50 protein-coding genes (1 of these 50 cut by a window edge) are annotated in these 57,671 nt (G+C 23.7%); 6 read left to right on the plus strand and 44 right to left on the minus strand.

Annotated features, from left to right (window positions below):
• Positions 1–17 precede the first annotated feature (17 nt).
• The 6 genes from coaE to holA all read right to left on the minus strand — a co-directional run bounded on the left by coaE (position 18) and on the right by holA (position 6,100).
• A complete protein-coding gene (gene coaE / locus SGLAD_RS02675) occupies positions 18–590 on the minus strand; it encodes a dephospho-CoA kinase (RefSeq protein ID WP_134297502.1) in 573 nt (190 codons plus the stop codon).
• Between the two features lie 49 nt (positions 591–639).
• On the minus strand, positions 640–2,166 hold the full coding sequence (locus SGLAD_RS02680; protein WP_134297503.1) for a hypothetical protein: 1,527 nt from the start codon (positions 2,164–2,166) through the stop codon (positions 640–642).
• 85 nt (positions 2,167–2,251) lie between these two features.
• A complete protein-coding gene (locus SGLAD_RS02685; RefSeq protein WP_134297504.1) occupies positions 2,252–3,319 on the minus strand; it encodes a hypothetical protein in 1,068 nt (355 codons plus the stop codon).
• Between the two features lie 14 nt (positions 3,320–3,333).
• On the minus strand, positions 3,334–3,618 hold the full coding sequence (locus tag SGLAD_RS02690; protein WP_134297505.1) for a hypothetical protein: 285 nt from the start codon (positions 3,616–3,618) through the stop codon (positions 3,334–3,336).
• Positions 3,619–3,702: 84 nt separating this feature from the next.
• A complete protein-coding gene (locus SGLAD_RS02695; protein ID WP_134297506.1) occupies positions 3,703–5,136 on the minus strand; it encodes a hypothetical protein in 1,434 nt (477 codons plus the stop codon).
• A 1-nt stretch (position 5,137) separates the two neighbouring features.
• Complete coding sequence (gene holA / locus SGLAD_RS02700) at positions 5,138–6,100, minus strand: DNA polymerase III subunit delta (RefSeq protein WP_134297507.1); 963 nt, start codon at positions 6,098–6,100, stop codon at positions 5,138–5,140.
• 141 nt (positions 6,101–6,241) lie between these two features.
• On the opposite strand from holA, the gene rpsT reads away from it, so the two are divergent.
• The gene (gene rpsT, locus SGLAD_RS02705; RefSeq protein ID WP_134297508.1) at positions 6,242–6,484 is read left to right on the plus strand and encodes a 30S ribosomal protein S20; all 243 of its coding nucleotides are present in this window, start codon (positions 6,242–6,244) and stop codon (positions 6,482–6,484) included.
• A 16-nt stretch (positions 6,485–6,500) separates the two neighbouring features.
• On the opposite strand, the gene SGLAD_RS02710 is transcribed toward rpsT, so the two are convergent.
• The 9 genes from SGLAD_RS02710 to SGLAD_RS02750 form a co-directional block, all read right to left on the minus strand.
• Positions 6,501–8,333, minus strand: a complete 1,833-nt coding sequence (locus tag SGLAD_RS02710) for a ComEC/Rec2 family competence protein (protein ID WP_134297509.1) — start codon at positions 8,331–8,333, stop codon at positions 6,501–6,503.
• A 202-nt stretch (positions 8,334–8,535) separates the two neighbouring features.
• On the minus strand, positions 8,536–9,063 hold the full coding sequence (locus SGLAD_RS02715; RefSeq protein ID WP_134297510.1) for a hypothetical protein: 528 nt from the start codon (positions 9,061–9,063) through the stop codon (positions 8,536–8,538).
• A gap of 81 nt (positions 9,064–9,144) precedes the next feature.
• Positions 9,145–9,699: a hypothetical protein gene (locus SGLAD_RS02720; protein ID WP_134297511.1), complete on the minus strand. Its 555-nt coding sequence runs from the start codon at positions 9,697–9,699 to the stop codon at positions 9,145–9,147.
• A gap of 30 nt (positions 9,700–9,729) precedes the next feature.
• Positions 9,730–12,375, minus strand: coding sequence for a valine--tRNA ligase (locus SGLAD_RS02725; RefSeq protein ID WP_134297512.1), 2,646 nt, complete (start codon positions 12,373–12,375; stop codon positions 9,730–9,732).
• A 228-nt stretch (positions 12,376–12,603) separates the two neighbouring features.
• The gene (locus SGLAD_RS02730; RefSeq protein ID WP_134297513.1) at positions 12,604–13,017 is read right to left on the minus strand and encodes a hypothetical protein; all 414 of its coding nucleotides are present in this window, start codon (positions 13,015–13,017) and stop codon (positions 12,604–12,606) included.
• Positions 13,018–13,094: 77 nt separating this feature from the next.
• The gene (locus tag SGLAD_RS02735; RefSeq protein ID WP_166739167.1) at positions 13,095–13,910 is read right to left on the minus strand and encodes a hypothetical protein; all 816 of its coding nucleotides are present in this window, start codon (positions 13,908–13,910) and stop codon (positions 13,095–13,097) included.
• Between the two features lie 27 nt (positions 13,911–13,937).
• Complete coding sequence (locus SGLAD_RS02740) at positions 13,938–14,801, minus strand: hypothetical protein (protein ID WP_134297515.1); 864 nt, start codon at positions 14,799–14,801, stop codon at positions 13,938–13,940.
• Positions 14,802–14,862: 61 nt separating this feature from the next.
• Entirely contained in the window at positions 14,863–15,219 is a 357-nt protein-coding gene (locus tag SGLAD_RS02745) for a hypothetical protein (RefSeq protein WP_134297516.1), read from the minus strand.
• Positions 15,220–15,360: 141 nt separating this feature from the next.
• Positions 15,361–18,309, minus strand: a complete 2,949-nt coding sequence (locus tag SGLAD_RS02750) for a cation-translocating P-type ATPase (RefSeq protein ID WP_134297517.1) — start codon at positions 18,307–18,309, stop codon at positions 15,361–15,363.
• A 96-nt stretch (positions 18,310–18,405) separates the two neighbouring features.
• On the opposite strand from SGLAD_RS02750, the gene SGLAD_RS02755 reads away from it, so the two are divergent.
• The gene (locus SGLAD_RS02755; protein WP_134297518.1) at positions 18,406–18,804 is read left to right on the plus strand and encodes a hypothetical protein; all 399 of its coding nucleotides are present in this window, start codon (positions 18,406–18,408) and stop codon (positions 18,802–18,804) included.
• A 45-nt stretch (positions 18,805–18,849) separates the two neighbouring features.
• On the opposite strand, the gene SGLAD_RS02760 is transcribed toward SGLAD_RS02755, so the two are convergent.
• From SGLAD_RS02760 to SGLAD_RS05460, 9 genes are all read right to left on the minus strand, one after another.
• The gene (locus SGLAD_RS02760) at positions 18,850–19,671 is read right to left on the minus strand and encodes an aldo/keto reductase (protein WP_134297519.1); all 822 of its coding nucleotides are present in this window, start codon (positions 19,669–19,671) and stop codon (positions 18,850–18,852) included.
• Positions 19,672–19,728: 57 nt separating this feature from the next.
• A complete protein-coding gene (locus SGLAD_RS02765) occupies positions 19,729–20,586 on the minus strand; it encodes an HAD-IIB family hydrolase (RefSeq protein ID WP_134297520.1) in 858 nt (285 codons plus the stop codon).
• 98 nt (positions 20,587–20,684) lie between these two features.
• Positions 20,685–21,272 carry a ribosome biogenesis GTP-binding protein YihA/YsxC gene (yihA, locus tag SGLAD_RS02770; RefSeq protein ID WP_134297521.1) on the minus strand — a complete coding sequence of 196 codons (588 nt, stop codon included), beginning with the start codon at positions 21,270–21,272 and terminating at the stop codon, positions 20,685–20,687.
• Complete coding sequence (locus SGLAD_RS02775; RefSeq protein ID WP_134297522.1) at positions 21,266–21,604, minus strand: hypothetical protein; 339 nt, start codon at positions 21,602–21,604, stop codon at positions 21,266–21,268. The genes yihA and SGLAD_RS02775 overlap by 7 nt, the downstream gene beginning before the upstream one ends.
• A 109-nt stretch (positions 21,605–21,713) precedes the next feature.
• Positions 21,714–22,241 carry a hypothetical protein gene (locus SGLAD_RS02780; protein WP_134297523.1) on the minus strand — a complete coding sequence of 176 codons (528 nt, stop codon included), beginning with the start codon at positions 22,239–22,241 and terminating at the stop codon, positions 21,714–21,716.
• Positions 22,234–22,797, minus strand: a complete 564-nt coding sequence (locus SGLAD_RS02785; protein WP_134297524.1) for a hypothetical protein — start codon at positions 22,795–22,797, stop codon at positions 22,234–22,236. The genes SGLAD_RS02780 and SGLAD_RS02785 overlap by 8 nt, the downstream gene beginning before the upstream one ends.
• An 84-nt stretch (positions 22,798–22,881) precedes the next feature.
• A complete protein-coding gene (locus SGLAD_RS02790; RefSeq protein WP_134297525.1) occupies positions 22,882–26,025 on the minus strand; it encodes a hypothetical protein in 3,144 nt (1,047 codons plus the stop codon).
• Between the two features lie 27 nt (positions 26,026–26,052).
• Entirely contained in the window at positions 26,053–29,145 is a 3,093-nt protein-coding gene (locus SGLAD_RS02795; protein ID WP_134297526.1) for a hypothetical protein, read from the minus strand.
• Between the two features lie 233 nt (positions 29,146–29,378).
• Positions 29,379–31,235, minus strand: coding sequence for a hypothetical protein (locus SGLAD_RS05460; protein ID WP_134297527.1), 1,857 nt, complete (start codon positions 31,233–31,235; stop codon positions 29,379–29,381).
• Between the two features lie 152 nt (positions 31,236–31,387).
• Here SGLAD_RS05460 and SGLAD_RS02805 point away from each other — a divergent pair, with 152 nt between their 5' ends.
• The 3 genes from SGLAD_RS02805 to SGLAD_RS02815 all read left to right on the plus strand — a co-directional run bounded on the left by SGLAD_RS02805 (position 31,388) and on the right by SGLAD_RS02815 (position 33,249).
• The gene (locus tag SGLAD_RS02805; protein ID WP_134297528.1) at positions 31,388–31,990 is read left to right on the plus strand and encodes an FMN-dependent NADH-azoreductase; all 603 of its coding nucleotides are present in this window, start codon (positions 31,388–31,390) and stop codon (positions 31,988–31,990) included.
• A gap of 68 nt (positions 31,991–32,058) precedes the next feature.
• Positions 32,059–33,021 carry a GMP reductase gene (locus tag SGLAD_RS02810; RefSeq protein WP_134297529.1) on the plus strand — a complete coding sequence of 321 codons (963 nt, stop codon included), beginning with the start codon at positions 32,059–32,061 and terminating at the stop codon, positions 33,019–33,021.
• A 39-nt stretch (positions 33,022–33,060) separates the two neighbouring features.
• A complete protein-coding gene (locus SGLAD_RS02815; protein WP_134297530.1) occupies positions 33,061–33,249 on the plus strand; it encodes a hypothetical protein in 189 nt (62 codons plus the stop codon).
• Between the two features lie 36 nt (positions 33,250–33,285).
• Here the strand turns inward: SGLAD_RS02815 and SGLAD_RS02820 are convergent, their stop codons facing one another.
• The 3 genes from SGLAD_RS02820 to SGLAD_RS02830 are packed head-to-tail and all read right to left on the minus strand — an operon-like array spanning position 33,286 to position 37,414.
• Positions 33,286–34,662, minus strand: coding sequence for a hypothetical protein (locus SGLAD_RS02820; RefSeq protein WP_134297531.1), 1,377 nt, complete (start codon positions 34,660–34,662; stop codon positions 33,286–33,288).
• Positions 34,663–34,672: 10 nt separating this feature from the next.
• Complete coding sequence (locus SGLAD_RS02825) at positions 34,673–35,986, minus strand: hypothetical protein (protein WP_134297532.1); 1,314 nt, start codon at positions 35,984–35,986, stop codon at positions 34,673–34,675.
• 57 nt (positions 35,987–36,043) lie between these two features.
• Positions 36,044–37,414, minus strand: coding sequence for a hypothetical protein (locus SGLAD_RS02830; protein WP_134297533.1), 1,371 nt, complete (start codon positions 37,412–37,414; stop codon positions 36,044–36,046).
• 133 nt (positions 37,415–37,547) lie between these two features.
• On the opposite strand from SGLAD_RS02830, the gene SGLAD_RS02835 reads away from it, so the two are divergent.
• Positions 37,548–38,201 carry a hypothetical protein gene (locus SGLAD_RS02835; RefSeq protein ID WP_134297534.1) on the plus strand — a complete coding sequence of 218 codons (654 nt, stop codon included), beginning with the start codon at positions 37,548–37,550 and terminating at the stop codon, positions 38,199–38,201.
• Between the two features lie 6 nt (positions 38,202–38,207).
• Here the strand turns inward: SGLAD_RS02835 and SGLAD_RS02840 are convergent, their stop codons facing one another.
• From SGLAD_RS02840 to SGLAD_RS02920, 17 genes are all read right to left on the minus strand, one after another.
• Positions 38,208–39,800 carry a hypothetical protein gene (locus SGLAD_RS02840; protein ID WP_134297535.1) on the minus strand — a complete coding sequence of 531 codons (1,593 nt, stop codon included), beginning with the start codon at positions 39,798–39,800 and terminating at the stop codon, positions 38,208–38,210.
• 37 nt (positions 39,801–39,837) lie between these two features.
• A complete protein-coding gene (locus SGLAD_RS02845) occupies positions 39,838–41,457 on the minus strand; it encodes a hypothetical protein (RefSeq protein WP_134297536.1) in 1,620 nt (539 codons plus the stop codon).
• A 111-nt stretch (positions 41,458–41,568) separates the two neighbouring features.
• Complete coding sequence (locus SGLAD_RS02850; RefSeq protein ID WP_134297537.1) at positions 41,569–42,900, minus strand: hypothetical protein; 1,332 nt, start codon at positions 42,898–42,900, stop codon at positions 41,569–41,571.
• A gap of 141 nt (positions 42,901–43,041) precedes the next feature.
• Positions 43,042–43,971: an ABC transporter permease gene (locus SGLAD_RS02855; protein ID WP_134297538.1), complete on the minus strand. Its 930-nt coding sequence runs from the start codon at positions 43,969–43,971 to the stop codon at positions 43,042–43,044.
• Complete coding sequence (locus SGLAD_RS02860) at positions 43,961–45,766, minus strand: ABC transporter permease (protein WP_134297539.1); 1,806 nt, start codon at positions 45,764–45,766, stop codon at positions 43,961–43,963. Before SGLAD_RS02860 ends, SGLAD_RS02855 begins: the two co-directional genes overlap by 11 nt.
• Entirely contained in the window at positions 45,753–47,294 is a 1,542-nt protein-coding gene (locus SGLAD_RS02865) for an ABC transporter ATP-binding protein (RefSeq protein ID WP_134297540.1), read from the minus strand. Before SGLAD_RS02865 ends, SGLAD_RS02860 begins: the two co-directional genes overlap by 14 nt.
• A gap of 87 nt (positions 47,295–47,381) precedes the next feature.
• A complete protein-coding gene (locus SGLAD_RS02870) occupies positions 47,382–47,906 on the minus strand; it encodes a hypothetical protein (protein WP_134297541.1) in 525 nt (174 codons plus the stop codon).
• Positions 47,907–47,980: 74 nt separating this feature from the next.
• The gene (gene lpdA, locus SGLAD_RS02875; protein WP_134297542.1) at positions 47,981–49,858 is read right to left on the minus strand and encodes a dihydrolipoyl dehydrogenase; all 1,878 of its coding nucleotides are present in this window, start codon (positions 49,856–49,858) and stop codon (positions 47,981–47,983) included.
• A 13-nt stretch (positions 49,859–49,871) separates the two neighbouring features.
• On the minus strand, positions 49,872–51,182 hold the full coding sequence (locus SGLAD_RS02880) for a dihydrolipoamide acetyltransferase family protein (protein WP_134297543.1): 1,311 nt from the start codon (positions 51,180–51,182) through the stop codon (positions 49,872–49,874).
• Positions 51,183–51,200: 18 nt separating this feature from the next.
• Entirely contained in the window at positions 51,201–52,193 is a 993-nt protein-coding gene (locus SGLAD_RS02885; protein ID WP_134297544.1) for an alpha-ketoacid dehydrogenase subunit beta, read from the minus strand.
• Positions 52,193–53,251 (minus strand): pyruvate dehydrogenase (acetyl-transferring) E1 component subunit alpha, encoded by a 1,059-nt coding sequence (pdhA, locus tag SGLAD_RS02890; protein ID WP_134298406.1) that lies wholly within the window; start codon positions 53,249–53,251, stop codon positions 52,193–52,195. The genes SGLAD_RS02885 and pdhA overlap by 1 nt, the downstream gene beginning before the upstream one ends.
• A gap of 68 nt (positions 53,252–53,319) precedes the next feature.
• Entirely contained in the window at positions 53,320–54,315 is a 996-nt protein-coding gene (gene lplA / locus SGLAD_RS02895) for a lipoate--protein ligase (RefSeq protein ID WP_134297545.1), read from the minus strand.
• 124 nt (positions 54,316–54,439) lie between these two features.
• Positions 54,440–55,429, minus strand: coding sequence for an aldo/keto reductase (locus SGLAD_RS02900; RefSeq protein WP_134297546.1), 990 nt, complete (start codon positions 55,427–55,429; stop codon positions 54,440–54,442).
• Between the two features lie 77 nt (positions 55,430–55,506).
• Positions 55,507–56,139, minus strand: a complete 633-nt coding sequence (locus tag SGLAD_RS02905) for a hypothetical protein (RefSeq protein WP_134297547.1) — start codon at positions 56,137–56,139, stop codon at positions 55,507–55,509.
• Positions 56,140–56,290: 151 nt separating this feature from the next.
• Positions 56,291–56,623 carry a hypothetical protein gene (locus tag SGLAD_RS02910; protein WP_134297548.1) on the minus strand — a complete coding sequence of 111 codons (333 nt, stop codon included), beginning with the start codon at positions 56,621–56,623 and terminating at the stop codon, positions 56,291–56,293.
• A 470-nt stretch (positions 56,624–57,093) separates the two neighbouring features.
• A complete protein-coding gene (locus tag SGLAD_RS05545) occupies positions 57,094–57,360 on the minus strand; it encodes a GntR family transcriptional regulator (protein ID WP_134298408.1) in 267 nt (88 codons plus the stop codon).
• 36 nt (positions 57,361–57,396) lie between these two features.
• Positions 57,397–57,671 carry the 3' portion of a PfkB family carbohydrate kinase gene (locus SGLAD_RS02920; RefSeq protein ID WP_134297549.1) on the minus strand. Its footprint extends 577 nt past the window's final position, so the window shows 275 of its 852 coding nt (coding positions 578–852); the start codon falls outside the window, past its right edge — the gene reads right to left on this strand; the stop codon is at positions 57,397–57,399.

Raw genomic sequence — 57,671 nt, forward strand, 5'->3', positions numbered from 1 at the left:
TTTTAAAAATGTGTTTTTTATTTAATTTTTTCAATCAATTCATCAATTTTTTTGTAAAAAGTTGTCTTATTATGATTATTTACTAATGTGTAATCAAATTCCATATTTTTAAGTTTTTCTTTTTGATACTTAGTAATTGATTTTATTTCTTCAAACTCACGATTATCTCTTTTTTTTACACTATCTAAACGTTGACTTTCACTTTTTGTTAATAAAATTGTTTTATTGAATTTTATATCTAAACCATTTATCATAGCAGCTTCTACAAAAATAATTTCATAATTATTCTTTTTTCCTTTAATTATTTCTTTTATTTTTAAAGTTATTAAAGGTCACATAATTGCTACAAATTTATCATTAATTTCAGGATTATTAAATACGGTATTTCTTAATTTATCTTTATCAATAATATTATTTGTTAAACATTCTGGAATGTTAGTTTTTAAGAAACTTAATACATTTTTTTCATACAAAACATGCTTACTTATTTCATCAGCTTCAATAACAAAAAAGTTTGGTTTAGTTTTTAAATAATTTATCATAGTAGTTTTGCCACTACCTATATAACCGCATATACCTATTAATTTCAACAAACCCACCTCTTTATAAAAAAAATCATTTTATTAAAATGATTTTACATTAATTATAAATAATTTTTTTAGCATAATTTGAAAATTGAGATTTAATTGGTGACATTTTTTCAATTGCTTCCAAACATATTTTTCGATATTCTTCATAATCTTCATCGATTTTTGCAACCTCAAGCTTTTTGATAGTTTCAAGTTCATCATCAATATATTTAAAGTTATTTTTTAATCTACTTCTTAAACAATAACCTACTTTTGCTAATAATTCTTCACGTTTAAATGCAATTGCAAATATTTGTTCAATCACACTTTCTGCTTCAAATATTTTTCATTCTTCAATATATTGATTATATTCTTTAATTAAATCGATTACATCTTGTTTATATCTTCCAAACACATTAATTTTTGTTGAATTAATAACACTTTCAATTAACTCAACAAATTTTTGCTCAACCCCAGTTAATAAATCAATTTCATCTTCAATATTATCAATAACATTAGATCAATTAATATTATTTGACTTATTAGTTAATCTTGTTAGTTCTTCTTTAGCTTTTGTAAACATTGAATTATTAGTGTTTTTTGATTTTTCAAGTAATTTTATAAGTGATTTATAGTATCCAATTGCGTGAGAAGTATCAAATTTACCATCTTGAAGTTCAACTATATCACCTTTAACTTTAATTGATTTTTCTTTTTTAATTTTTAAAGGTTTTGAATAATCGTATTCTTTTGCAATGCTCATACCAGTTGTTGCGTCAATATCCCTTAAAACAGCTAAATTAATTGTTCATCATGAAGACTCACCAACTATTACTCCAAAAAAAGCAAGTAAACCAAATAATAAGAAAGGAATGGCTGGAACTAGTATTCAAATTCAAACCATTCACGCACTTTCGTCAAGGCCGTATCCAAAGTTTTTATAAAATAAAACTAAACTTGGTCAATAAATAGTTTGAAAACCAGCACCATTAGTGTTTAATAAATAGTTCTTTAAAGTTTGTCTTACATGAGAATTTATAATTGAAGAAACAATTCCACTAGTATTAAATTCTCATCCAATACCAATTACAAAATATGAAGCAGATATGAAAGTTAAACAACTTGCTAATAATAATATTGTGAATGTAACTCACACACAAATCATTGTTATTTGATAACTTCTTATCGGTCTTACAATTCTTGCTACCCCCTTTTTAGTTTGATTTTTATAACCTACAAGGTGAATTAAACTTCTAATTAGCATTAAAACAAGTGAAATTCCGCCAACTATTAAAGGTAAGTAAAATACAGTAAATTGTGTTGGGATAAATGTAAAAGAATTAATAGTTTGATTAAAAAGCAAAAAATTAAAGAAACTATTATATTTTTCATAAGTGCCTAAACCATCATCATAATCGTTATTAAATGCAGTATAAATTGAAGAAAAAGAAGCTTTTTGTCCTCCATCTTTTCAATTAACCATTGGTGAATAATAAACTAAAACACCAAATAAAGCATACAAAAAAGAAAATATAATTATTGAAACAATCATAAATTTTACTTTTGAATTTCTTTTTAAAAGTTTTACCCTTTTCATTATTAATAGCCCCCAAAAATAAATATTATAATTAATTATATACTAAATTTGGAGTAATTTAAATGATTAAAACCAATCAAATAACTTAATTTTTTGCAAATTGATCAAAATCAGCTTTCAAATCGCGATATCTTAAACAATCATTAATTAATTTAACTTGTTTATCTGTTAATTCAAATGGTTTAAATAAAAATTTTTGTTCTTCGCTTAGATATATCCCATTTTCTTCTACTGTTATTTCTGGTTTAACACATGAAGGCATAGAATCAGTATCTAATTTATCATCACTTATTAAATATTTAAATAATGGACGATACTCTCCTCTACCTGGTCCTAAATTAACTAGACCAATTGCAAATCTTGGATCTACAACAAAAGTGCTTAATACATTTATTTTAGTTTTTTGATCAATAAAACTAGCAATTGTTTTATTGGTTAATATAAAACTAGTACGATCTAAAGGAGAAACTTTATAAATTTTTATAAAAGTATTATTAACAATGTTATGAAAATAAACATCTAAAAATTTGTAGTTAAAATCTTTAAAAGAATTTATTGGGACAAAAATTTGACGATGATATTCTTGGTTTATAAAATTTATTTCTGAATTTTCTACGTATTCATATAAACTTTCAAAAACTCTTGGAGTGAATATATAGTCATACATTTCAAATAAAGCATAACTAATTATTGATAAAATACTTTTTCGTACTTCAATTGGAGCTTCTTGATTAATAGAGTCAAACACTCTAAAGGTTTTTTCATAAGAAGCATAATGATATTTATAGTCACCATTTAAAAGCGAAACTAAAAAGTAAAAATATTTTATAAACAGTAATTCTTTTCCTGTTAACTTAATCTCTTTATCTTTTTTATCAACTCTTCTTTCAAAAATAGCTTTTGCTATTTTTGAAATTTGGTTATATTGTTTATTAATTCTATCTATATCAAAACTATCATCTCAACTAAACAAAACATTTATTAATGGGTCATTTTCAACTTCAACTTCAACTAAACTATCTGATGAAAAATCAATATATCTAAAGCATTGTTTGCCATCATCTCTAGTACTAATTCACTTTTTTAAAAAATCACTTGGCAACAAAAGATTTCTTTTTACTTTTTTTTGAATTTTATTTGAGTATTTTTCCATATTATTACTCCTTTCTATCAACTATCATAACTCACTAATTCAAGTTCTTTTTGAGCTGAAATAGGAGTTGTTGTGATTATTAATTTATTAATTTTGTTTATTACAAAAAAAATGTTCCCTTTACCTGTATGAATATAAATTGTTTTACTAGTTTCAAAACATCTTGTTGAGTTTTCGATTAAATCTAACACTTGTTCTTTTAGTTCTCAAATATCTTTACCAGATAAATTTAATCTTTGTTTAATTCTTTTAATCGCATGATCTGAAAATTGAAATTCATGTCGATAATAATAGCTCATAAAAAAAACACCTTCTTAAGTTATTATATAAAAAAATGTTATGTTATACAAAATAAAAAAAAACTCCTATTTTAAAGGAGAATTTTAGTTATCTTTTTCATTATCTTCTTTGTTTTTATTTTTTCTTTCATTTTTCTTATTAATAAATTCTTGAACATTAATTTCAGGTTCATAAATACTTCTATCCATCTCATAAGTTCTACCTTGCATCATTTCTGACATCAATTTTTGATACTCTTGATTTGCATATAGAATTTTTTCTCTATCGTATTTTGGATTCAATATAACTAACACAACAATATAAACGATACTTAACATTAAGATAATGAAGTTTAATCATAATAATGCAGTGATTGCTTTTAATTCATTATCTTTTAAATTAGGAGCAATCAATTCATCATAAACTCTTCTAATATCTTCGTCACTAATTCCTGAAATATTATTTTTTGCAGCAGTGTTTTTAATTGCAGCTGCAAAATTATCAAAATAAGAAACATTTCCAGCAATTACACTTATTACATTTCCTAAATATAAAGTTATTAAATTAACAAATATGAATACTCCTGCAAAGAATATGTTTAATCAAGGAATTCAAAATTGTTCTTTATAAGTAGCTGGTGGTTTTATCATTATATAAGATATATAAAATAATAATAGAAAGTTAAATGCTAATAGATAAAAACTAATATTTTGTGAATAACTTATTCCAAAAAGTAAAGATTTAGCAAGTGATAATGTTTCTACATTTTCACCATATAGTTTACTAAATGTGCTGTTAGCTATTGAAGAAGCACTTTTTGGTAAGTTAAATGAATTAGTATTTAATAAAATTACTAAGATTAAATAAGTTAATCCAGAAAAAGAATAAAAACTTGCTAATGCCACTTTAAATCAATAAGCATTTTTTAACTTTGTTTTAAATGGAAAGAATTTTTGATCATTTAAAGGTGGTAAAGGAAATCCTTCCCCCATTTGATTAAATCCTTTTTGATTAAAACTTTTATTGTAATCACCATTAAAATTAGGTTTGTCACTTGTTGCTCCAACTATTTCAATTTCTTTACCGTCAATAGTTTTTTTTGTTTCACTGTTTGAAGTTGTTTCTCCGTATTTTTTTTTCATCTCTTCACTAACTTTTGAATTTAAACTAATCTCTTTTGTTGTGATTTCAATTGAAGTGTTAGATAAAGTTTCTTTAGAAATTCCATATAAATTAAGACAAAAAGTTATCATATCTGAATAATCAGCGTAACAATCAATAATTGCTTTTTGATCTGGTTTTTCAAATTTAATTTTTTCTTTTGTTATATTAACAACAGCTTTTGCAAAAGCTGCACTATATTTTTCATCCTTAAAACTAGCTTGATAATCGATCTCAAGTGCTAGTAAATTGTTTATGTTTGCTATTACTTTTTTTCTTAAATCTAAGTCGAATAAAACATTTGTTCTTAGTTTTTCGTCCTTAATTAAGTTAAACAAGCTAGTAATAACACTTTGATAAACGCTTTGTGCTTCCATTTTAATCTGCCTCTCTTTTAAACATTTTTATAAATTCTAATTCAGGAATAATTTTATTATCAACTTGTCCATTTTTAAAATTTTTTTCTAATATATATAACATTTTTATTGTATCATTAATTTTCTTTATATTTATTCTATTTTCGCTCATTAGTTTTTTTATACGATAAGGGTTTTGACCTAATATAGAAGCAATATTATTTATATCTTTGTTTTGATTTTTTAATATTATTGAATCTCTTAAAACACAAAATTGACTAGTTAAAAGACTTAAAAAACCAATGATATTTGAGTTTAATTCAATATAATTTGATCAATTCTTTAAAAAACTATTTAGATCTAATTTGATAAATGATTCTGCTAACTCAAATATATTATATTGTAGTGATTTTGTTATACTATTTTTTACCAAATCAATACTTATATGTTTGTTAAGCAATATTAGTTTGTCAATTTCACTTGTTATTAAATACATATTATCATCAACATTATCGATAAAATAATTAAGCGCAATATTATCAAATGTAATATTTGCATTATTAAGTTTTTTAGTTAAATATTCAATTTTTTTATTGTAATCTGGTTTTTCAAGTTTTAAAACTTTCATTTGACTTTCAATAGTTTTTGTAATTTTTAATTTTTTTGAAAATTTATCACTATTTAAAGTAAAAATTATTTCAACATCTGGATTATTATTTGCAATTATTTTTTCTATAATGTCTTTATTATAATCTTTATTTAAACTAACTTTTGTTTCATTTACAAACCAACAATCATTAATGATAATAATTTTTTTATTAAAAAACAAAGAATAGGTATTTATTTGATTAAATATACCGTTTAAAGAATTATCTATTAGTGAATACTTATAAATTTCATAATCATTATTAGTGTTTATTTTACTTATTAATTTTTCAATTTGTTTATTTATTAAATATAAATCTTCTGAATATATAAAAAACATGTTTTTTTTCACCTATTTATTATACTTTATCATTAAAAATTAGAAAAAAAATATATTTTTTATTGTTTTTTCCTTTTTTTTTACTATATACTTTATATGTATATTCATTAATTTGAGCAATTTAGGAGGAATCGTTTAGAAATGGCAAATATTAAGTCACAAAAGAAAAGAATTTTAACAAATGAAAAATCTAGACTTGGAAACAAAGCTTTTAGAAGTCAAGTGAAAACTGCTATCAAAAAAGCAATGGTCGCTAAAGCAGAAAACGCAAGTGATAAAGAACAATTGATTAACTCAGCTGTTAGTTTGATTGATAAATCAGTTAGCAAATCTGTTTGAAAACAAAATAAAGCGGCAAGAGAAAAATCTAGATTAATGAAATAATAACTATAAAGAATTTTTAAATAAATTCTTTTTTTATTTCTACAACTTTTTTACTACTAATTTTATACTTATAAGAATGAATTGAGTTAGTAACATAATTTTGACACCCATTATTTTCTAATGTTTTAATTATAGAAACATCAGGGAAATTTAACTTCCCTTTTTTTGTTCCTGAAATAAAACAAACCTTTGGTTTAATTGTTTTTACAAATTCATCACTAGTTGATGTTTTACTACCATGATGACCTACTTGATAAAAATCTACACCATTTTTTACAAGACTTAAAAACAAAGGATTTCTTACAATTTCAATCTCACGTTTTTTTGTGGCATCTCCTGTAAATAAAAAGGTTTGATCTTTATATTTAACAACAATAATTTGAGAATTATCATTTTCATCTTTATTTCCAGCTTGATTAAACATATAAATTTTAATGTCTTTAAATTCAATTAACATATCTTCTTTTATGTCCTGATAAATTTTATCTATTCTCGCTTCTTCTTTTAATTGATTCAACGAATTATAATGATCAGCATGATTATGAGAAATAAAAACATAATTAATCTTATTTTTACCTTTGTAGCGAAGATAGTCTGGTAATGTCGATTTATTTTGTCCAGTACCTACTCCTGCATCAAAAATAAAGGTACTTAGGTTCGAATTTAAAATAAATGAGTTACCATTACCAACGTTTAACATTTCTATAGATTGATCAATTGAATTTAAAAGTGAGTTAGTACAGTACATTCCTACAAAACTTGTACTTAACAAACAATAAATTATAAATTTTATTTTTTTATTAAATAAACAATAATGAGTCAATATATAAAAACATAGATAATAAACAATAACTCAAATGATGCTGATGTGACCCGTTAAAGTTGTTAAATTATATTTAACAAAAAAAGCTACAATATAATCTAACAGATTGTAATTAAAAATAAATATATAGTTTAAAAAAGGAATGTAATAAAAAAACATTAAAAAGAAACTTACAAATAAAATCGGAGTCAATATAATTTCTTGTATTTGTGCTAATCAAAAAACTTTATAGTCAAAAAATACATTAAGTGGTAAAAAAACTAAATTAATTATTAAAAAGTTTATTAAAATATTTGTGCTTTCTTTTTTTAAATTATATCTTTTTAAAATTAATAGTCCAACACAACAATATATAAATCCCAAGTTGTAAAGATAAAAAGGATTGATGAATAAAATAACAATTCATACTATAGAAAATTTAGTTAATCTATCAAATTGAACTTTGTATTTTTTAGTGAATCAATTTAATAAAAAAAATAAAACTACTTTTAATAAAACTGGTGGCATACCAATTAAGTAACAATAAAATATTAAAATTAAAATAAAAAAAGGTTTTGATCAAAATAAAAATCTTTTTTTATTTTTAAAGATTTTATTTAAAAAGTAGGCTAATGGATATAAATATAAACTAGAAATGTTTGTTAAGTAACCTAAACTTAATTTTGTTAAGTTTAGATAAACACTATCTGAACTTTTTAATTGAAATAACATAAGATTAACTAAATTATTATTAGCATTTGAAGAACTATAGAAGAAATATCTAATATCTTTAAATAAAACATTTGTCTTCTTAAAATTTTCTAATGAATAAGTTACATTTTTATCAATCAAATATTTATTAAAATCAAAACTTCAAAAATTGGGATTAATGCTTAGTGTTTTTAACTCCCCTACTCCAGAAATAACCTCCCCTACTGAAAAATTGTTATCCCCTTTTCATACAAAAAATTTTTTTAAACCTTTTGATAAAATTGCATAATTGTCACGAACTTGATCTACATAATAAACTGAGCTATTTTCAAACAAATCTAATTCTAGTTTAAAAAATAAAATAAAATATGTGAAGAATATTATGTATAAAATAAAGAATTTATATGTTTTTTTAATACTTATAAAATATAACAAAGGTATAAATAAATAGATAAAAGTACATAAAATTATATTAGATATTTTAAAAGTTAAAATTACTAATATAACAGAAATAACAGTGTATAAGAATCAACTAACTTTATTGGATAAGTTTAGGAATAGCTTCTTTGTAAAAGGCAATATTATATTCTCCTTTACTATAGATAGGTCCTAATTCTTTGTAACATTCATCAAAACTTTTCTTAATATTTTTGAGAATTTTGACTGTTTTTTTACTTACACTTTCTGTTATTCCTTTATCTTGAAAAAACTTTTCTTTCAAGTTTTTTCTTAATGTCTTGATTGTTTTTATATTATCTTTTGGTAATAACCAAATTATTCTTGTTTTTACAAAATCAGATTTTTCTTTAATTGTAAAATATAAAAATACAAACTGAAGATGATTTTCTTTTAAAATTTTAGTTTCATTTGTAAGTGTTTTTGAATAAACAAACTTTTTTGGTATATATGATTCATTTTCTAGTTTAATATCATAAATAAGTTTAAATGTAACAAATTCATTTTTTTCTACAATAGATTCTTTATTGTTAGTTTTTTTATTCAATAAAAAAGATAAACTAAATATCCCTATTATAATTAAAGTCATTATAAGAAAAACTTTTTTCATTAAAATTCCTCCAATAAAATAATCGTTAAATTATGTAAAAAATTTATCATTTTTTTATAAAAAAAATAAAAGCTTAAACTTTTATTTTGAAACTTTTATAAATTTTTTATAGATGTCTTTAATAAAACGTTTAGTTGACTCAGACATACATTCTATAATTTTTTCTAATTTTTTTTCATCACACTTATCATTTTTATTTACTAAAGCGCTATAACATTTATAATATTCTTTTAAATATCAACTAGGAAAATCTTTTAAATCATTTGGTTGCTTACCATCAAACTTTTCAAAAACCTTAAACTTAAATAAATAAGCATAACTTAAATATTTTTTTCTTATATAAAGTTGTACTTTTTTGTCTTTTTTAAATTTTATGATATTTTCATAATTTTCTTCTGCACTATAATACGTTGAAGAAAATGAAGTGTAATTAAAAAATTGTTTTACATTATCTTCTTTTGATAAATCATCCAAATCTTTATTTAAACCTTCTAATATATTATTAATTTCTTCTACACTTTTTGGTTGAACAGGTATGTCATAACCAATTAGATAATTAAAATGACACGAATAAATAAACGATGATTGAAATGTAAAAAACATAAATACTGATAAAATCAATACAATTTTTTTCAAAATTTTTTCCTCTTATAATAATTATACATATTATTTATTTTTAAGTTCTTTAATTTTTTCAATTATTAAATCATATTGATATTGATAATCTTTTGCTTTATCTTTTTCTGATTGAATTTTAACCTCATTAGCTTTTTCTAAAAAGTTTTTATTGTTTAATAAATTTTTTGATCTTTTAATTTCATTTTCTAAAACTATTTTTCTTTCTTCAAGTTTTAAAATTTGTTTTTCTTGATCGATAAAATCACTGTTCTCAATTTCTAAAAAACAGTCTCCTACAGGAATTGAAGTGAATTTAGTATTTAATGTTTTTTTTGCAACACTTGAATTAGTTAAAGTTTGTAAATATTTGTTCATAACTTCAATTAAATCTTGACCTAAACTTGTGAATTTAGAATTTGTATCATTTAAATTAAAGCTAATATGATTAATATTTTTTATTTCATGTAATACTCTAAACTCTCTAATTTTATTAATAGATTCAATAACTATTTCTTCAAATCCTATGATTTCAAAATCATAGGAATCATTTTCAAAAACTTCATCTAAAATTGATTTTTTTAAATCTAAGTTTTGATATATTTCTTCAGATATAAATGGCATTAATGGATGTAACATCATTAAAATTTCTTTTAAAACATACCCTAATACCGCTTTTGTAACTTCTTTGTTTTGGAAATCTTGGCTATTTAATTCAGCTTTAGAAAGTTCTAAATATCAACTACAATAATCTTCTCAAATAAAGTTGTAAATTGTTTTTCCAGTTAAAGTGAATTCGTACTTATTAAATGATTCATAATAATTTTTTTTAGCTAAACTGAGTCTATTTAAAATTCATTTGTCTGCCACATTTTGATAAGATTTTGTTTTTTTAATCAAACTATTTAATGTTTCACTAGAAACAACTTCATCAATGTTTAACATTACAAATCTTGAAGCATTTCAAATTTTATTTACGAAGTTTCAACTTGCTCTAAGTTTTTCTTCACTATATCTTAAATCTTGTCCAGGAGAAGAATTTGTTAGTAAAAAGTAACGCATAGAATCTGCTCCAAACTCTTCAACAACTTGCATAGGATCAACTCCATTACCAAGTGATTTAGACATTTTTCTACCTTGTTCATCTCTAATCAAACCGTGTAATAAACAATCATTAAATGGTTTTTGTTTTGTAAACTCTAGAGAACTGAACACCATTCTTGCTACTCAAAAGAAAATAATATCATATCCAGTTATTAAAACATTAGTAGGAAAATATCTTTCAAATAATTTACTTGGATTTTGGTGATTTCATTCTAATGTTGCAAATGGTCATAACGCAGAAGAAAATCATGTATCTAATACATCTTCATCTTGAACTCAGTTTTCAATATCAACTGGAGGTTCGATTCCAACATACATTTGATCATTATTTTTGTTGTATCATGCAGGAATTTGATGTCCTCATCATAGTTGACGAGAAATTGTTCAATCATTAATGTTTTGCATTCATTTTTTTAAAACATCATCAAATCTTTTTGGATAAAAATTAATTTTTTGATCACTATTTTGAAAATCTAAAACTTGATTTGCTAATTTATCCATTTTTACAAATCATTGTTCTGATAAATATGGTTCGACAATGGCATTACTTCTTTCAGAATATCCAACTTGATGAACTATTTCTTCTTTTTTAATAAATAAATCTTGATTTTTTAATTTTTCAACTAATTTTTCTCTCGCTAAGAAACGATCTAAATTTTCAAATTCTAAAGCATTTTGATTCATTGTACCATCAATATTCATACAAATAACTTGATCTAGATTATATTTTTTCCCAATAATAAAGTCGTTTGGATCATGTGCTGGAGTACATTTCATAACACCAGTTCCAAATTCAATTTCTACATAATCATCTCCAATTATAGGAATAATTTGATTATTTACAGGATTTATTACATTTTTTCCAATATATTGTTTATAGCGTTCATCGTTAGGGTTAACAACAACACAAACATCTCCAAACATAGTTTCAGGTCTAGTTGTTGCAACTGTTAAATATTCTTTACTATTTTGTAAATAATATTTAAAAAAGTACATAGCTCCATTAGTATCTTTATAAATAACTTCAATATTCGAAATTGCAGTTTTTTGAATTGGATCTCAATTTACAATGCGTTTATCTTTGTATATAAGTTTTTTTTCATACATTGTTACAAAAACATGATTTACAAGTTTATTTAGTTCAGGAGAATATGTAAATTTTTCCAAACTATAATCTAGACTTAAACCAAGTTTTTCTCATTGTTGTCTAATTGTTGAAGCATATTCTTCTTTTCACTCTCAAACTTTATCAAGAAATGCTTTTCTTCCTAAATCAAAACGATTTACACCTTCTTCTTTTAATCTTTGCTCAACTTTTACTTGAGTTGCTATCCCTGCATGATCCATTCCAGGTAAAAATAAAGTATCATATCCTGATAATTTCTTAAATCTTATTAAAGTATCTTGCAAAGACCCATCTCAAGCATGTCCTAAATGAAGTTTACCAGTAACATTTGGTGGAGGAATAACTATTGAGTAAGGTGGTTTTTTTGAGTTACTATTGGCTTTAAAATAGTTGTTTTTAACTCAAAAATCATATTTGTTTTTTTCAACTACGATATGATTATATTTTTTTTCAATTTCTTTTTTCATTTTAATCCTTTCATAAAAAAAGTTCCTATTTATTATAAATAATAAATAGGAACGAAATTATTATTCGCGGTACCATCCTAATTAACCTTTTTTAAAAGGTTCTCTTAATTTAATATTAAGTTTTTTAAAATGTCTAACCTTCAAAATAAAACTTTATTAGTTCACACCACCCACTAACTCTCTGAAAATAGCTTTATTTTTACTCCTTACATTCTAAAATATTATACATTAATCATCGCAAATTAATAGAGGAATAAGCATAATTAGATAAACAATTCCAACAATTCCTAACAAAATAGTAATAAGGATTGTTGCAACATCAATTCAAATTGTATTAAAATCGATTATGAAAAAATAAACCGATACTAATCATGTAAACAAAATTATAATTGAAATTATTGCTTCTACTATGCAATAAACAATTCCATAAGTTAATGTTCTAGTTGTATTTTTAATTGATTGTTCGATTAAAATATAAAATGCACCAGCTATAAGAATTAAAATAAAAATTAAATGAAATCAAGTAAATAATTTATATATTTCCATATGGTTAAAATACTTTAACAACGTTAGTGTAACCCCGACGATTAAACAAACACTATAGCAAATTAACAATACTCCAATTTTTATTTTACTAAGCATTTTATTCTCCTTTAATTAATATTTTTATTATAATACTTAAAATTATATATAAAGTTAATTATACACACTTGTAAAGTTTAAATAACTACAAGTGGAGGTTCACTAGCTTTTTTAAAAGAAACAATTAATTGTGAGTTTTTGTAATTTGCAACATTTAAATTTTCTTCATTTTTAATATTTAAATAATGTTTTAATTTAATTTCTTCTAAAATTTGATTAATAACAAAATATTTGTTTTTAGACATAACATTTTCATAAATTAAAGTATTTTGTTTTAGTGATTTTAGTATTTTTTTTATTACAATATTATCTTTTTTTGCTAATGTTGATTCATAAAAAAAGATAATAATTGTAATTATTACAATACAAACAAAAGTGAATCCTGACATTGATAATAAAGTAACATAATAATCATTTCACAAAATATTTCTTAAGTAATAATAGATATATTCAAAAATATTTTTACTAACAAATTCTCCGATACGACCCCAATGATCTAGTTTGTGAAATAAAATATATTTAAAATCAAGTTCTTCATTAAAAAAAGTTAAAAAGTTAAAAATGTGATAAGAAATTATAATAACAAATGGGATTAATATTAAATTCATTTTTATTATTGTATAAAATAATTCTTTTTTTAAAAAAGTTTTATATTCTATTTTTTTTAAAAATTTTATCGAAAAATATTTTAATAAAAAAATATAAAATATTGAAAAATATATCAACAGATATATATCTAAAATGTTTTTCAATAAAATCGAAAAGTAAAATTGATTTCTTGAAGATACATGTATTTCGAATATGGAAGTTGAAAGGTATAAAAAAGAAAATAACAAAACCGTATATGCAGGCTTTGTTATTTTTTTAAAAACTTTTTTAACTATTCCTTTCATAAAATCACTTCCTATTTATCTAATTGTTTAAATTGCATAAAAATCTAAGAATATATGATCATAAATTCTTTCAATTCAATACAATTTTTTTGAAGCAGTTCTTGAGAATTTATTTTTAAATCTTTCTCTTAATAATTCATAATAAACTTTTCAAATTTCTTTATAACGCTCTAATATTTTTTGGTTAATTTCTTGGACATCTTTTGCTTCTTTTGAATTTAAATCATCAAAACTTAAAGTGACAAATACTCCATTTTTAGAAACTAAATCTACATTTTTACAATTTAAATTTAGTTGACGTTCAGATCATTCGATATTTTCAAATAAACTTTCATTTGAATAGTATTGATCTTTTACTAATTTTGTATAATTATTTTCAATTCCTTTTTTATCACTAATAATTGTGTTAAAAGTGTTAATAAATGATGGAATTAATAATAAATTTAAACATATTGTGATAGTTGCATTTAAGATATTTTTTGAATTAACTAAGTTTTGAGTTTCATACATACAAATAATTGCAACTGCAATTATTGAAAAAATTCTTAAAGAAATATATCAAAGTGGTGCATAATCAACATTTCTATAAATTTTAACTTTATTTTTATCAACTTTTAAATTATAGTTAAATACTCTTATATATTTAAAATATGTGTTTAACCCAAATCAATTAACAATTATAAATTTTAATAGTAAATAAGAAGTTAAAGCTAAAACAGTAATATTATCTCAACTAGGTTCTCTATTGCCTTTGATAATACTATATAAAAATAATGATAAAGTAATTAAAAATAAAAATTGATCTACAACAAAATAAGCAAATTTTAAAGGTTTAAATACTAAAATTTTACTTAAAAATTTTTGTTGGTTTTTAATTAGATTTAATTTCATAACTCCTCCTTAAAAAAGTAATTTAAAATAAATTTTATTTAAAGAGATTAACACATAAATTTTATTTTTTATTTTTTGCATTTTCTTCTTTAATTTTATTATCTATGCTCTTATCTATGTTTAAAGATACTTTAAAATAAAATAATCCAAAATCCAATGCTTTTTTTACTTTTAATCTTTCAATATCATCAATTTTACGATTTTTTATCAAAAAAATTGATCCACAAAGTACTGCAACAAACAACATAATACTAAGAACTAATAAAAGTGCAATAATACCAGTAGTTCAACTCCTAATGTGTCTAATATCAATAGCGAATAATACAGATGTTGCAATAATTGAAATTACAAATAATATAATTGAAACGATTAAGATTTTTAATACTGATTGTTTATATTTTGTTACTTTGATTTCCATGTGTAATCATCCTTTTACATCTAATTATACCTTAATAATATAGATTTAATGTTTATTAAGTATCATTACAATACTTATATATTAACTATACCAAAAAAAAATAGAAAATAAAACTCGCAATTATATAATGAGCGAGTTTTATTATACTTGACCTCTTTTAGAATTTGATTTTAACTTAGCTTTTTTTTGGGCTTCAACAAGTTTATCATTTTCAATGAATGATTTTACTATTTTTTGATTTCTTCTTCTTGGGTCTGGAAAATAATGATAACTTACAAATACAACTCCATCAGTAACTAAGATTCCAATACTTGGTAATAATACAAATCCAAAAATAACTGGAAGCATATATCAATGATCAAAATATTCTTGAGTATTTAATAAGTTTAAAATATTATTGTTTATTCCTGGTACGAACAACGCAATTGCATTTAGACCCGCTGCAATTAATGAAGAATATATCAACGGTCTGTTTTGTACAAAATTAATTTTTTTACTTGTTTTTCATTGACTTAATTTGATTAAGTTAGCAAAGAAACAAGGTGAACAAGTAATAACCATAAAGATTGAAGTTCTACCATAATCTCCAATTTCTAATTTAACAAGCATTGGAATTTCGTTATGATATCTAAAAATTTGAAATCACCCTTCTTTTGCTAAGCTAGCTGTATCAACACTTGAAAAACTATTTGCATAATTTGGATCATTTTTAAAACTATCTAATATAGTTTTAAGATGTTCTTCGTCAACAAAAGACATTCCAAAATAAAATCCAGCAATAGAAACAAGTGTTAAAAAGAAAATAATTTTAAACATTGAGAATCATAATCCTCTAAATAATGAGTTTTTTCCTTTTATTGGTTTAACCTTCATTAGAGATGAGTCGTTTTTCCCCATTCCTATTGCAATAGCAATACATGATTCAACAATTAAATTCATTCATAAAATGTTTGTTGCTTCTAATGGTGAAACTGTATTTATTGTTGACAATATAAATATTGATAAAACGTTTGCTAAGTTAACTCCTAAAATAAATGTTATTGCTCTCTTTATTTTTGCATAAACATTTCTTCCCTCGTCAACTCCTTTGATAATGGTTTCAAAGTTATCATCAATTAAAATAACATCAGCTGCTTGTTTTGCAACATCAGTCCCAGTAATTCCCATAGCAACACCAATATCTGCTTTGGCAAGAGAAGGAGCATCATTTACCCCATCTCCCGTCATACTTGCGATATTTTGGCGTTTTTGTAAAGCGTCAACAATTCTTACTTTATGTTCTGGATTAACTCTTGCAAAAACTCGAATTTGTTCAATAACATCATAAAGTTCATCATCACTCATTGTATTTAATTTTTCTGAGCTCATAACTTCAACTTCATCAGTTGCCAATCCTAAATCTCTTGCGATTGCTAAAGCAGTAACTGCATGATCACCAGTTATCATAACAACTCTAATACCAGCAGATTTTGCTTGTTTTACTGCAGAAACAGCTGATTCTCTAACAGGGTCAATCATTCCAACTGCTCCTAATAATACAAGATCACTTTCATAACTCATACTATTTGTTGGGTCAACTACTTCTTTATAAGCAAAAGCTAAAACTCTTAATGCGTCTTTTGATAATTTTTTTGCAATATTTAATAAATCTTCTTTATCTTGATCGCTAATTTCTCTTGTAACATTATCAATCATAATATACTTACAACATTTAATTAATTGATCGATTGCTCCTTTTGTAAATACTAAATTTTTATTATTTATTGTATTTACTGTTGTCATCATTTTTCTTTCACTGTCAAATGGTAACTCATTAATCCTTTGAAAACTATCTCTTGCTTCTTGTTCGTCTAATCCTGTAACTTCAGCAAAGTCAACTAATGCAAGTTCGGTTGGATCTCCGATTCTTTCTTCACCTTCTGTAACTGAATCGTTACATAATACTAAAGCTTTTAAAAATAAATCAAGATGTTCATCTTTTTTTTGACTTACATATTTTTTAGAATCAATTATTTTATTATCCATTACTAACTTTGTAACGGTCATTTTATTTTGTGTTAAAGTTCCAGTTTTATCAGTACAAATTACATTCACACTTCCTAGAGTTTCAACAGCTTTTAATTTCTTTACAATAACATTTTCATTAGCCATTCTTCTAGCGCTTAAACTTAAAGTAATAGAAATAATTGCTGCTAAACATTCAGGAATAACTCCGATCGCCAAAGTGATTGCAACCATTAAATAATTTGATCACGCTTCTTTATCTCCTGAAAAGAATAAAGTTATAAAAATAATTATTCCTAATGAAAAACTTAAAAGTGCAATTATTAATGTAAATTGACTTAGTTTTTTTTCTAATGGAGTTGCTTCTTCGTCGTTATCATTAATTGAAGTTGCAATTTTTCCGATTTCAGTATCAACTCCAACTTTAATCACAACTCCAATTGCTCTTCCAGCCGTTGTAAAAGTTGACATAAATCCGATGTTTTTCATTTCTGCTAAAATGTTTGTGTTACTTACAACATCTGCAGTTTTTTCAACAGGTACAGATTCACCAGTTAAAATAGATTCATCAATCATTAAACCATTAGCTTCAATTATTCTTAATTCTGCTGGAATATATTTTCCAGCTTCTAAAACAATAATATCTCCAACAACCAAACTAGATGCATCAACTTCTTGTTGATTTCCATTTCTTATAACAATTGCTTTTGGTTTTGAAAGACTTTTTAAAGCATCCATAGATTTTCTTGCTTTTAAAGTTTGAATTGTTTCTAAAATCGCATCAATTATAACAATTAAAAAAATAACAATAAAATCAATAAAATCTTCAATTGATACTTTTCAAGTTGTTCCAATTAATGGAGCAATAACACTTATAACAGCTGCTATCATTAATATTATTTGAATAGGTTCAAATAAAGAATGTAAAAACACAAAAAATCAGTGTTTTACCTTTCCTTGTGGTAATTCATTTTTTCCAAATTTTTTCAAGTTTTCTTCAACTTGATCACTACTTAAACCTTCTTTAAAATTAGTATTTAATTTTGTTTCAATATCTTTTAAATTTTTCGAAAGATAATCTTCCACGACTTTTTAATTCCCCTTTTTATTAATAAAATTATATCAAATACAAAGTTAATAAACTATTAAATTAATATAAAATATAAAAAATAGGAGTTAATTATGTATAAAAATCAAATTGAATATGCTATTAATGCTTTTAAAAATCATATAACAATCATTTCAAAAGAAATTTTAGTCAAAAGCACAAGAATCAATTTAGAAAATAAGTTTAACATAATCACAAATAAGGCTTTAATTGCTTATTGAAAATCTGTTGAAATTTTTCAAGAAAATGAAGATATAAATGTTACTTTGATTGCTTCAAAAATAGCAAATGAAATTGAAAAAAGTAGTATGAAACATCAAATTGATAATTTCACAAGAAGTTATCAATATGCTGGAGTTGGACTTGATATGGATGAAATATGTGAATCTGAAATAATAAAAATGCTTAATATCTTTTTAATATCAGAAAATATTGATTTAAAAATATTAAATTTTATATTAGATAATTTATAAAATCAAAAAAAACAATTTTTATTTGTGTTTTTTAATCTTAAATATTTAAAAGTCAAAATTTGCTGGATCAGGACCATCTCTTTGTTCGACAATAGTTGCTAATAATTCTAAATCTTGTGTTGTTAAGTCAAAATCATCAATATTTGCATTTTCAATAACACGTTTTTGACTAGAAGATTTTGGAATAATGACAAAGTTATTTTTTTGTGCCCATTTTAAACATACTTGAGCTTCAGATTTTTGATATTTTTTTGCAAGTTCTTTAATTTGATCAATTTCAAAACATTTTCCTCTGATTAGAGTTCCTCAAGACTCAACAACTATATCATTTGCATTACAATAATTTACTAATTTTTTACAAGTTAATGCTGGATGTAATTCAAATTGATTAATAACAGGTTTAATTTTTGCAACTTTTAGTAATTCTTCTAAATGTTCAATTAAAAAATTACTTACTCCAATTGATTTTACTTTTCCTTCTTGGACAGCTTCTTCAAGTGCTTTTCAACATTCTAAACGTTTTGGTGTTGGTCAATGAACTAAAATTAAATCAATATATTCAACATCTAATTCTTTCAAAATTAAATCTATTTCTTGTTTTGATTCATTATAACCATGAGAATCATTTCAAATTTTTGAAGTTATAAAAATGTCCTCTCTTCTTACCCCACTACTCTTAATCGCTTCCCCTACTAGCTTTTGATTCTTATAAATAACAGCAGTATCGATGTGACGATAACCTGTTTTTAAAGCAGCATGAATTGATTCAACAATTTCTTCTTTATTAGTTAATTTATAAGTTCCTAGACCCATTTGTGGAATGCTTAATCCATTATTAAATTTTATATCTTTTTTTAAAATACTCATTTTTTCCTCCTATTTATTATTTAAATAAATTTATTAAATATTTTATATTTATAGGTTTTATACAAATTCTGTTAACAGTTCATGTAGTTTTTTACCAACTCCATCTTCATTAATTGGTAAAATAACTTCTTTTGCTAATTTTTTAATACCTTCAATAGCATTACCAACTGCATAAGTATTTTTAAAGTTTTTAAACATCGGATAATCATTGAATTCATCACCAAAAACAAATAAATCATCTTCATTAAGATTTAAATGTTTTGCTAAAGCTTTTAGCCCTCAATCTTTGCCTGCTCCTTTTTTATAAATTTCAAGAGTAGTTCTACCTTCATAGTCAAATCTTAAAATTTCTACTTCAAAAGGTTTTAAAACTTCATAAGCCTTATTAACTTCATCTTCAGTTATACAACTAACATTTAATGAAGTGAATGTATTTTTAACATTCTTTTTAATTGCTTTGTAAAGATCATCAGTTGTTTTATAAAAATGTGCAAAATCATCTAAGTGATTTACAAAGTTAAACTTTTCTTGATGATCTTTATCTGCGAAGTGAATTGTTTCTAGAGCAAAGATTTCAAAATCATTTAATAAATAAAAATTTAATTTGTTATTATACAGCTCATCTAAAATTTGGTTACCTTGTTGATTTGAAAAATGATGTTGATCAATATATTTATGATTAATTGGATCAATTAAACTAGTACCATTTGTAGTAATAATCGGTAACGTTATTTTTAAATCAACTGCATGTTGAACTGCTGAAAAATAATTTCTACCTGTAACTATTGTAAAAGCGTTATTTGTTTTTAACATAAACTCACTTATTAGTTTTTTATTAGATTCAGCAATAATATTACCTTCTTTAACAATGGTTCCATCTAAATCTGAAGCTGCTACTTTTTTATATCTATTCATATTTTCATCCTCTAGTTATATTTTAACTCTTAATAGTGATTTATTTTAATTGTTTTAGTAAATAAGTAAAAAAAGACAATTAAACAATAGCATTTTCATTAATTTAAAACTACTTTTTCGATTAAATTATAAGCATCGTTTAGATTATTTTTATCAGTAGATGAAATAGATATAAACATATCTTTTTCATCTAATTGAAGTTCATTTTTAACCAATTTTTCATTTTTAATAATGTCATTTCGTTTACATTTGTCTTTTTTTGTTGCTACTATTAAAACCCTAATATTATTTTTTTTAAAAAAGCTATATAAATTTTTATCATCAATTGTTGGCTTATGTCTTAAATCAACTAATTGACATACCCCTTTTAAATTTTTTCGATTAACCAAATAATCTTCCATCATTTCACCAAACGCTTCTTTTTGAGCAAAACTTACTCTTGCATATCCATAACCTGGTGCATCAACAATTCTAAAAGTTGAATTATTAATATCAAAAAAATTTAATAATCTAGTTTTACCTGGTGTTGAACTTGTTTTTGCAAGTTTATTTTGATTGCATAAAGCATTTATAAAAGTAGATTTTCCAACATTACTTCTTCCAACAAAACAAATCTCAGGAATATTATCATTAATTCAATCTTTTTTAGCTGCTCCTGATTTAATAAATACTGCTTGTTTTACCATTTAGGTCCTTTTTTTTGAATTTTATTAATTGGTTTCATAATTTTGTTTAATTCTTTTTCAAAAATTTTAACTTCTTCTGTTTTTGTATTTGGTTCAAGTAAAACTACTTCATAATAATATTTATTTAAATGATCTACAAATAATTGTTGGTTTTCAACTTCAGCCTCTAATATTGGGTTTTTTACATCATCTGTCAATAATTTAGATTTTAAAGATTCTAAAAGAGATTCTTCCATTTCAAGATAAGAAAAAAAGTCTTCTTTTTTTATTCTTTTTAGGTTTCTTTTAGAAAATAATTTTTTTTCTTCTTTATTCAAGAATTTTTCTAACATAAAAAACACGCTCCTTATTAGTATGTCTTCTCTATTATAAGTTAATTTAGTTAAAATAACAAATTAGTCGTTATAAAAACCCCTTATTTTAAGGGGTTTAAAGAAAAATTTATTTTTCGTCAAAAAAATCTTTTAATTTTCAAGAATATTTCAATTGATATGCTTCTCTAAAATTATTATTATTATAACTGATGATTAAATAACTTCTTTTTAGGTTATTAGTGATTGTAACAATATTTTCTTTACTAATAACTACATTATCTAAAAAATAATAGCAGTTATTCGCTTCAACTATATACATTGTTTTATATAATTTTGTACCTATTAAGATTATTGCTAAAACATAAATAACATATATTAAGTAGCTTGCTTGAAATCCATAAAAATAGCTATCAGGTATATTATTACTATCTAAACTTGCTATGTATGTAATTAATCCAACTAATAATCCTAATAAAACTGGAGTAATTAAATAAGAAAGAATATAAAAAGTAATTAATAATTGCTTATTTTTAAAAAATCTTGTTTTTTCAATTTTTTTCAATTTATTTATTTTTATTAAAACAAATATTAGACTTCCTATGTAAAAAAAACTTACAAGACATATAAATATTATACCTACCATTAATTTACTCATTATTTCTCTCCTTTATTAATGTTTGATAACTTAATACTAAATCAAAATCATGACAATCTATTAAATATCTTTTATTTTTTATAATTAATTCTATTCCTGTTTTTCATGAATCAATAAAAAAAGTATAACAAACTATTGATTCAATTTCTTTTATATCAACTTTTAAAAAATTTTCGCTAAATTCAATTACTAAATTTTTATTAGTTAAATAAATATTTACTAAATCTTTTTTTAATTTATTTGTAAGAAAATAGTTTTTATAATCATTTATCTTTATTTTATCTTGATTATCTTTAATCTTATTTTTTTTAAAAAAAATACTTACTAATTTTTTATTATAGAAACATTTTTGATCTTTAGGTAATTCATAATCAATATCAATTTCTTTTAAAGTGAATATTTTTTGTGCTTCTTCAAATTCTTTTAAATATTTATCATTTATTACTTTAAAGCCTTTTATTCTTTTTGAATAAAAGTATGCTAATAAACCTGTTGTAAGCAAAGCTAGTAATCAAATACTTATAAATATTGTTAACAATAAATCTCTATTTTGCATTTGTAAACCTTAATCTCTAATTATTTTACACTTTAACTTAATAAATTTATAGTTAAAAAAAACTAAAAGTTTATACTTTTAGTTTTACTTCTTATTAATTTTCTTTTTTAGTTCTTTTATTCTTTCAATATGATTTTTTTGGTTATTAGTTTTAGCAATTGTTTTTTTAGATTTTGAATTTAATCCTTGCTCTTTATGTGTTCTCCATCAATTTGTTGATGGAGAATTATCTTCAAGACCTGAATAGCTATTTCCAAAATATTTTTTTTGATATACTGGGCTATTTATTTTTTTAAGGTTTTGTTCTAATTCTTTTTCAAAAACTCCACTTCTTAAAAATCCATTTTCATTTTTAAGTTTTCGTTTTTTAGGCAAAATTACATGTGCAACATAATTAGAACTTGCATTAATTCTTTTTCTTTTATTAAATGATCTTTTTTTAACTCATATAATTCAAAATACAATAATAATTAAAACTAATATTAATAAGATTAATAAAGTAGATAATAAAATAATTAATCATAAAGGGAAAACAAATGGAGGTTTAATTTCTACAACAAAACTTTTTGTTTTAATTTCATTTTTTAAGTTTTTTCCTTCTACAGTAACTGTAAATTTAGAATTATTTTTTTCATATTCATTTGCTTTTATAACAACTTGTTTATTTTCTATTGATGTATTAATTTTATTATTATAGTCATTTGAAATAATTTTTAAATCTTTAAAAACATCGTAATTTTCTACATCAATTTTTACTAACTCATTTTTTTTCATATTAATATTTGAAAAGTCAAAATTCCCAAAATCTAAATCCTCTTTATAAACATTAAAGTTTAGTGTAAGTGAATCTTTAGAATTATCTGCACTTAAACTTATTGATGCTTTTCCTGAATTTTTAGAACTTACTTTAACAATATCATTATTTAAGTTAGCTTTTATTATTGAATCGTTGCTTATAGTTTCTATTTTTAAATTATCTAGTTCTTTAAAATTAGTTATTTTAAATTCTCCTTCAAAATTATTTTCTATCATTTTTAAAGGATCAAAATTATTTAATCAACTACCTTGAATAGTTATTTTTTCTTTTGAAAAATTAGTGTAAGTTAAATCAAAAGTTTCACTATTCAATAACATATTTTTTTGACTAATTTTTATAGTAGCTTTTGCAGAATTGTTTAACTCATTTCAAACTAAATCATTTGATATTTCAATATTAATATTATCTAAACTACTTGAAGTGTTTTTTATAATTCATTTTAATAAATTTTCTTTTGAATCATTGTAAGAAACTTCTTTATTAACATTTGTTTTAGATTTAATTTCATTTGTGATTGATGCTAAATCTTGTTTTTTGATTATGTTTGTAAATTTAATATTAACATTTGCATTTAAAGGATTAAGTAAAGAACTATTTACATTGTTACTTGATTTTACTGGTAATTGCATTGAATTATCATTTAACTTTGATAAATCAAAGCTAGTAATGTTTTCTTCATCTAATATGATATTTTTATCAATTTGTTTAATTAATTCACTAATATTATCAATTAATTCTTTATATTCTTTTGTATTATTTTTATAGTCAATTGCAAAAACTTCTTTTGTATAATCTATAGTTTCATTTTTAATTCACTCTAAATCTTTATAGTTATAAACTTTTATTTTTGGTGTTCCTAAAATAAAAGTTGTCCCTTCAATTTTTAAATCAAAGAATTTTTGTTTAAATCAATTATTTTTTTCTGAAGTTGTTTTTAATTCATCATTTACTAATCAATTTTTTATTGAAAATAACTTGTAAATATCTTCAAAATAAAGTTTTGAAAAATTTTCAACTTGATTTTTTTCTTTAACTTGATAAATAAGTTGTTTAAAAATTATTTCATAAGCTGATTTAAAAAACTCATCAATTTTAGGATTATTAAAATCAAGATCATGTAAATCAAACTTAAAATCTTGCATTCAAGATATATCAATAACTTTTCTTAATACTTTAATAGAACCTTTATTATAATCAAAACTATAAATGTTAGAATCATTTTCATCAATTCCAGTATTTCCAGCTTGTGATAAAAAAGTACTATTTGAAAGTTTTGTTATTTGATAACTACTACTATCATTTAAATTAATTAGTTCATTTTCTTTAGTTGCTTCAATTTTTATTAAACCACTATCTGTTGAATAATATTGTTTATATTTTTGATTTGAAAAAACCTCTCCAAATGATCTAATTGTTCCATATTTAAATGAGTTATTTAAAGAGGTAATTTCTTCTGATTTTAATGAGTTAAATTCAACCTCATTTTCAACCAAACTTTTTAGATTCTCATAATCTAATTTGTAAAATTTATCTTTGTAAACTACTATTATATTTTTATCATATGAGATCAAATTAATATTAGCATCTTTTTCAGACGGTTTAATAGCTATAGTTCTAGAACCATTTAATACATGAACAGCGTTTTCTGTATTTCTTTTAAATACGAATAAACTTGTACTACTATTTGAACCATCTTTTATAATGTTATTAAAAACATTAACAGCTCCTAAGTCAGATAATGAAGAGTTTGCAATTGTTATTGTTTCAACATCTTTTTGCTTATCAGCAATACCTTCATCGTTTATGTTAAATATCGAAACCGATCTGTTAGTTATACAAAAAAACTTTTTTAAAATACTATTAAAATAAAACTGTCTTATATTTGTGATAGCATTATGTTTAAATTGTGTATTTTTTATAAAATCAATACTATCATCATCTAAATTTAATTCTTTAATATCAGAATTAATAAATTTTTTAACATCTAGACTATAAATATTGATTAAGTTGCTTGAAACTTTAGAATAGACAATAAGTTTATCATAATATAAATAAAATAAATCTAATTTATAGTTTAATGATTTAATTCTTTTATAATTAGATAAACCTTCACTAGTATTTTTTGAATCATATAATTTTATATTTTCTTTAGTTTTATCACCGATAAAATAATAACTTTTATTTAATTTAGTATCATCATTAATTAAATTTTCTGTTGATGTGTAAGGTACAAAAAATGTTTTCTCCCCTTCAACTTCTTCTTTTAAATATCCTTCACCATATTCTTCAGAATTACTTAATTTCTTACTAAGAAAATAATCATCATTAAACTTATTTTGAATGTTTAACGAACAATAAATAAGAGGTATAAAAAGAAATGTTAAAAGAAATAATATTTTTGATTTTTTCATTTTCTCCTCCTCTTAAAATTATTTTAATTATTCTTTATTATTTCTTTTTTTAAGAACAATTCAAATTGTAGTTGATAATATTAATATTATTGAGATACTTAAAACTGATATTGTGGGAATAATTCATTTTGGTAATGTTTCTGCACCTGATAATCCTAAAATTCTAACTTTTACTAATCGATAGTTTCCTTCTTTTAAAATTTCATTGTTTGCATTGTGAACAGGGTTGTTAAATGCACGATCATATAAATAAACTTCAATTGTTGTGTCATTTGCTTTTAATTTATTTTTTATTTGCTCTTCTTTTACTGCAAAACCAAATCCAGGAGCAAACTTATTACTACTATTTAATATATATTCAATATTATAAGTTGATGCATCTGTTGAAAAACCAACTCCATTAAATTGGTTATTTTGAACAGCTTTAACAATTTTATTTAAATCTAATTGACCTTTTTTATCAGAACTATCTCTATAATCATTTCTGTTCAAAAATGGGTTTTGCTCATAATTTACTATAATTGTTGGTAATTTTATAAATAATTTATTATTTCAATTAACTAAATATTTATTTTTATCTTCAACTGAACCATCTCCTATTTTTAAATAACTTGTTAAAGAATCTCGTTGACCAACTTTTATGTAGATACTGTTTAATTTAGAAGTATAAGTATTTGTAGATTCATCAAAAGTTGTACTGTTTTTATCATTAAAACCTCAACCTTTATTTGCAGGATAATTGGTTTGCCCGCCTACTCAATCATTAATTTCTCAATATTGCATTTGTTGTTGCATTAAACCTTTTAATGAATTATCATTTATGATTTCTGAATTTATTTTATATTCTATTTCATTGTAAATATGACCAACTATGTCATTTATTGTTTTGTATGTATCAAGCACATTGTTGCTATATTTTTCTTCGAAGTATTTAGCAACATTTATCAAATCATAAGAAGATACATAATTTACATGAACTTTTTGTTCTTTAGTATTTTTAAATTTAGAAAACCAAGTTTGTGCTCCATTAACTTCAACAATACCTTCATTATCTAATAATCCATATTTATTATTTGGAAATAATATTTCAGAATTTGTATCATCAACATTTAAGAAATAATCATATTTATTTAACTCAGCATTTTTTTCATTATTATAATCAGCTTCAGAACTAAATTCTTCTCTTTTTAAACTATTAGCTTTGATCTCTGCTTGAGATTTTGTAATCGAATCAGAAAATAGTCTACCAAAATCTAAATCATTTTGTTCTGGTAAGTTTTTATAATTGTTTGCAATTTCTTGTGTTAGCAAATTTAATTTTTCAGATTTTGATAGTTTATTTTGATCTCCACTCAATTTAAAATTAATTACTTCAGGCGCTTGTTTTATTTTGGAAATATCATATTTTTTATACAATTTAGAAAATGAGTAGTTCGCAAAAGATTTTGAACTGTTTTCAGGCGCTTGATTTTCTTTATAAATTGTATTTTTACTAGAACACTTTCTTGTTAGAAAAATTAGTTCTCCATTTGTATAATTCAAAGTGTTAGGGACAATTTCAAATTGTAAATTGTATTCTTCATTATTTGTAGTAGTTGAAGTTCTAAGTAAAATATTTCTATCCACATGTCCTGTACTTTTTCCAAATTTAATTGGATTTTCATATCTATATGAATAAACTCCTAAGTTTGTGGTTCAACTTATTACATAATCTTTATTCAAGTCATCGTAATAAGAAATTATTCTACTTGTTTTTTGATATTCTACAGCCTCACAACCGTAAATATTAAACTCAAGTTCTTTTTTATTTCTAGCTCTAGTTCTTGTTATTATGTTTGCCTTTGCGTATTGTACATCTGCTTTTTTTAATTCATTAACATCAATATAAAATAAACTTCCAAAATAATCTTCATTAACTCCGATAGAAGTTGTTGATACTAAAATATAATCTTGATTATCTGAATTGTTTTCTAATTTTTTATAATTATGTTGCGTAACAGATATATTGCCAACAAATTCATTTTCATCTAAATTAGTTAAATATTTACGAGTCTGAAAATTATCACTTGAATTTAACATCACATATCCAGAATCAGATAAAAAAGCTAGCACCAAAAAATCATTAACTTGTATAAAAGCTGCTTGATGTATTCTTCCAACCGTAGGATTTGTGCTAACCAAACTATACTTTATATCCTGTTTATTATTTAAATTTATTTCTCCAAAGCTTTTTAATTCTTTTTCATCTAAATTAGTAAGTTTTGATAAATCAGCTTTAATCACAACACTCTTTCGTGTTCCAACAGAATCAATAGTATACTCTATTGCAAAAAAAATCTCACATTTATTTTCCTTACTGATAGGAGAAAATATTGTTTTTATTTTTGGTTCTTCTTTAGTTTTGTCTGGTATTAAATCTTCTATAATGTCTTTTAAATTTAATTCAGTTAATTTATTAGTTTCTGAGTCAAATATAATATAATTTAAATTATTATTATCTCCATCATCATATTTTCATGGAGTATTATCACAACCCATACCAACTATATATCTACGATAAATATTATCTTTACTATCAAAAACACCAATGTTTGAACTAATAGTTGAAAAATTCGATCTATTTTCAATTACTCCAACTGAATAAAATTTATCTTTTGTACCTTCTACAAAATCAAAAACTTGTTTACCATCTTTATATGATACTTGATATAGACCTCTTGTTACTCTATCTGACATAAATAATTTTGTAACACCACTAGTGTCATTAGTATTTAAGCTAAAATTTGCTTCAAGTTTAATATCATTAACTTCTGGATTACTAGATTCAAGTTTATTATCTAAACTTGCACCATAATCATCGTTAATATAAAAACTATTTTTTATTAATGGTTTTCTACCTTTTCCATAACCATTTTCATTAGTACTTAAATCTTCATCATTCATTGACTCTTCATATAATTTTTCATTTGTTAAACTTGGATACTTTATTTCTTGATCTGAAACGTCATTAAAAGGAATATTACCTTCATCATTAATATTGTTTAAATTATTATAAATTAATTGACCAACACTTGGTGTCGATGCTGTTAAACTTGCTAATAACACTAAAAAAGTTTTCATATTCTCCTCCTATTTTGCATTATCTTATAAGTTATTTTTAAAATTAAAAAAACTCAAAAGATTGATATATCAGTTTAGTTTTTCAAATATTAAGTTGTTATTTATTAATAAAATTTAAAAATATTGTTTAAAATGACTTATTCATTACAAAATAGTTAACACTTTTTTATAACTCTATTATTATAATATAAAAATAAAAAAAATTTTTCTTTTTATATTCAGAAAAATTTTTTTTATTTATTACCATCTCTACTTCTTCCACCATCACGGTTTCCAAAGCCACCACTTCGATTTCCACCATCTCTACTTCTTCCACCATCACGGTTTCCAAAGCCACCACTTCGATTTCCACCATCTCTACTTCTTCCACCATCACGGTTTCCAAAGCCACCACTTCGATTTCCACCATCTCTACTTCTTCCACCATCACGGTTTCCAAAGCCACCACTTCGATTTCCACCATCTCTACTTCTTCCACCATCACGGTTTCCAAAGCCACCACTTCGATTTCCACCATCTCTACTTCTGTTGTTTCTGTCTTTGTTATTGTCTTCTTCAGAATCTTCTTTTACAATATTTCTATGCATTCCATATTTAATACGACTTTCTCTGATTAAACCAGATTTTGACTCTTTATTAAAATCAAAATCTTTATTTTCAAATACCTGAATAGCTTTTTCGATGTTTTTTGAAACTCTTTCTCAATCAATTCTTTTAACTATTTTAATGAAATTTGGTCTATATTCTTCAGCACTATCATCATTTATATCTGCAATATCTTCTTTTACATCTTTAAAGAAGTTAAATTCTCTTAAAATGTCTATAACTTTTTTAGCATCAACAACATTTAATGTAATTGTTCTTTCTATGTTTTCTTTTGCTTCTGTTTTTCCGTCTTCTTTTGCAGCTTCAACTTCTTCTTTTGCAGTTTTTGCAACTTCAATTTCCTCTTCAACAGTTAAATTAGATTTTTCAACTTTTAATTGTTTTGTTTCTATAATTTGATTTATTTCTTTATGTTCTTCATCTTCAAAATCAATATCATCAATTTTATCAATAATTAAATGATCTCCATTTTTTAAGCTATCTTTTAATAAATCAAATTGTTCAAGAGTTTTTATATTATATTCAACTGAATTTGCAATCATATAAATATCATTTGTATCCATAAAATTCATAATAAACTCAGCTTTTTTTAAGATTATTTCTTTATCATTTATATAAATTGCTTTTTTATCTCTAATCATTGTTAATAATGAATCAATAATTTTATTAAAAGTACTGATGTTTAAAATCATATTTTCATAAGTATTTAAATATACTATTGATTTGTGTTTTAAAGTTTCAAGATCAAAAAAGTTAACTTCACTTAATAATAGTTTTGATTGACTAATTATATTTTCTAACTTAGCTTTTTGAATTTTAAAATATATTAAATAATCTTTAATGTATTTAATTGCAATTTTTTTATCTTCAACTGATAAAAATTCATTAGTTTTAAAACTATCTCCTAGATTTACTAAGTATTTAACATTCTTTCTAAATGAAAAAAATGTTTTTATTAACTTATCAAGATTTGAACTAATTGATTTATGATAAACTCTAGCTTCGCTTGCTAAATAAGGATCATAACCAACAATTCTTACTGAACCTAAATTTTGAAAATTTTGGTTATTTTCTTTTAAATCAAAATTTAAAAGTTGATATTTTTCTATTAAAGTTTTTAAGTCTATAAAGATATTTAAATAGTAAAAGTCTTTAAAAAAACCTTGTATATTGTTTGCATTTGTTTTTGATACAATTAATTTTAATAACTTAATTTTAAATAAAACTTCAAGATAATAACATGCGATTGATTCGCTTTCAAATTCTATTTCTTGATTTTTAAAAAATGTATAACTATCAAAATTTATTGTTAAATTTGTTAATTGTTCTTTGATATTTTCTTGATCGATTTCAAGACTGTTTATATTCGCTTCTATTTGATCAAACGCTTGATCAAACGCTTTGTTTTTATTTAAGTATTTAATAATACTTTTTTCATAAGTAGTTAAACTTTGTAAAATTTGTGTTTTATTATTTAATTCCATTAAATGTTTCGCTTTCTGGTGTTAATTTATAACTTGTTAATTTTAACCTATTTTTAACCTTTTTTAAGTTTTATTTAATATATTAATTTTTTTAAAAAGAAAATTATTTTTGAGTTTTTCTTTGTAAGATTAAATATATAAGGAGATACAAAATGAACAATAAAATACTAGTAATTTCAGGAACAGTTAGTCCAAAAGATAAATCATATTCAATAGCTTTAACAAATAAGTTTATTGAAGCATATCAAAAAAATAATCCGAATGATGAATTAATTTATTTAGATTTAAACGATACTAAAATGGCAAAAATCACTTTAACTAGAGAAAATATGCAACAATACTTCAATCAAGAAGATGCATTAGATTATATTAAGCAATTAAAAGAAGTAAATAAAGTTATTATTTCAAGTCCGATGAACAATTTCGCTGTAAGTGCAATGATTAAAAACTATTTAGATCATATTTTACTAGCAAACGAAACATTTTCATACAAATACTCTAAAAAAGGAGATGCTAAGGGTTTATTAGACCATTTAAGTGTACAAATTTTAACAACTCAAGGCGCTCCAATTGGGTGATATCCTTTTGGAGATCATACAGCTTATTTAAAAGGAACATTTGAATTTGTTGGTGCAAAAATTAATGAACCAATTTGTTTTGCTGGAACAAAAGTTGATCCAATATCAAGTATGAACCCTATTGAAGCAATCAATACAATTGAAGCAAAAATAGTAGAAATTGCTAATAAATTTTAATTTTTAAAAAGGAAAGAAATTTCTTTTTTTTATTTGTATAATATCTTAGTAATAAGGAGAATTTAAAAATGTACGCATTTGATTATGATGATATTCAATTAATACCAGGATTATGTACTGTAAAATCTAGAAGTGAATGTGACACAAGTATAAGACTAGGAAAACACACCTTTAAAATGCCAGTTGTGCCCGCAAATATGGCAAGTGTAATTAACGAAGAAATTTGTACTTTACTTGCTGAACATAATTATTTTTATGTAATGCATCGTTTTAACATTGATAGTTTTGAATTTGTAAAAAATATGAAAAATAAAAACTTAATTTCTTCAATTAGTGTTGGAGTTAAAGATGAAGACTATAAATTAATTGAAAGATTTGCAAAAGAAAATTTAATCCCTGACTATATTACTATTGATATTGCTCACGGGCACTCTATAAGTGTAAAAAAAATGATAGAACATATCAAAAAACACTTAGAAGATAAAACTTTTATAATTGCAGGTAATGTTGGAACTCCACATGCAGTTAAGGATTTAGAATATTGAGGAGCTGATGCAACTAAAGTCGGAGTTGGTCCGGGAAAAGTATGTATAACTAAATTAAAAACTGGTTTTGGGACTGGTGGATGACAACTAGGAGCAATAAAATGATGTAGCAAAGCTGCTAATAAACCTATTATTGCTGATGGAGGACTAAGAGTTAATGGTGATATTGCCAAATCTATACGTTTTGGAGCAACAATGTGTATGGTTGGTAGCTTATTTGCAGCTCATCAAGAATCACCAGGAAAATCAATAACTATTGATGGAGTTTTATATAAAGAATACTACGGTAGTGCTAGTGAATATAATAAAGGTGAAAAACGTTATGTTGAAGGTAAAAAAGACTTGATTCAAGTTCGCGGTAAGTTAATGGAAACTTATAAAGAAATGCAAGAAGATTTACAATCATCAATATCATATTCAGGGGGAAATAAAACTCTTGATATCAAAAAAGTTGACTATGTAATTTTAAAAACAAGTAATTTTTAAAAAATCATATAAAATAATATTGTAAGGAGATGATTGAGTATGGAAAAATGCCAAAATCCAGAATGTTCAAACGAAATAAATTCACAAGATCCAAAACGTATTTATGTTTTTGATGAAAAAATTGAAGACGAAATTCCAGTAGCGGTATGTAATGAGTGTTATAAAAAAAGCAAAGCTGAAGAAAATGACATTGACTGAAGTCACTCTGTGAATGAAGAAGAAGAATAATATAAAAAGAGATGTTAAGTAACATCTCTTTTTATATTAAAGTAGATCTACAATTGTTTTAAAAATAAAATATATTTCTTTATTGAATAATTCATAATGCTTGTCGTTTTTAATATCTTTTATTTCTCTGATTCTTAACCTATTAAAGACTCACAAAACAGCTGGGTTTAAGCTTGATTTATCGATTTTATAGCAAAGTGCTTTTTTTTCTTTATAAAAATTAGGTATTTCTATTAAATTTGCACTAAAAAAGAAAAATAAAAAATATTCATTTAAAATATTAAACTTATCATTATTTTCAAATACAAATAAAACAGGAATTTCTGCATCAAAACTTTTTTGAAAAATATCTAAAAGCTCTTTTTCTCTTAGCTGATTTTTAAAAATATAATCATTTTCTCTTAAATTTAAAATTAATTTATTAAAATTTTGATACCTAGTAATTTCTAAAGTTTTTTTATTGTTAACTAAGTCAGATCAAACTTTGTAATAATCAATTAATAAGTCAAAATTTTCATATTCTTCATTATTGTAATATTTTAAAATTCAAAATATAAAACTAATCTCTTCAAAATAATTTATTTTTACTTCTTTATTCATATGAAATAAATAGTTTTTTTTCATAACACTTTCAAATAAGTTTAATTCATTATTCAAAGAATTAATTAATTCTATGTCATGAACTTTATTAACTTTAATAAACTCATTTATTAAATTGTTTTGATGATTGTAAGTTTCAATTTCATTAGTAATTTCATAATAAGTTTTAAAAACTTTTTTATTTTTAATATTTTCCAATTCACTTTTTAGTAAAAAATCATTATCAATTGAACAAATAACTTTAATATTTTTTAAATTTTTTGCTAAAAGTTCTATTAAAATTTGTCCTTCATATATTTCGTACAAGTCTAATACAAATAAATTTTCAATAGTCATAATTATTTTTAAAGAGTAAGTACCTATTAATTTATCAAACTCATTCAAAATATCTAATAAAAAAATTTTAAATGCATCAATAGAATTTTGTTTTGGTTTGTAATTAAAATAATATCTAAATGCAATTGCCCTATTATTTGTATGTATTTTTTGACTGATTATTTTTTTTATTTTTTTCTCTCTTAAAAAATTATCAACTAACATTAGTCCTTCAATATTCTTTATTTCTAATAATAAATTCCCTACAAAATCATTTAACATATCATTACTTTTTAAAAATTCTTTAAAGTCAAAATTGATATGATAATATCCATTTTCTGTTAAACGATTTGCAACTTCTTCAATCACAAAATTTTTTGCAGTATTTTTTGAACCATTTATTGCAATAAAACCTTCATATGAATTTATTATTTTATTTAATAATTTTTGAATAAATTTATTTGCATTAATTTTGTTTAATATATTTTCATTTTTCATAATAACCTTCTTAAAAGAAATTATTTCCCTTATTAAATCCTGCAAAGAATTTCATTTTTAAATATTCTTGACCCATGTTAGGATTTTCAAATCTAAATTTATTTAAAGCAGAGAATAAATTTATAGTTTGCTCATCGAGTTTATAAAATAAATCATTGTTTAATAAAATATTATCTGTTAGTATTAACGAACAATTGGAAATAAATGTTTCTATTGATTTATTTTTATTATCAAGTATTTTTAAGTATTGATAAAAGAATTTTTTTAGTCTTTCATTCTCACTGTCATAAATTATTGTTGTTAAACTTGTATTATTAAAATTTGCTATATTTATTGAAGCAACATTTTCTTTAACAAAAATGTTATTAACAGAATTAACTAAACTAAAATCTTCAGGACAAACTTGTGGGTATAATAAGTCATATACTTTAATATTTTTATTAATATTTAATTTAAATTTAATTACTTTTAAAGATTTATTATTTAATAAATTTTCTTTATATTTTTTTAAATAATTAAGTAAAGAACTAGTTAAGTTTGATATTTTTTTTATTCGATAAATGAATAAAGCTTTATAACCTTCATCTTCTATTGAATTATAAAAATTTCTAAATTCTTCTTTCAAACATTCTAATTGAACTTTTGAAATAAAAAGTTTTTGTAGTAATGGTAAAAAATGTATTTTTATAATTTGATCATCACTTGTTTGTTCATCTACAGTAATTAATCTTATTTCATTATAATGTTGTAAACATAAACCATAAAAACTAAAATTTTTATTCGTCACTTTTTTAAAAAAGTTTTCCCCTATTTTAAAATTATTATCAAATGGATTTAAATTATTTGTTGTTAAATAATTTTTTTTATCAAAATTAATTTCATATAATCTGTTTTCTTGTGATAAATTGTTACATTGTGGGTAGTTACACTTTTCTAATTTAGATAATTTATCATAATTAGTTTTAAAATAATTTTGCATTCTTAACAAATAGTTTTCATATTCATCTGATTTAACAATGACTTGTTCATAAGTTTTATAACTTTTATCTTTAATATTTAATAATTTTGCTTTACAACATTTTTTATAAGTTAAAGAACTTAAACAAAAACATTCTTGATCATCATCAAAAGCAAAAAAATTATACCCATTTAATTGCAAAAAATTTATATTGTCGTTATCTAAAAAATAGTTTTCAAAAATTGCTTCAACAAACTTTTTAGCCTCTTCATTTTTTATCTTATTATTTTTTATCTCATTAATTAAAGCTTTTTTATCAACACTCTCAATAAGTTCAATATCTTCTTCTTTTTTATTTTTTTCCATAATTACCTCTTAAAAAATTATATATACAATTGATTTAATTTTAAATAAAAAGAACTACTATTTAAATCTAGTAGGACTTTTTTTCACTTTGGCTTGATTTTTAGATAAGTTAGGCATTTTGCTTTTATTAATCTTACTTTTACTCAACTGTTTTTTACTTTTTTGAGTTTGTTGTTTCATTTGTTGTCTTTGTTCTTTTAATAAAATTGCTTTTTCTCTTCTCAGTTTTCTTTTTAATTCTTTTGCTTCTAATTCACGTTTTTGAGCAACTCTGATTTTATCATTTTTTTCTTCTAATAATATTGCTTTATCTTGTTTAATTGATGGTTTTAGAACTTTTAAGTTTTTCATTTCTTTTTCATCATCTATATCATCTAGATTTAGAAACTTAGATTTATCATTAAACATGTTGTGTGGCTGTTCTAATTCTACAAAAATTATTGGATCTGATTCATCATCTATAAATTTCTTTTGAAAGTTTTTTGTAGCCATATTTTTAGAAACCTTAAAATCAAAATTAAAGCGAGAAATAAAGTCTGGTGCAGTTATTGGTCTTGCACAATTTTTTTCAAAAATTATTTTTTTAATTTCATATGTATCAACTGAAGTTTTAATTGAATATGATCATTGTAAATCTTTTAAATAAAATTCAAATAATAGTTCTGAAAAGTCATATTGTACTAATTTATTTTCTCTAAACAATGGCACATTATCTAAAAACTCTTTAAATTTTTCATTTCTAAAAAAGAAGTCATGTTGATCGCCATATTGAATAATATCTCCATCTTCGATTTGATAGATAATATCTCCAACTTTTCTTAAAAACTCTTCATCATATCTAAAAGTTGATTTAATAACATCTAGATATCGTTTATGAGTTTGTAGTTCACTTGCTCTAACCATCATTTGACGATATTCAAAGTATTTTTCTCTAAACATTCCAACAGCATTTAATCCACCAACTGTTAAAATATCTCTTTTTGATAAATTTGATTTTCAAAACTTTTCATAATGATTTCCTAGTGCAAAAGTAGTATCGTTTGTAGGAAATTCAGCAGGAGTTAAAGTTAAAATCGGAAAAATAAAAGGATAATGACAATGAATTGAATAAAATCATGCTGTTGATTTTTGCTCTCTTCCAACCATTTTAATTGCAAAACGATTTAAATGTTCTAACTCTTCTTCATTAAAAATCACTAAAACATCAATTTTTAAATCCATATTTTTTACTTTTCTAGCAAATTTAGGATAATATTTTTCAAAACTAGCTGTTGATCTTTTTCAATCCCCGTTCAATAACTCATTAATTATTGTTAATTGACTTAAATTATAAAATTCTCCACCAATTAAATTTTGTTCTTCATCAAATTCAAAGATTTGAGTACCAGGAGTAATGAAGTTTTCTACAATTATTTTTTTTAAAAGCATGATTTTTCTCCTTTTTAAAATTAATCTAATTATATCAAAAAATACAAAAAAATGTTAGGGTCTATTGACTTAACTTAATAGTGTTAATCTATTCAAATTATTATATAATTACATTTATAAGAAAGGATGAATTATGCAACAAAATAAATGAGTTTTAAATAAAGTTGGTATAAAGTTTAGATGCTATTACAATGTAATAATATTAGCTCTTTTACAAATGACTTATCATATAATTTTGATCATTATTAACTTATTAACCGATAAAAGTGGTTATTTATTATTTAATTTGTTTGCTGCTGTAATGAAATTAATATTTACAGGTTGCTTTTTTGTATTATGTTTATTAATTAATAAATTTGATGAAAAAACTAAATCCGTTATCTTAATTTGTTTTACTTCAATTGATATGATTTTAAATGTATTTTATTACATAGGTACAGTGTTTATGGCTGGAATGTCATTACTTTTTTCTTTAAATGTTTCTTTTGATAAATTTTTTGTTATTAAAATATGTGCATTCTTAGTTTTAATAATGTTTTATATTTATTTTTATTTTGATATATATAAGTTTAAAAAAACAAGACAAATTACAAGATCAATGTTTATCTGCATAGGAAATATTGAAAAGATTTTAAATGGAGATATGAGTGAAGAAGTTAACAAAAAAACAATAAAAAATATTAACCAAGAAAAGCAATTAAACAAAACTAATGTTGATAAAGAAAAAAAATTCAATCATGATGATGATTGAAAAGCAAATGAAGATTACAAAAATAAATCAGAATAATCTGATTTATTTTTGTATTAAATTTAATTTCTTTTTTAACAAGTTATATTTAATGTTTAACCCTGTAACAACTACAATAAGAACTAGTGTTAAGCTATAAAAAAAGAATCATAAGAATATATTTAAAAAATTATTATAGTCAAAATCATAACCAATTTTATTACCTTCATAATAATAATCGTATTTTTTATTAATAGCATCATTCATTTCTCTAAATTCATTAATTCTTCCTCCAAAACCATCAAGTGCATGTCCATATTCATGAATTAAAACACTGTATCAACTTGGAGATGAAAATCATTGAGTTTGATAATTGTTGGATTCTTTAATTTCTATAAAACTATTTAATTTTAAAACTATATAAGAAGACTTTATCGAAAACTTTTGATCGTCAATATATAATTCTGTTCCTGTATATCCCAAAACTGATTTAGAAGAATTTTTTAATTTAGAATCACTAGAAATTATAAAACTACTTAAAATGTTTTCAACTCATTTAGAATTATAAATAAGAGAAAATAAATAATTGTATATCATTAAAACAGCTTGTTTTAGTTCTAATGTATATTGTTTTTTTCAATTATACGCATTAAAAACATTAGTATAATTTTTATCAATTAAATCAAAGATATTTTCAAAATTAACTTGACTGAAGTTATTCTTATTTTTAGAAGCTGTTATTAAATTTTGATTTAATTCAAAAAAATTTTGATAATGATTAGTGCTAAATTCATAGAAACTTTTAATACTAATTTCGCTTGCTTTTGTATAAGTGTCATTCATTCAATTACTCAAATTATTTTTATAAAACTCGAAAATATTTATTTTATTATTATCAAAAACTAACATACTTGATTGTTCTAAAAAATTACTTATACATCCTTCAGTATAACTATTGTTATTAATTTTTGAAAGTCAACCAATATTTTCATCTTGATAATTTAAATTTAACTTATTTTGATTATTAATTTTTGCATTTAAATTATACTTTGGTATACTTTGGTTTTTTAAAAATAAATTGTCTAATTTAATATTTAAATTATTTAAGTTTGTTTGTCCAGAATTTATAAGATTAGGTAAAAAATTTATAAAAAAATAATTAGTTAATTCTCAGCTTTTATTTTTATATTCATCTGGTGTGAGTAATCATTTAGCAAAAGCTTCAGCAAAAAATTCTCTATCATTTTTAGATCCATACTCACTTAAATTGATAGTTGAACCTATTAAGTTTTGTAAAAATAATGCTTTATAAAAACTCAATTCTGCTTTTTTATCTATAAAATTATTATTTTGATTATAAACAATACTTTGGTTATATGTTAAGTGCTTTGTCAAGTTTGTATAAATATTTTCATTAATCCCAACAACATTTTTAGTATAAAAATATTTGAGTACCCTACCATAAAACATTAATTTAGATGTTATTTGAGTATTACTATCATTTTTTGAAATAATTTTATCATTAGTTAAAAATTCATTAAATTTATAATTATCGTTAGTATTAACATTATTTATTTCATAAATATTTTTATTAGATAAACTTAAAGAATTAGATAAAAAAAATCCAAAAGTTATAAATAATTTTATCAAAAAACTCATTTCGATTAACCCCTTCTAACTTTTGGATTGATATATATTAAATTTTTTTAGGTTTTTTTCTAACTGATAGCACAGTAATAACTGAAACAAAAATTATTACTATTGCCATTACACCAAATACAATCCCAATAATTTTTAAAAAATTATTTGTACTTTCTTCGTTTGCTTTTTTAGGGTTTTTACCACCCAAATAAGTTCCTTTATATAAGCTAGAATAAGTTCTAGTTTTGCTAATTTCTGAACTAGCTCTAAAGTTTTCGTCTTTTCCTCCATATGCTTCTAAAGCATGTCCCATTTCATGAACAATAACATTAAATTTTTCAGGAGTACTGAATCAACCTTTTTTATATTGACTATGATATTCTTTTAACAATAAAGAATCTGATCTAATAACAATATATGAATCACCAGTTGTTGCTGTATTATTTGCTTTTCCATATCCTGATGTTGCAGTATAGCCCAATGTTCCAGAATCCCCATCTACTAGAGTTTCATCTGGAGAAATAACCAAACCTGTCATAACATTTAAAACTTTTTCTTCGTTTTTGTTAGAACTAATCCCATCGTTAATTATTGAGTATAAATAATTATACAAGTTTAAAAACACTTGTCTTATTTCAATAGAATTTTGCTCTGTTCACTCGCTTAAATTATCTTCTCCTTGTGGAGTATCGTTTTTATAATAACTAGCTAATGAAGTGAATAAATATTCAGGAGATACTTGAGCGACACCGTTAATATCTAATGAAAAATCTTTTAATTTTTCATCTAATTCACTAAAACTACTAAAATGATTAGAGTTAAAATTATTAAATTTATTTATAGATTCTTCACCTGCTTTTGTCCATGAATCATTCATTCAACCAGATAAAACATTTATTAGACCATCTGTATTTGCATAATTAATTCCTGATCTATTTATTATTCCTTGAATTGCATTAACAGAATAAATCTTGTCAGATCAACCAATGCTTGTATTACTATTATAATTTAAATTAATGGGATTAGAATCTTTTTTACTTTTAGATAAATCATATTCATTTAATTTTGAGTATTTACTTACAGTATTTTTTGCAGCTTCTATTAATTTTTTAGACTCAGTTCCGGGTATTGAATCTATAGAATAAGAATTTCTAATAAGCTCTGGTAACACTGTAGTATAAAAATTATTTATAATTGCTCAACTACTATTTTTAATATCATCAGGAGTTAATAATCATTTTGCAAATGATTCTGCAAAAAATTCATTATCACTACTTGCTCCATAAGCACTAATGTTGATTGTTGAAGCTATTAAGTTTTGCATAAATAAAGCTTTTGAATAACTAGTAGTTCCATTAAAAGTATCAACTATTGATTCTACATCATTAATGGCTTTTTCACCAGTTACATTATTTGCAATGTAATATTTTAAAATTCTTCCGTAAAACATTTGTTTACTTAATATATTTTGACCAACATAGCTATTATAATCATCCAATATTAGATCTTTATAATTATAAGTAGTTGTGGCTTTATTTGTATTATTTAAATTATTTTGATTTGTATAAAAACCCTCATTATCAAAATTATTTTCTTTGTAAAGAATAGAAGTAATAAATAAACTTGAAAAAACTATTGATAGTGTTAATAATAAATTTTTAAATGATAATTTCATTTTAATTCCCCTTTAATTTTAAAAATTACTATTTTTTTACATTACTTTAATATTCTATAATAAAAAAAGAGTAAAAATTTTTCTTTTTTTTACTCTTTTTAAAATTTTTTTTTATTTTTCGAATTTATTTAAAACTAAGTCAGCATACTCTTTAATAGCGCTTAATAAATCGCTTGCTTTATAAGTACTTGCTTTACTAAAGAAATTAGTTGAAGCATCTTTTAAAATATCAACAGTAAATTTACTTTTAATTAAATCTGCTGATTCTTTAGATAAACTATTATTTCCACCAAAAGAAAGATCTCCTTCAGTTCATAGAGTTTTTCCAGATAAATCTTTTCCTAACGATTCTTTAATATCCATATCATCTTCATCAAAAGTCATATGTAAGTTTTTATCTTTATAATAATTAACTATATTTGCTTTAACAGTTTCATTATCGTGATAAGCTTTTGAACTTCCCAAAGCAATAACTGTACTATCTTTAATATTTTTTTCAGCTGATGTAATGAATGAATTTGAATAATCAGATGCGTATGCTTCTGCTTGGTTAGTATCAACTCCAACAACTTTAATACTATCTTGTTTATTTTTTGCTTTAATAACTCCTAGTAAATCAGCTGTTTGAGGTCCAGCAACTGCCATAACAACATTTGGTTCTTGATTAACTATTACTTCAGATATGTTTTTACCTTCTCCAGAATTGAATGATGTAGAATATCAATTTTTATCATTTCCATCAATTGGTGTTGTTTTTTGAGCATCAATTTTTGAAGCTTCTATGTTTTTATAATCTAAATCTTTAAAAACACTTGCTAATTCATCAGTTGTTTTAAGCTCATTAAATACTTGAATTGCAGATAAAAATCCAACCATAAATAATTCAACTGCGAAGTAATTTGATTGTCCACCAAATGTTGCTAATTTAACCTTATTATCTTTATAGTTTTTATCTTTAATTGATTGATAAATTGAAGAAATTCCAGCATAAAATCCTGACATATCTGCTTTATACATTAAACCGATTGCTGTTGGTATTTTTTGTGTATTTTTAACATCTATTACAATTTCAGTAGCATCATTCCCTAAAATCTCTGATGCTTTTTTAATATTATCTCCATCATGATGAAATCCTGGTAATATTGCAACTTTTGCACCTGCTGCTTTAGCAGTTTCATAACCATCAATTATTTTTGAAATATCCTCTGGTTCGTTGAATCCGATTCCTGAATATTCATCATTAGCATTTACCTTTAATATATCTTTGATAAAAATATCTCCAGCAGTTTTCCCACTTTCATTAAATGACTTATCGTTTATTCTTCCTGCATCTGTTACTAAATAAACATCATTAAATTGTTTTTTACCACCACAAGCTACAGCACTTGTTGCGCTACTAACTCCAATAGAAATACTCATTAGTCCAGTTAAAAGTTTTTTCATAAATTTTTTCTCCTATTATTTTTTTTGTAAAATAACATAAAAAGAAATCAACTAATTAATTAATTAAATTGATTCCTCCTTTTTTTATATCTTACATTATTATTTAAACACAAAAATAAGAAAAAAAAAGATAAATATATTTTATCTTTTTGCTTGATCATAAACTTCTCCGATACTTTTTGGAGGTTTTGAAAATTTCGATATAGACATCATAGTAATTAATGATAAAAAGAAAGGTAATATATTAAATAAACTACTATTATTTTTTATTCATTGGTTGTTTGAAATATAAAAGATTCTTTCACCAATTGTAAAGAATAATGCAAATATAAATGATGCAGTAACCGTAAATCTAATTTTTCATTGTCCAACTATCATAATAGCTAACGCAATAAAACCAAAACCATTTACTGTCCCAAAGAAATTCCCATTATTTTTTATAATTACAAAACAAGCTCCTGCTAATCCAGCTACCATACCACTTACTAATACAGCTACACAGCGATATTTAATAACATTAATTCCAGCAGCACTAACTGCATTAGGGTTTTCTCCTGATGCGATATGTCTTGATCCAGTTCTTGTAAAAGAAAAATAAAGTCCTGAAATTAAGGTGATTAATATTGTTATTAATAAATAAAAAGTAAAAATGTTTTGCGAATTAAAAAATGATATTATTGAATAATTTGATGTTATTAGTGTTCCATTAGATTCTGTTCAACCTCTAGTTGTTGTTAAAAACAAAGCAATACCTTGTGCAAATAAATTTATAGCTGTTCCAGAAACAATTTGGTCTGCTTTTAATTTTATTGATGCAAAAGCATGAAATAATGCAAATATACTTGCAACAATCATTGCAAAAATTATAGGAATAATTTGTAAAGCTGTTGTGCTATTGATTTTATATAACTTACTTCCAACAATAGCATAAGATAATGCTCCAATCACCATCATTCCATCAATACCAACATTAATAATTCCAGAGCGTTCTGAAATTAATCCTGCTAAAGATGCCAATGAGAAAATGACAAAATAAATTGATATAGTTTCTAATATTAAATTAGTTGACATATTTTTTTGCCACCTCTTTTCTTTTGTTAAAAAACTCCACCCTGTATTCTACTTTATCTTTTTTATCACTTGTATTTTTTTTCAAATTTTTAAATTCTTTTTTTAATATATTTATTTCTTGTTTTAAGTTTGTTAAATTATTTTTGTAGTTAATTTTGAAAATAATTTTTTCTTCTAAATATTTTTTGTACAATTCAAAATTATTTTTTTCAAAATCTACTTTTAAATTTTTTATTTCTTTTTTTCAATTATCTAATTCAGAATATTTTTTAATATCATTAACTTTAATATTAAGTTTATTAATTGAAGAAACATAATTATTAAATAATTCTAATCTCTTATTATTCAAAACTTTTTTATTTTTATTTTTAAATCCTTGAATTGAATATTTTTTAAAATTATTTATTTCATCATCAAAAATAATTTTAAAATTATTTTTTTCTTCTCTAATATGATATGATAAATTATTTTTTATTTCTTGTTTTGTTAAATGATAATCTTTTTTTATATCCTTTTGATTCTTTAAATTTTTAATTTTATTTTTTATTTCTAGTAACGCTTTATTTTTTTTAATATTTATTTTTTCTTTTCTTAAAGACCATATTTTTGAAATACAATTTGATCATTTTTGTTTCAAATTATAATTATAAAAAATAAAATAGTTTCTATAAATATATTCATAGATTTTGAGTTTGAAAAATAAGGCAGATACTCCAGCTCCATAAGTTATCGCACCAAACACAAGCATTGAAACATCTTTTGATAATAATGAGAATTCTATTGATTTTGCAATTCCCGAACCATTTTTAAGCATCGCTCATAAAAATGCCACTGGCAAGATTCCAAAAACATTACTAAAAGCTACAAGGGCAATTGGTATTGCGTCAAACCCGATTGTTGGAAGTTCTGAAATTTTTCCTGTTGTGATACTCAATTGGATAGTCATATAGTATATAAAACCACCCATACTTATAAATAAGCCTTGAAGTGCAGTTGTTAAAATTATATAAAACTTAATGTTTATTCCAGCATATTTAGCAGCAGTTGGTTGAGAACCTGCGACTCTAAATTTATATCCATAAGTTGTCAAATTAATTAAAATATAAACTAGTGCCACTGAAACTAATGTTAGTATAAAACCTAGCAGTCAAGTGTTTCCACCAATCGAAACTCAATTAGTATTTAATTTTTCAGTAGAGTGATTTACACTTCATTGTCAATCAACTCTGTCAAATATTCAATTTGCAAAAATTCATACAATTCAATTTAACATAACTGTTGTTACAACTTCGTGAATATTAAAAGTAACTTTTAATATTCCAGAAATAAGTGATACAGCAATACCAGAGAAAATAAATATCAAAAATACATTTATTACAAAAATATTATCAACATCTTTAAACGATATTCCACTACTTGTTGCTTTATTTCCGATTGCAAGAACACTTAAAATCATTCCTATAACAGCTTGACCGGTTCCTCCCATATTGAACAAACCAATTTTAAATCCTAACGCCAATCCAATCCCCATTAAAGCATATGTAGAAAAATAATTTATTGTGGTTGGTAAAAAAGTTTGTGATGTATTTTTTAAAGAATAATTAATAGAAGAAAATATAAATGCAAAACCATTTGCTCCATTTGCAAAAATAATTATTATTCCAATAATAAGTCCAAACAAAATTGAGTAAATCGAAGCCTTAGCAACACTTAATTTATTTTTAGTTTTTTGCGAACTTAATGAGTTAATAATTTTTTGTTTTCCAACTCATAACTTAGTATTAAACTTTTTCATTTACTTCTCCCATCATCATTACACCAATTTTATCAATTGATATTTCTTCTCCAATTAATTGACCGATTGTATTTCCTGAATTTAAAACAACTACTCGATCAGCTAATGCTAAAATTTCTGATAATTCATACGATACTAATAAAATTGCTTTTTGTTTTTCTTTTGCTTTTAGGATTTCAGAATGGATAAATTCAATTGAACCAATATCTAATCCACGAGTTGGTTGAAAAATAATTATCAAATCACTTTCTCGTTCTAATTCTCTTCCAATAATTGCTTTTTGTTGATTACCTCCAGATAATTGCCTTGCAATCGCAAAACCAGATTGTGAATTTCTTACATCATATTTTTCCATAATACTTTGCCCATACTCTTGAACGGCATTAAAATTAATAAATCCATATTTACTAAACTTTTTTGTAGAAATATCTTGTAAAACCATATTATCAATTAAATTATTATTTAAAACTAATCCATATTTATGTCGATCTTCAGGAATATGACTTATTTTATGTTTATGATATCTTTTTGAAACAGAGCTTTTATTAATCAATTCTTGATTTACATAAATATTTCCTTTTTTTATTTTTGTAAGACCAGTTATTGAATTTACCAACTCAACTTGACCATTTCCTTCAATACCAGAAATAGCAACAATTTCACCTCTTGAAATTTCAAGAGAAAAATTTTTCAAAGCTTCAACTTTATGATTATTTTGATTCATAACTGTTAAGTTTTCAATTTTTAAAACTATGTCTTTACTTATCTTTTTATATTGGTTTTGTACATAATTAACTTCTCTTCCAACCATAGCTTTTGCGAATTGATCGATACTAGTTGATTTAACATCAAACTCACCAACAACTTCACCATTTCTTAAAACTGTTGCAGAATCTGCTACTTTTTTTATCTCTGCCATTTTATGAGTAATAAAAATGATTGTTTTTCCATTTTGTTTTAAGTTTTTTAAAACTTCTAAGAATCCATCAATTTCTTGTGGAGCTAATACAGCTGTTGGTTCATCAAATATTAAAATATCAGACTCACGATACAAAGCTTTTAAAATTTCAGATTTTTGTTGAGAGGCCACACTTGAGTTTGAAGGTTTTTTATTTAAATCAATAATTAAATTATATCTATTCATAATCTTAGTTATTTTTTTTATTGTTTTTTGTTTATTAATAAATAAATTAAAGTAAGTTTGTTCATTTCCTAATGAAATATTTTTTCAAAAAGGATAAATATCTATTAACTTAAAATGTTGATGTACCATTCCAATTCCTAAATTATTTGCTTTAACAGGATTTGTAATAATTTGTGTTTTACCATTAACAAATATTTCACCAGAAGTAGGTCTATATAATCCAAATAAAATCGACATTAATGTCGATTTACCTGCACCATTTTCACCAATTATTGCATGTATTTCACCTTTTTTAACTTTTAGATTGATATTGTTATTTGCAATAATTGTTTTATTAAAGATCATAGAAATGTTTTTCATTTCAATGGCTAAGTTTTTGTCCATAAATCCTCCAAGGCATTCTATTATTATTAAAACATAAACTATTTATTTTCTTTTATTAAATAAAAAAAAATTACTATTAATAGTAATTTAATCTAATACAGTATTTGTTAATTCTTCTAAAGCATCTTTCTTAGCTTTTGTTCAAAAATCAACAGCTAAAAATTTATCAACAATTCTTGTAGAAATGTGTAGGTCTTTAAAATAAAAATTTAATTTATTAAAACGAATACAAATATGACCGATAGTTATTGCTAAAAAATCATATCCATCTTCAATTAATTCTTTTCCTGTTTTATCTCTAAACTCAGGATACCCATAAGTTTCAAACATAGCTCTACGCATAGTTTCAACACCAGGATCATATCATTCATTAATTATATATTCTTTTAAATCTCTAATTTTTTGTTCGCCTTCTTCACCCATGGCTTTTCAAACTTTAATAACATTTTCTTCAAATATAGGAGCAAATTTTCTAATTCCTTCATCTAGTGATGGATAAAAAACTTGAAATGGTTGAGCGCCTTCAACTTCAACGTGTGCTAAAAACCATGGTTCTGAAAATGATACTACACCGATTTGTTCAGAACTAATTTGATATATCTTTTCACTCATAATTTAACTCCTTTTTAATGTCTTAATTATATCACAATTAAGACATAGATTTAATAATTTAGTGTATGAGCGTTTTAAAAATTAATTGGTTTTCCAGTTTCTAAAGCTTCAGCTGCTTCTCAAACAGCTTCACTTAAAGTCGGGTGTGGATGAATTGCTTTTGCTAATTCTGAAATTGTTCCTTCTGCTTGAATTAAAGTTGTGATTTCAGAAATCATATCGGTTGCTGTATTTGAAATAATATGAGCTCCAATTATTTGTTTATATTTAGGTTCACAAATTAATTTTACAAAACCTGTAGTATTTCCATCAGCTAATGCTTTTCCGATTGCAGCAAACGGAAATTTAAAAGCTTTATATTCAACACCTTCTTTTTTAAGTTGATCTTCTGTTTTTCCAATCATTGCAACTTCTGGGTGTGTATAAATACAACTAGGCACACGATTATAATCCATTATTAAATCTTCAGCTTCGTTGTTATTTAATCTTCTTGCAATTCGATTAGCAGCAATAAGTCCTTGATAAGAAGCAACATGTGCTAACATCATTTTTCCTGTAACATCACCAATTGCATAAACTCCATCAATATTTGTTTCACAATATTCATTTGTAATAATATGATTTCTTTCATTTTTTTCTAAACCAATATTATCAAAACCAGTTGTAACTGTTTTTCTTCCAACAGATTGCAAACAATAGTCTGCTTCTATAGTAAAAGTTTGTCCATCTTTTTCATAAACTACTGAGTTGTTTTTAAACTCTTTAGTTGAAGCTCCTGTAATTATTTCAAGATTCCCACGATTAATTAATTCTTTTGTCATTTCTTTTGTAACATCACTATCTAGCATTTCTAAAATAGTTGGTAAAAATTGTAAAATTGTCACTTGTGTACCTAATCTTTTATATACGCAAGCAAATTCAACCCCTATTACTCCCCCACCAATTATTACTAATTTTTTTGGAATTTTTGGTAAAGCTAACGCTCCTGTTGAGTCAATTAAAAAACCACTTTCAACAGCTTCTTTTGCACCTGGCAAATTCATAGAATTCGGAACACTACCTGTTGCAATTATTAAATTATCACATGTATATTTTGTATTGTTAACTTCGATTGTGTTTTTGTCAATTGCAACTGCTTCACCTTCAACAACACTAATTTTATTTTTTTTCAATAAACCTTTTACTCCAGATGTTAATTTTGAAACAACATCATTTTTTCTTTCTTGAATTAATTTTCAATCAGCTTTTACATTTTTTGTATCCACTTTAATTCCGTACTTTTCAGCCTTAATAATTTGTTCATAAAGATCTGCTGATTTTAACAAAGTTTTTGTAGGAATACATCCAATATTTAAACATACTCCACCATATTTAGCTTTTTCAACAATTAAGGTTTTTAATCCTAATCTAGCACACTTAATTGCACCAACATATCCTCCTACTCCAGCACCAATCATAATAACATCAAAATGATTTTCAAGATTACTTGATTTAAATTTAGGAGCTGGTTTAAGATTTTTTGCATTACCTTGTACTATACCTGGATGACTTGGTTGATCTAATATTTGAGTTACTTTTTCAATAACTTCAACTTTTGGTGCTACATTTCTTAAACGACCTCTTTTTAATAAATCATTTGAAACAGGAGTTGCTCCAACTACTGAAGCGTTTTCTTCTGCAGGTTCTTCTTTTTTTAGAGAAACTTCACTTGAAGCACTACCATCATCAATTTCAATTACTACATCTCCAACTTTAATTTCTTGACCATTTTTAATTAGGATATTTGAAATTATTCCATCAACTTGTGCATAAATATCTGAGTTAACTTTATCTGTTTCAACATTAAAAAGTGCATCTCCACTTTTCACTTTATCTCCAATTTTAACAAAAACCTCAGTTACACTTCCTTCTGTTAATCCTTCTCCAATATCTGCAAATTTTACTTTAAACATATTCAATTCTCCTCTAAACTAATAATATTGCTGGGTTTTGTAGATAATAAACTACTCTTTGTAAAAATCTTCCAGCATCAGCACCATCAATTACTTTATGATCTGCTGTTAATGAAAATGGCATAAAATCTCTAATTTCAATTTGATCATTAATTACACCAGGAGCTTTTGTGATTGTTCCAATTCCTAAGATTGCAGATTCTGGGTAGTTAACAATTGGAGTTGCATAATCTAAACCAACTGATCCAAAGTTAGTCACAGTAAAAGTTCCTCCACTCATTTCACTCATTGCTAATTTTTTATTTCTAGCTTTAGTAGCAAGATCGTTTATTTTTACAGCTATTTGTAAAACACTTAATTTATCTGCACTTTTAATAACAGGTACCATTAATCCATCTGGAGTATCACAAGCCATTCCGATATTTATTTGATTTGCAAATTTGATCGCTTTATTTTCTTCATCAATTCTTACGTTTAAGTTTGGCATATCTTTTAATGATAATGCAGTTGCTTTTATGATAAATGCTAAATAAGTTAATTTAACTTTTTGAGTTTCTGCAAAACCTTTTAATTGATTTCTTAAATTAACAAGTTCTGTTATATCTACATTTTTTAAACCAGTAAATCCTGCTGCTTTAGTATGAGCAACATCCATTGCTTTAACTGTTGCTTTTCTAATTGGATTCATTGGTGTTGAATTAAATGATAATGGTTCATTAAACTCAGGAACTTGAATCAATGGATTAGAAAAATCAACAACTTGTTTTGTAACTTGTTTTGTTGGTTGAATATTTGAAACTGCATTTAAACTGGTTGGATTAGCTTGATAATTTTGTATATCAATTGCTAAGATTCTTTGATTTGGACCTGTTGGTACTACATTTGCTAAATTGATTTTTAAATCAGCTGCCATTTTTCTTGCTAATGGTGTTGCTTTAATTAATTTATTATCATAACTTTGTATATTTTCTGCTTCAATGTTTGAACTTTCAACATTGCTACTTTGACTAACAACTTCTACTTTTTTATTTTCTTCAACAATTGCTTTAGTTGGTTCTTCTTTTTGTGAAGAAACTTCACTTGAAGCACTTCCATCATTAATTTCAATTACTACATCTCCAACTTTTATTTCTTGACCTTCTTTTATAAAAATTTTATTTATTATTCCATCAACTTGTGCGTAAATATCTGAGTTAACTTTGTCAGTTTCAACATTAAAAAGTGAATCTCCACTTTTTACTTTATCTCCAACTTTTACAAAGATTTCAGTTACACTTCCTTCTGTTAATCCTTCTCCAATATCTGCAAATTTTACTTTAAACATATTTAATTCTCCTCTATTTTAAAATTTGAAATTTAATACTTCTTCAATTTTTGCATATATTCTTGTTGGATTAGGTTGGTGATATCCTTCACCAGAGTCAAAAGGAATAACAATATCATAACCTGTACATCTTGAAAGTGGTGCTTTTAAGTATTCGAAGCATTCTTCATTAACTGTTGCAATAATTTCTGCAGATACTGAAAATGATTTTATTGCTTCATGAACAACTAAAAGTCTTCCAGTTTTTTTAACAGATTCACAAATCATATTTTTATCTCAAGGTTTAATGCTTCTTAAATCAATTAATTCAATTGTTACATCAGGATTTTTTTGTTCAAACTCTTCAATTGCTTTTTGACAATCAACAGTTTGTGCACCATAAGTTACAACAGTTAAATCATTTCCATCTTGAATTTTAAAAGCTTCTCCAATTGGAATAGTATAAAAACCATCAGGAATTTCTTGTTTAAATGCACGATAAAGTTTTGTTGGTTCAAAAACAATAACTGGATCTGGTGATTCAATTGCTGCTAAAATTAATCCTTTTGTATCATAAGGAGTTGAAGGACAAACAACTTTTACTCCTGGAGTATGTGCATAAATTGCTTCCATAGCTTCTGAGTGAGATTCTAATGCTCTTATCCCTCCACCCATTGGCATTCTAATTACTGCAGGACAAGGATATTTTCCTCTAGTTCTATTTCTCATTCTTCCAAGATGACCTAAAATATTTTGTAATGAAGCTCATCCTAAACCTTCAAATTGTAATTCAACAACTGGTTTTAACCCGTTAATCGCCATTCCAATTCCTAAACCAGCAAATAAAGCCTCGCTAATCGGCGCATCAAAACAACGTTCCTCACCATATTTTGCTTGTAATCCTTCAGTGGCACGAAAAACTCCACCTTCATATCCAGCATCTTCTCCATAAACTATAACTTCATTTCATTTTTCCATAGCAACATCAAGTGCTTCAGAAACAGCTTTTACATTATTTAAAACTTTTGGCATTAGTGATGACCTCCTTTAGCTTCTGGGTGTTTTTCAAAAAACGCTTTTGCTTCATTATATTGTTTTTCTAACTCAGGAGTTTTTGTTTCATAAATAAAATTAAACACATCTTCTAATGGATAATCTTTATTTTTTTCAGCATAATTAAACTCTCCATTAATAAATTCATCTTGAGTTTTGTCTAACTCAGCTTGTTTTTTTTCATCTCAAATTCCTTTTTCAATTAAATAGTTTTTTAATCTAATTAAAGGATCTTTTGTTAAAGCTTCTTGAAACTCATCTTCAGGGCGATAAATTTTTGGATTATCAGAAGAAGAGTGAGCTCCTAGCCTATATGTATCAAACTCAATAAACACAGGTCCATTACCACTTCTTGCAAATTCAATTGCTTCTTTTGCAACTCCATAAACAGCAAAAAAATCATTTCCATCAACTTTAATTGAAGGCATTCCTGAAGCAATCCCTTTTACAGCAATATTTAAAGCTTTTGTTGATTTAGCATAAGGAGTTGAAATTGCTCATTTATTATTTTCACAAATAAATATAACAGGTAATTCATGTAACTTAGCAAAGTTCATTGCTTCATAAGTTTCTCCTTCGCTCATTCCTCCATCACCAGTTGTTGTTAAAACAACTCCATTAGTTTTTTTGTATTTTTCTCCAAACGCAATTCCTGCTGCATGTGAATATTGAGAACCAATAATAATATTTGGGGGTAATAAATTAATTCCTTCAGGAGATTTTGCTCCGTACTCATTTCCCATTCAATATAACATGATATTTCTCATAGGCATTCCAGTTGTCAATCATGCTGCATTATTTCTATAACCAGGAACTAATCAATCTTTTCCTTTTGTCATTGCATATGCATATCCCACTTCTGTTGCTTCTTGACCAGTTGAAGATAAAAAAGATAATAATCTTCCTTGTCTTTGAACTTTATTTTGAAACTCATCTTGTCTTCTTGATAAATTCATTATTTTATAAGCTTCAATAACTTCTTCATCTTTTAATTTTGGCATTAATTTTTCATTAATGATTTTTCCATTTTTATCCATTATTTCCAATCTTTCATTTTTTAATGGATCAAATTTATTTAAATATATTGTTTTCACGATATTTCCTCCTATTCAATTAATAAATCTAAGATATCTTGAACTTCAAAATTACTTCCAAAAATATCTTTGTAATCAACTGATTCAATAATTTCTTTAATAGAACTTGCTTTATAGGGGACACCAATTAGTTTTTGCTCTAATATGTTTGTTCCTGCATAACCTAAAAAGTCCCCATAAATTTTTAAATCTTTGATTAAATTATCTTTAACATTCATATAAATTTCAAAACTACCTTTTCCTTCAAGTCTAGTTTTATTCACATAATCAAAGTTTGCATTTTTTGTAAAAGTTCAATTTGGATCTTGATATTTTTTTTCAAATAATTGCTCTATTGATTTTAAATCATCTTGATCAAGTTTTAAATTTTGAACTTCTTGTTGTTTTTCATAAGTTTTAATTAATTCGTTTCAAAAATCTTTAATTTCAATTTTATTTTCAACTTCTGAGTTAATATTTGTAACTCTTGCTGTGATTGAAGCTATATTTTTTGAAAGAATTTTTGCACGATCAACTGTTAAATATTTTGCTAATTTGTCTAAATTAGCATTGAATAAAATTGTTCCATGTTGTAAAAAACGATCTTTATATTTTCACATTGCGTTTCCTGAAATTTTTTTTCCATTTAAAGCAATATCATTTCTACCTGAAAATTGTGCATTTACACCCATTCTATTCAAAGTACTAATCACAGGTTCTAACATGTTAGCAAACATTGAAACCCCTTTATTTTCTTTATCAGTATAAATAATACTAAAATTCATATTTCCTAAATCTTGAAATACTGTTCCTCCTCCAGTATTTCTTCTAATAACATTAACATTATCTTTTTCTGCTGCTTGTAAGTTTATTTCTGAAGCTGCATTTTGATTTCTTCCAACAACAATAGTATTGTCGTTTTGTCATAAAAATAAAATTGGACCAACAAACTTATCACTTGTAGTTAGATATTCTTCTGTTGCTAAATTATATTTAGGATTAAAACTATTTGATTTATAGATATACATTTCTTATTACCTTTCTATTATTCATAAATATTATAATCATTTATTTTAAAATATATTTTTAAAACTATGAAAAAAATATTCATAATTTCAAATTAAAAAAATCAGTTTTGTTAAACTGATTTTTTTAATCTTTATCTATTGCTTTTTCATGTATTTCACTATAACGGTGACCAACAATTTCAATTTGATCTAAATGTTTTTTGATTTCTTTAAGTTCAGAATCACTAAATTTAATATCACTAGCACTTAAATTTTCATCTAAACGATCTAACTTTCTTGTTCCAGGAATTGGAACTATAAAGTCTTTTTGATGCAACAATCAAGCAAGAGCAATTGAAGCTGGAGAAGTGTTTTTTTGTTTAGCAATAGTTTTTACATAATCTACTAACTTCATATTAGCTTTTAAATATTCAGGATTATTAAATCTTGGTATTGTATTTCTAAAATCACCTTCACCAAAAATTTGATCTGGTTTAATTGTTCCTGTTAAAAATCCTTTTCCTAGTGGAGAAAACGGTACAAATCCAATATTTAATTCTTCTAAAACTGGTAAAATTTTTTCTTCAGGTTCTCTTCAAAACATAGAGTATTCACTTTGAACTGCAGTTAGTGGGAAAATTTTATGAGCTCTTCTTATTGTTGAAGCACTAGCTTCACTTAGCCCTCAGTATCTAATTTTTCCTTGTTCTTTTAGTTCTTTCATAACCATTGCAACTTCTTCAATTGGAACATTTGGATCAACACGGTGTTGATAAAGTAAATCAATATAATTTGTTTGTAACCTTTTTAAACTTCCTTCTACTGCTCTTAAAATATTTTCCCTAGAAGAATCTAGTCCTACAACCTCATTATTTTTGTATTTAAAACCAAACTTTGTTGCAATTATAACTTCGCTGCGACAATCTTTAAATGCTTCACCAACTATTTCTTCATTTTTAAATGGACCATATATTTCTGCTGTATCAAAAAAGTTTATCCCTTTATTTTTAGCTTCTTTTAAAAATTCAATCGCTTCTTCTTTTTTTGGAAATGGTGGAAAAGATAAACTAAACCCCATTACACCAAGTCCTATTTCTGAAACTTCAAGTTGATTTGCTAACATTCTTTTTTTCATATTTTATTTCCTTTCATCTTAATAATGTTATTTTAAAACATTGACCTAAGACTAAGGCAAGACTTTTTTAAGTTTTTTTACAAATTATCTAAGATAAATTCTGTTTGAATATTTAATCCAATTTTTGCATTATTAATTTTATTTATAAAACTTTTATGATATTTTTTAGGTAAATAATTTAAAAATAATTTTAGGTTATGGTCTAATCAATCAAAATTGTATTGTCCATTTTTAAGTGATTCTAACAATATAAAGTTAAAATGCATAACTTTATTTCTAAAATCTTTTAATATATGTAAGTCATTTATTTTATCTTTCCTTAAAATATTATTAGACATAATGCAAAATAATAATTGTGATCAGCCGTCTTTGTTTTCATTTTTTTTAATAATATTAAATTTTTCAAACACACTAAAATCATCTATATCATCACTTTCAATATATTTATTATTTTTGATTATATAGTTATCAAAAATGATTGCTTTTAAATGATCTTCAATATTTGCAAAGAATCGATATAATATATTTTTTATTCTCTTGTCATAAATTATAATAGCTCTAACTTGTTTATAATTAATTATTGAATTTTTAGTTAAAATAGATAGTATGTTTGAAATATACAGATAAGTTTTTAAACCTCTTATTTTTTTGTAATCATTAAAGTCATTTAAATCTTCATCATCAATTATTAAATTTCTTATTTGCTCCATAATTTATCCTCGCTATTAATAATATTTTAAATATTATTTTTGATTAATGTAAATAAAAAGTAGAATTGCTTCTACTAGTGGCATAAGGTAATCATATTTGTCAAATAAGAATCTAATTCACTTTTGTGAACTAGTTAAATTATAAACTATATTAGTTAAATTTCTTATTTTTAGTGTTAAATTTTATTAAAAATTTTCGATTCTTAATCGCTTCAATTTCTTCTTCATATTCTGTGATTAACATCCCAATTCTTTCAAGTAATGAAATAGATAATAGAAAATCTTTTTTATTATTTTTTAAAAATTTTTCACTTAAGCAAAATCAATCTTTTTGTTTATCACATTTTATTAAAACTTCTGGAAATTCTTTAATCATAAAGTTAGAAAAATGTTTCTTTTTTTGATTAATTAATTTATTAATTTCTGTATCACTTAAATACGTTTCATAAAGTTTATATTTACAATTAAACTGATTATTTGTCATAAGTCCTCCCTATTAATAAATCGAAAGATTTTTTTAAAAATTTAACATTTATTTATAATACTCAATAAAACTTCATTCAAAGTTATCATAATTGTAATAACTTTCACGATATTCAATTAATTGTTGATTAACACTGAACAACATTCCTTTGTCTAAAACTAAATTATTATTTTCAAGTTCTAATGCTAAATCTTGTCAAAGATTTTTTTAGATATCGCAATAATTTTTTTTAAAGAAAAACCAATTGTTGTTTTTAAGTTATGAACAAGATATTTTAATAAGCCTTCTTGATTTAAGGTTTTTTCATCAATAGAGTTTTTTAATAAAGAATCACTTATGTATGACACTTGAATAATAAAGAGTTTTTCTTTTATATATCTTTTTACATAAATTATATGAACATAGTCTTCATAATAAAACTTTGTTAAATCTCTTAAATTTGTATCAACTTTAAATTTACCTTTATAGATTTAGCAACTTTTAGCATCAAGATATAAATTTGAAAATGAGAATAAAACATTATATTCATTTTGAAGTATTTTATAACCTTTACCTTGATAAGCTTCAACTAATTTGTTTTCAATTAATTTATAAAATGCTTTTCTAACAGATTGAATTAAAACTTTAAATTTAGTTTTTAAAGAGTTTTCGCTTGGTAAAAATCCATTTTTATCAAATGTTTTTAATCTTATAATTTCTAATAAATATTCATAAATTTCTTCTCATTTTTTAATAATAACTACTTAATAAAAAAACTATTTATAAAATGAATTTTATAAATAGCATAATGCTCCTTTGCCTTCAACTACTTTTTTTGCAAACTTATTTGCAAATTCAATTGCTTTTCCCATATCTTCATAAACATAATTTTTTGGCAATTGACTGATTAGAGCACCAATAAACGCATCTCCAGCACCAGTTGTATCAACAACGTTAGTTGATTTTATTACAGAGAAATTGTCTCCTCTACCATCATGATAAAATTCAACACCGTTTTCTCCCTTAGTCATTAAAATGTATTGTTGTTTATAATCCATAAAAAAGTTTC

Source organism: Spiroplasma gladiatoris (assembly GCF_004379335.1).
GTDB classification, from domain to species: domain Bacteria; phylum Bacillota_I; class Bacilli_A; order Mycoplasmatales; family Mycoplasmataceae; genus Spiroplasma_A; species Spiroplasma_A gladiatoris.